The sequence below is a fragment of the Sphingopyxis sp. P1IMeth2 genome (assembly GCF_900185685.1).
Taxonomy (GTDB): Bacteria; Pseudomonadota; Alphaproteobacteria; order Sphingomonadales; family Sphingomonadaceae; genus Sphingopyxis; species Sphingopyxis terrae_A.
In genome coordinates, this window is sequence record NZ_FYAT01000001.1 from 843,110 (window position 1) to 897,500 (window position 54,391).

General features: G+C 66.2%; 52 protein-coding genes (2 of these 52 cut by a window edge). 34 read left to right on the plus strand and 18 right to left on the minus strand.

Annotation, left to right across the window (positions count from 1 at the left end; genetic code table 11):
* A protein-coding gene (locus P1IM2_RS04025; protein ID WP_186401477.1) for an NAD-glutamate dehydrogenase domain-containing protein crosses the window boundary here: on the plus strand, positions 1-2,996 show its 3' portion. 1,702 nt of this gene lie to the left of the window's left edge; the window shows 2,996 of its 4,698 coding nt (coding positions 1,703-4,698); the start codon falls outside the window, past its left edge; its stop codon occupies positions 2,994-2,996.
* Positions 2,997-3,039: 43 nt separating this feature from the next.
* A complete protein-coding gene (locus P1IM2_RS04030; RefSeq protein WP_186401478.1) occupies positions 3,040-3,891 on the plus strand; it encodes a RimK family alpha-L-glutamate ligase in 852 nt (283 codons plus the stop codon).
* Here P1IM2_RS04030 and P1IM2_RS04035 read toward each other — a convergent pair.
* Positions 3,876-4,124, minus strand: coding sequence for a ribbon-helix-helix domain-containing protein (locus tag P1IM2_RS04035; RefSeq protein ID WP_062901435.1), 249 nt, complete (start codon positions 4,122-4,124; stop codon positions 3,876-3,878). The genes P1IM2_RS04030 and P1IM2_RS04035 overlap by 16 nt on opposite strands.
* 112 nt (positions 4,125-4,236) lie before the next feature.
* Between P1IM2_RS04035 and P1IM2_RS04040 the strand changes: the two genes are divergently transcribed.
* The gene (locus P1IM2_RS04040; RefSeq protein WP_186401479.1) at positions 4,237-4,983 is read left to right on the plus strand and encodes a DUF4019 domain-containing protein; all 747 of its coding nucleotides are present in this window, start codon (positions 4,237-4,239) and stop codon (positions 4,981-4,983) included.
* A 63-nt stretch (positions 4,984-5,046) separates the two neighbouring features.
* Here the strand turns inward: P1IM2_RS04040 and phbB are convergent, their stop codons facing one another.
* The 6 genes from phbB to P1IM2_RS04070 all read right to left on the minus strand — a co-directional run bounded on the left by phbB (position 5,047) and on the right by P1IM2_RS04070 (position 12,300).
* Entirely contained in the window at positions 5,047-5,769 is a 723-nt protein-coding gene (phbB, locus tag P1IM2_RS04045) for an acetoacetyl-CoA reductase (protein WP_086457969.1), read from the minus strand.
* Between the two features lie 106 nt (positions 5,770-5,875).
* Positions 5,876-7,468 carry a DUF1963 domain-containing protein gene (locus P1IM2_RS04050; protein ID WP_186401480.1) on the minus strand — a complete coding sequence of 531 codons (1,593 nt, stop codon included), beginning with the start codon at positions 7,466-7,468 and terminating at the stop codon, positions 5,876-5,878.
* Between the two features lie 96 nt (positions 7,469-7,564).
* Positions 7,565-8,563, minus strand: coding sequence for a ferrochelatase (hemH, locus tag P1IM2_RS04055; RefSeq protein ID WP_186401481.1), 999 nt, complete (start codon positions 8,561-8,563; stop codon positions 7,565-7,567).
* A complete protein-coding gene (locus P1IM2_RS04060) occupies positions 8,560-10,848 on the minus strand; it encodes a xanthine dehydrogenase family protein molybdopterin-binding subunit (RefSeq protein WP_186401482.1) in 2,289 nt (762 codons plus the stop codon). The genes hemH and P1IM2_RS04060 overlap by 4 nt, the downstream gene beginning before the upstream one ends.
* 52 nt (positions 10,849-10,900) lie before the next feature.
* On the minus strand, positions 10,901-11,323 hold the full coding sequence (locus P1IM2_RS04065) for a CoA-binding protein (protein ID WP_062901440.1): 423 nt from the start codon (positions 11,321-11,323) through the stop codon (positions 10,901-10,903).
* Positions 11,323-12,300, minus strand: coding sequence for an Mrp/NBP35 family ATP-binding protein (locus P1IM2_RS04070; RefSeq protein WP_186401483.1), 978 nt, complete (start codon positions 12,298-12,300; stop codon positions 11,323-11,325). The genes P1IM2_RS04065 and P1IM2_RS04070 overlap by 1 nt, the downstream gene beginning before the upstream one ends.
* A 92-nt stretch (positions 12,301-12,392) precedes the next feature.
* Between P1IM2_RS04070 and hflK the strand changes: the two genes are divergently transcribed.
* From hflK to P1IM2_RS04095, 5 genes are all read left to right on the plus strand, one after another.
* Positions 12,393-13,553 carry a protease modulator HflK gene (hflK, locus tag P1IM2_RS04075; protein ID WP_082819862.1) on the plus strand — a complete coding sequence of 387 codons (1,161 nt, stop codon included), beginning with the start codon at positions 12,393-12,395 and terminating at the stop codon, positions 13,551-13,553.
* Positions 13,553-14,404 (plus strand): protease modulator HflC, encoded by an 852-nt coding sequence (gene hflC / locus P1IM2_RS04080; protein ID WP_062901442.1) that lies wholly within the window; start codon positions 13,553-13,555, stop codon positions 14,402-14,404. Before hflK ends, hflC begins: the two co-directional genes overlap by 1 nt.
* 127 nt (positions 14,405-14,531) lie before the next feature.
* The gene (locus P1IM2_RS04085; RefSeq protein ID WP_186401484.1) at positions 14,532-16,031 is read left to right on the plus strand and encodes a Do family serine endopeptidase; all 1,500 of its coding nucleotides are present in this window, start codon (positions 14,532-14,534) and stop codon (positions 16,029-16,031) included.
* 121 nt (positions 16,032-16,152) lie between these two features.
* A complete protein-coding gene (locus P1IM2_RS04090; protein ID WP_186401485.1) occupies positions 16,153-16,521 on the plus strand; it encodes a VOC family protein in 369 nt (122 codons plus the stop codon).
* Positions 16,522-16,648: 127 nt separating this feature from the next.
* Positions 16,649-18,157 (plus strand): serine hydrolase, encoded by a 1,509-nt coding sequence (locus P1IM2_RS04095; RefSeq protein ID WP_186401486.1) that lies wholly within the window; start codon positions 16,649-16,651, stop codon positions 18,155-18,157.
* On the opposite strand, the gene P1IM2_RS04100 is transcribed toward P1IM2_RS04095, so the two are convergent.
* Positions 18,154-18,315 (minus strand): hypothetical protein, encoded by a 162-nt coding sequence (locus tag P1IM2_RS04100; RefSeq protein ID WP_186401487.1) that lies wholly within the window; start codon positions 18,313-18,315, stop codon positions 18,154-18,156. The two genes, P1IM2_RS04095 and P1IM2_RS04100, sit on opposite strands and share 4 nt — an antisense overlap.
* A gap of 103 nt (positions 18,316-18,418) precedes the next feature.
* Here P1IM2_RS04100 and P1IM2_RS04105 point away from each other — a divergent pair, with 103 nt between their 5' ends.
* The 7 genes from P1IM2_RS04105 to P1IM2_RS04135 all read left to right on the plus strand — a co-directional run bounded on the left by P1IM2_RS04105 (position 18,419) and on the right by P1IM2_RS04135 (position 24,002).
* The gene (locus P1IM2_RS04105; protein ID WP_186401488.1) at positions 18,419-19,339 is read left to right on the plus strand and encodes a LysR substrate-binding domain-containing protein; all 921 of its coding nucleotides are present in this window, start codon (positions 18,419-18,421) and stop codon (positions 19,337-19,339) included.
* On the plus strand, positions 19,336-20,073 hold the full coding sequence (gene trmD / locus P1IM2_RS04110; RefSeq protein WP_186401660.1) for a tRNA (guanosine(37)-N1)-methyltransferase TrmD: 738 nt from the start codon (positions 19,336-19,338) through the stop codon (positions 20,071-20,073). The genes P1IM2_RS04105 and trmD overlap by 4 nt, the downstream gene beginning before the upstream one ends.
* A 4-nt stretch (positions 20,074-20,077) precedes the next feature.
* Positions 20,078-20,455, plus strand: a complete 378-nt coding sequence (gene rplS / locus P1IM2_RS04115) for a 50S ribosomal protein L19 (protein ID WP_186401489.1) — start codon at positions 20,078-20,080, stop codon at positions 20,453-20,455.
* A 107-nt stretch (positions 20,456-20,562) separates the two neighbouring features.
* Complete coding sequence (locus P1IM2_RS04120; RefSeq protein WP_186401490.1) at positions 20,563-21,588, plus strand: aspartate-semialdehyde dehydrogenase; 1,026 nt, start codon at positions 20,563-20,565, stop codon at positions 21,586-21,588.
* 188 nt (positions 21,589-21,776) lie between these two features.
* On the plus strand, positions 21,777-22,556 hold the full coding sequence (locus tag P1IM2_RS04125) for a dimethylarginine dimethylaminohydrolase family protein (RefSeq protein ID WP_234180480.1): 780 nt from the start codon (positions 21,777-21,779) through the stop codon (positions 22,554-22,556).
* 49 nt (positions 22,557-22,605) lie between these two features.
* The gene (locus P1IM2_RS04130; protein WP_186401492.1) at positions 22,606-23,214 is read left to right on the plus strand and encodes a hypothetical protein; all 609 of its coding nucleotides are present in this window, start codon (positions 22,606-22,608) and stop codon (positions 23,212-23,214) included.
* Positions 23,215-23,270: 56 nt separating this feature from the next.
* Entirely contained in the window at positions 23,271-24,002 is a 732-nt protein-coding gene (locus P1IM2_RS04135) for a DUF4336 domain-containing protein (protein WP_186401493.1), read from the plus strand.
* 32 nt (positions 24,003-24,034) lie between these two features.
* Here P1IM2_RS04135 and P1IM2_RS04140 read toward each other — a convergent pair whose 3' ends face one another.
* From P1IM2_RS04140 to P1IM2_RS04150, 3 genes are read right to left on the minus strand one after another with little or no spacing between them, the layout of a single operon-like run.
* Entirely contained in the window at positions 24,035-25,624 is a 1,590-nt protein-coding gene (locus tag P1IM2_RS04140) for an MDR family MFS transporter (RefSeq protein ID WP_186401494.1), read from the minus strand.
* Positions 25,625-25,634: 10 nt separating this feature from the next.
* Entirely contained in the window at positions 25,635-26,768 is a 1,134-nt protein-coding gene (locus tag P1IM2_RS04145; RefSeq protein WP_186401495.1) for an HlyD family secretion protein, read from the minus strand.
* Positions 26,768-27,220 carry a MarR family winged helix-turn-helix transcriptional regulator gene (locus P1IM2_RS04150; RefSeq protein WP_186401496.1) on the minus strand — a complete coding sequence of 151 codons (453 nt, stop codon included), beginning with the start codon at positions 27,218-27,220 and terminating at the stop codon, positions 26,768-26,770. Before P1IM2_RS04150 ends, P1IM2_RS04145 begins: the two co-directional genes overlap by 1 nt.
* A gap of 129 nt (positions 27,221-27,349) precedes the next feature.
* Between P1IM2_RS04150 and P1IM2_RS04155 the strand changes: the two genes are divergently transcribed.
* The 7 genes from P1IM2_RS04155 to P1IM2_RS04185 all read left to right on the plus strand — a co-directional run bounded on the left by P1IM2_RS04155 (position 27,350) and on the right by P1IM2_RS04185 (position 34,862).
* Positions 27,350-27,997: a 2-hydroxychromene-2-carboxylate isomerase gene (locus P1IM2_RS04155; protein ID WP_186401497.1), complete on the plus strand. Its 648-nt coding sequence runs from the start codon at positions 27,350-27,352 to the stop codon at positions 27,995-27,997.
* An 83-nt stretch (positions 27,998-28,080) separates the two neighbouring features.
* Positions 28,081-28,512, plus strand: coding sequence for a hypothetical protein (locus P1IM2_RS04160; RefSeq protein WP_186401498.1), 432 nt, complete (start codon positions 28,081-28,083; stop codon positions 28,510-28,512).
* Between the two features lie 123 nt (positions 28,513-28,635).
* The gene (locus P1IM2_RS04165) at positions 28,636-29,388 is read left to right on the plus strand and encodes an alpha/beta fold hydrolase (protein WP_186401499.1); all 753 of its coding nucleotides are present in this window, start codon (positions 28,636-28,638) and stop codon (positions 29,386-29,388) included.
* Between the two features lie 76 nt (positions 29,389-29,464).
* Entirely contained in the window at positions 29,465-31,309 is a 1,845-nt protein-coding gene (locus P1IM2_RS04170; RefSeq protein ID WP_186401500.1) for a M2 family metallopeptidase, read from the plus strand.
* A 153-nt stretch (positions 31,310-31,462) separates the two neighbouring features.
* Positions 31,463-33,058 carry a helicase HerA-like domain-containing protein gene (locus tag P1IM2_RS04175; RefSeq protein WP_409574524.1) on the plus strand — a complete coding sequence of 532 codons (1,596 nt, stop codon included), beginning with the start codon at positions 31,463-31,465 and terminating at the stop codon, positions 33,056-33,058.
* The gene (locus P1IM2_RS04180; RefSeq protein ID WP_186401501.1) at positions 33,055-33,507 is read left to right on the plus strand and encodes a hypothetical protein; all 453 of its coding nucleotides are present in this window, start codon (positions 33,055-33,057) and stop codon (positions 33,505-33,507) included. The genes P1IM2_RS04175 and P1IM2_RS04180 overlap by 4 nt, the downstream gene beginning before the upstream one ends.
* A 68-nt stretch (positions 33,508-33,575) precedes the next feature.
* Positions 33,576-34,862: a cytochrome P450 gene (locus P1IM2_RS04185; protein WP_062901455.1), complete on the plus strand. Its 1,287-nt coding sequence runs from the start codon at positions 33,576-33,578 to the stop codon at positions 34,860-34,862.
* A 177-nt stretch (positions 34,863-35,039) separates the two neighbouring features.
* Here P1IM2_RS04185 and P1IM2_RS04190 read toward each other — a convergent pair whose 3' ends face one another.
* Positions 35,040-35,450, minus strand: coding sequence for a thioesterase family protein (locus P1IM2_RS04190; protein WP_186401502.1), 411 nt, complete (start codon positions 35,448-35,450; stop codon positions 35,040-35,042).
* Positions 35,451-35,554: 104 nt separating this feature from the next.
* Positions 35,555-36,025: a preQ(1) synthase gene (gene queF / locus P1IM2_RS04195; protein ID WP_062901456.1), complete on the minus strand. Its 471-nt coding sequence runs from the start codon at positions 36,023-36,025 to the stop codon at positions 35,555-35,557.
* Positions 36,026-36,147: 122 nt separating this feature from the next.
* Between queF and P1IM2_RS04200 the strand changes: the two genes are divergently transcribed.
* From P1IM2_RS04200 to P1IM2_RS04215, 4 genes are all read left to right on the plus strand, one after another.
* Positions 36,148-37,584 (plus strand): hypothetical protein, encoded by a 1,437-nt coding sequence (locus P1IM2_RS04200; RefSeq protein ID WP_186401503.1) that lies wholly within the window; start codon positions 36,148-36,150, stop codon positions 37,582-37,584.
* Between the two features lie 209 nt (positions 37,585-37,793).
* The gene (gene sseA / locus P1IM2_RS04205) at positions 37,794-38,636 is read left to right on the plus strand and encodes a 3-mercaptopyruvate sulfurtransferase (protein ID WP_062901458.1); all 843 of its coding nucleotides are present in this window, start codon (positions 37,794-37,796) and stop codon (positions 38,634-38,636) included.
* 7 nt (positions 38,637-38,643) lie between these two features.
* Entirely contained in the window at positions 38,644-39,861 is a 1,218-nt protein-coding gene (gene metC / locus P1IM2_RS04210) for a cystathionine beta-lyase (RefSeq protein ID WP_186401504.1), read from the plus strand.
* The gene (locus P1IM2_RS04215; protein WP_186401505.1) at positions 39,861-41,168 is read left to right on the plus strand and encodes a mechanosensitive ion channel family protein; all 1,308 of its coding nucleotides are present in this window, start codon (positions 39,861-39,863) and stop codon (positions 41,166-41,168) included. Before metC ends, P1IM2_RS04215 begins: the two co-directional genes overlap by 1 nt.
* A gap of 18 nt (positions 41,169-41,186) precedes the next feature.
* Here the strand turns inward: P1IM2_RS04215 and ppa are convergent, their stop codons facing one another.
* Both ppa and P1IM2_RS04225 read right to left on the minus strand, forming a co-directional pair.
* Entirely contained in the window at positions 41,187-41,723 is a 537-nt protein-coding gene (gene ppa, locus P1IM2_RS04220) for an inorganic diphosphatase (protein WP_003041938.1), read from the minus strand.
* A 94-nt stretch (positions 41,724-41,817) separates the two neighbouring features.
* Positions 41,818-43,755 carry a M61 family metallopeptidase gene (locus P1IM2_RS04225; protein WP_186401506.1) on the minus strand — a complete coding sequence of 646 codons (1,938 nt, stop codon included), beginning with the start codon at positions 43,753-43,755 and terminating at the stop codon, positions 41,818-41,820.
* Between the two features lie 96 nt (positions 43,756-43,851).
* Here P1IM2_RS04225 and hisS point away from each other — a divergent pair, with 96 nt between their 5' ends.
* From hisS to P1IM2_RS04255, 6 genes are all read left to right on the plus strand, one after another.
* Entirely contained in the window at positions 43,852-45,099 is a 1,248-nt protein-coding gene (gene hisS, locus P1IM2_RS04230; RefSeq protein ID WP_186401507.1) for a histidine--tRNA ligase, read from the plus strand.
* Positions 45,099-46,169 carry a peptide chain release factor 1 gene (gene prfA / locus P1IM2_RS04235; protein WP_186401508.1) on the plus strand — a complete coding sequence of 357 codons (1,071 nt, stop codon included), beginning with the start codon at positions 45,099-45,101 and terminating at the stop codon, positions 46,167-46,169. The genes hisS and prfA overlap by 1 nt, the downstream gene beginning before the upstream one ends.
* Positions 46,162-47,010 carry a peptide chain release factor N(5)-glutamine methyltransferase gene (gene prmC, locus P1IM2_RS04240; protein ID WP_186401509.1) on the plus strand — a complete coding sequence of 283 codons (849 nt, stop codon included), beginning with the start codon at positions 46,162-46,164 and terminating at the stop codon, positions 47,008-47,010. The genes prfA and prmC overlap by 8 nt, the downstream gene beginning before the upstream one ends.
* 246 nt (positions 47,011-47,256) lie before the next feature.
* Positions 47,257-48,063 (plus strand): DUF4167 domain-containing protein, encoded by an 807-nt coding sequence (locus P1IM2_RS04245; protein WP_186401662.1) that lies wholly within the window; start codon positions 47,257-47,259, stop codon positions 48,061-48,063.
* A gap of 114 nt (positions 48,064-48,177) precedes the next feature.
* The gene (locus P1IM2_RS04250) at positions 48,178-49,533 is read left to right on the plus strand and encodes a DUF4139 domain-containing protein (protein ID WP_260833919.1); all 1,356 of its coding nucleotides are present in this window, start codon (positions 48,178-48,180) and stop codon (positions 49,531-49,533) included.
* Positions 49,534-49,541: 8 nt separating this feature from the next.
* Positions 49,542-51,128 (plus strand): DUF4139 domain-containing protein, encoded by a 1,587-nt coding sequence (locus P1IM2_RS04255; RefSeq protein WP_186401511.1) that lies wholly within the window; start codon positions 49,542-49,544, stop codon positions 51,126-51,128.
* A gap of 6 nt (positions 51,129-51,134) precedes the next feature.
* Here the strand turns inward: P1IM2_RS04255 and P1IM2_RS04260 are convergent, their stop codons facing one another.
* Positions 51,135-51,512: an acyl-CoA thioesterase gene (locus tag P1IM2_RS04260; protein ID WP_003041896.1), complete on the minus strand. Its 378-nt coding sequence runs from the start codon at positions 51,510-51,512 to the stop codon at positions 51,135-51,137.
* Positions 51,509-51,811 carry a hypothetical protein gene (locus tag P1IM2_RS04265; protein WP_058812393.1) on the minus strand — a complete coding sequence of 101 codons (303 nt, stop codon included), beginning with the start codon at positions 51,809-51,811 and terminating at the stop codon, positions 51,509-51,511. Before P1IM2_RS04265 ends, P1IM2_RS04260 begins: the two co-directional genes overlap by 4 nt.
* 132 nt (positions 51,812-51,943) lie before the next feature.
* Between P1IM2_RS04265 and P1IM2_RS04270 the strand changes: the two genes are divergently transcribed.
* Both P1IM2_RS04270 and P1IM2_RS04275 read left to right on the plus strand, forming a co-directional pair.
* A complete protein-coding gene (locus P1IM2_RS04270; RefSeq protein ID WP_062901466.1) occupies positions 51,944-52,369 on the plus strand; it encodes a CBS domain-containing protein in 426 nt (141 codons plus the stop codon).
* A gap of 54 nt (positions 52,370-52,423) precedes the next feature.
* The gene (locus tag P1IM2_RS04275; RefSeq protein ID WP_186401512.1) at positions 52,424-53,353 is read left to right on the plus strand and encodes a hypothetical protein; all 930 of its coding nucleotides are present in this window, start codon (positions 52,424-52,426) and stop codon (positions 53,351-53,353) included.
* A 15-nt stretch (positions 53,354-53,368) separates the two neighbouring features.
* Here the strand turns inward: P1IM2_RS04275 and P1IM2_RS04280 are convergent, their stop codons facing one another.
* A protein-coding gene (locus P1IM2_RS04280) for a lipopolysaccharide biosynthesis protein (RefSeq protein ID WP_260833900.1) crosses the window boundary here: on the minus strand, positions 53,369-54,391 show its 3' portion. The gene runs 504 nt beyond the window's last position; the window shows 1,023 of its 1,527 coding nt (coding positions 505-1,527); its start codon lies off the right edge, out of view; the stop codon is at positions 53,369-53,371.

Sequence of the window (54,391 nt, forward strand, 5' to 3'; positions counted from 1 at the left end):
GCGGCGGTGAGGGCGATGCCGAGGCAACCTTCATCCACGATTTTTCGCTGCGCTTGCCCGCCAATGTCGACGAAACCGCCCTGATGCCGCATGTGGAGACGATCGAGGGCGCGATTGCCGCGGTGCTCGATGGCAAGGCCGAAAACGACGCGTTCAACCAGCTCGTGCTGGTGACGCAGACCGATCCACAGGCGATCGTGTGGCTCCGCGCCTGGTTCCGCTACATGCGCCAGGGCGGATCGAGCTATGGCATGGATACGGTGGTGGCGGCGCTGCGCGGCGCCCCGGCGCTGACCGCCGCGCTCGTCGATCGCTTCCGTGCGCTCCATGACCCCCAGGCAAAGGATGCGGCGCGCGCCGAAGAGCTCGCCGCCGAAATCCAGACCGGCTTTGCAGCGATCCAGTCGATCGACGACGACCGAATCCTGCGCCTGTTCCATGCGGTGATCGGCGCGACGCTGCGCACCAACGCCTTTGCGCCCGCCGCGGCCGAGGCGCTGGCGTTCAAGATCGATTCGAGCCTGGTTCCGGGGCTGCCCAAGCCGCTGCCGTGGCGCGAGGTGTGGGTGTACAGCCCGCGCGTCGAGGGCATCCATCTGCGCGCCGGCCCGGTCGCGCGCGGTGGCCTGCGTTGGTCCGACCGGCGCGACGACTTCCGTACCGAAATTCTGGGGCTGATGAAGGCGCAGCGCGTCAAGAACGCCGTCATCGTCCCGACCGGCGCGAAAGGCGGCTTCTATCCCAAGCAGTTGCCGAGCCCGGCCGAGGATCGCGACGCCTGGTTCGCCGAAGGCACCGAATGCTATCGCATCTTCATCCGGTCACTGCTGTCGATCACCGACAATATCGTCGGCGGCAAGGTGGTGCACCCCAAGGGCGTCGTGATCCGCGATGGCGAAGACCCCTATTTCGTCGTCGCCGCCGACAAGGGTACCGCGACCTTCTCCGACGTCGCCAACGGACTTGCGATGGAGCGTGACTTCTGGCTCGGCGATGCGTTCGCGAGCGGCGGGTCGAAAGGCTATGACCACAAGGCGATGGGCATCACCGCCAAGGGCGCGTGGGTTTCGGTCCAGCGTCACTTCGCCGAAATGGGCATCGACGTGCAGACCGACACGATCCGTGTCGTCGGTTGCGGCGACATGTCGGGCGATGTGTTCGGCAACGGCATGCTGCTCTCGAAGGCGATCAAGCTGTGCGCGGCCTTCGACCATCGTCACATTTTCCTCGATCCCGATCCTGATCCGGCCAAGAGCTGGAAAGAACGCGACCGCATGTTCAAACTGCCCCGGTCGAGCTGGGACGATTATGACAAGAAGCTGATCTCGAAGGGCGGCGGCGTTTTCGCGCGCAGCCAGAAGAGCATCCCGCTGACCCCCGAGGTGCAGGCGCTGCTGGGTCTTTCGGTTGCTGAAATCGACCCCGCCGGACTGATCTCCGCCATTCTGCGCGCGCCCGCCGATCTGCTGTGGTTCGGCGGCATCGGCACCTATGTGAAGGCGGCGGGCCAGAATAATGCCGAGGTCGGCGATCCCGCCAACGACGCGCTGCGCGTCGATGCCGAGGATCTGCGCGTCCGCGCGGTGGGTGAGGGCGCCAATCTGGGCGTCACGCAGGCCGCGCGTATCGCCTTTGCGGCGAAGGGCGGGCGTATCAACACCGACTTCATCGACAACAGCGCCGGCGTCGACTGTTCGGATAATGAGGTCAACATCAAGATCGCGCTCAACCGCGAGATGGCCGAAGGCCGGCTGAGCCAGGATGATCGCGACGCGCTGCTCGTCCGCATGACCGACGATGTCGCGGCGCTGGTGCTCGAGGACAACCGACTGCAGGCGCTCGCGCTGTCGATCGCCGAAAAGGGTGGCGCTGCCGCGGTGCCGTCGCTGGTGCGGATCATGGAGACGTTCGAAGCATCGGGCCGGCTCGACCGCAAGGTCGAAGGGCTGGCGGCGAACGACGAGCTGCTGCGCCGCTCGGCCGAAGGGAGCGGGCTGACGCGGCCCGAACTCGCCGTGCTGCTATCGACTGCGAAGCTGGCGCTGCAAGACGCGATCGAAGCGAGCGCCTTGCCCGACGATCCCGCGCTGGCGAGCGACCTTGCTGCGGCCTTCCCTGCCGAGATGCAGCGCGATTTCGCGGGGGCGATCGCCGATCACCAGCTGCGCCGCGAGATCATTGCGACCAAGCTTGCGAACCGCATCGTCAACCGCATGGGCATCGTCCACCCGCTCGAACTGGTCGAAGAAGAGGGCTGCTCGCTGGGTGAGGTCGCGGCGGCGTTCGTCGCCGTCGAACGCTTGCTCGACATGAAGGGGCTGTGGGCGTCGCTCGACAGCGCGGGGATAAACGAATCCATCCGCTTGTCGCTGTTCAGCCAGGCCGCCTCGGCGATGGCATCGCAGATGGCCGACCTGCTGCGCGTCAGCCCCGGCCTGGCGCAGCCGGGCGCGCTCGTTGCGCGGCTCGAACCCGGCGTCGATCGCCTGACCGCGACAGTCGACACGCTGCTCAGCGCGTCGGTGCGGCGTCAGTGGGACGCGCTGGCGCAGCAGCTGCTCGACGCCGGCGCGCCCGGGGCGCTGACCGCGGCGGTCGTCCGCCTGTTCAAGACCGACGGCGCGATCGGAATCGTCGACCTTGCCGAACGGCGCGGCGACGATGAGGTCGGGGTGACGCGGGCCTTCACCCATCTGGGCGACGCGCTCGGGCTCGACTGGGCGCAGACGCTGGCGGCGCACATGAGTCCTGCCGACCCGTGGGAACGCCTGCTCGTCAACAGCCTGGCGCGCGATTTCCAGCAGATGCGGCTGAGCTTCCTCGCGGGGTTGCCCAAGGGCGATCTCGATGCCGGGGTCAGCAAATGGCTGGAAGCGAACGGACCGCGCGTCGCGCAATTCCGCACGACGGTCGACCGCGCGCGCACCATCCCCAATCCCAATGGCGCGATGCTGTCGCACATTGCGGGGCAGGCGCGCGGGCTGCTCGGCCGGTAACAGGTCTGACCCTCCCCTTAGGGGGAGGGCTTCAGGAGGCTCTATGCCGTTCCAACCGCGCGTCGCGATCCTCGTCCCGGCACCCGATTATGAGGAAAATTGGCGGCCCGCCTTCGCGCGCAAGGCGGCGGCGCTGGCGGCGGCCGGGTTGGCGGTCGAGCAGCGCGTCTGGACCGATCCCGGCGACCTGACCAGGTTCGACCTGATCCTGCCGCTGTTCGCCTGGGGTTACCAGCGCGACGTTGCCGTCTGGTATGCGCTGCTCGACCGGCTCGCGGGATTGCCCGTCGTCAATCCGGTGCCGGTGCTGCGCTGGAACAGCGACAAGGCCTATCTTGCCGAGCTTGGCGCGAAGGGCGTTGCGGTGGTGCCGACGGTCGAGGTCGCGGCGCTGGACGACGTATCGCTGGCGCAGGCGCGCGCGGCGCTCGGCGTGGAAGAGGTGGTAGTGAAGCCCGCGATTTCGGGCGGTGCCGACGGGACGCACCGTATCGCGCCCGGCGCCCCGATCCCCGCCGATGGGCTGGGACGCCGCCGCCTTGTTCAGCCGCTGATGCCCGGCATCCTCGCCGACGGGGAGTATTCGCTCTTCTTTTTCGGCGGCGCCTTCAGCCATGCCATCGTCAAGCGCCCCGCGTCGGGCGATTTCCGCGTCCAGGAACAGTTCGGCGGGCGCGAGACGGGATGGGAAGCGAGCGAGGCGGCGCGCCTGCTCGCCGCCGCGGCGCTTGCCGCCGCGCCCGCGCCGCCCGTCTATGCGCGCGTCGACATGGTCGGCGATGCGGCGGGCGTGCTGCACATCATGGAACTCGAGCTGATCGAGCCATCGCTGTTCCTGCATCATGCCGGCGACAAGGGCGCGGCCTTCGGGCAGGCGGTTTACGCCGCCGTCTGATCGCCAAGGAGTGCATGCCACAGCCATTGGCGGATTGCCGAGGTCAGGTTCGGCGGATCGGGGGCCTCCATCCGTTCGACGTCGATCCGCGCGACGAGCGCATTGACCGGCAGGCCGCGCTGCACCGCCGAGACTTCCAGCGCGTCCCAGAAGACGGGCTCGAGGCTGATCGACGTCGGGTGCCCTGCAATCGTAACCGAGCGTTTGACGGGGGGGTGATAGGAGGCGGTCATCGCGCTGGTTTACAACCGGCGCGGCAAATGCGGATACGAATTATTTGGGGTAGATCGCCGGCGGGCCATTCGTAAAATGCCGCGCGGTTCCGGCGCAACGGCAGGCAGGCCCATGACAGCACCCATTCAGACGCTCACCGAAAAGGAAAAGGAGACGCTGCGCCTGCTTGTCGATGGGCACGATGCAAAATCGATGGCGCGGCAACTGGGGCTTTCGGTGCATACGATCAACGAACGGCTGCGCGATGCCCGCCGCAAGATGGCGGTGTCGAGCAGCCGCGAGGCGGCGCGCAAGCTGCGCGCGATAGAACATCGCCCCCCCGAAAAATTTGCGGACAAGCCTTTGGGGGAAGCCCCAGCAGCGGCCGGCGTGAGAGATGGTGCTCCACATGCCGGAAAGCGCCGCTCGGTGCGGCTGCTCGGCCTGGTAGCTGGAGCTATTCTCATGTCGCTTGCCCTTGCTTTACTCGCCTTTTCCTCGGTGACCGGAACCGGCGGTCCGCCCGCCGCGGCGCCGCCTGCTGCGCCGACCGAAAGCGCGGCCGCCGACGCGGCGCGCGCCTGGCTTGTGCTGGTTGAGAAGGGCGACTGGAAGGCAAGCTGGGAGGCGACCGGACAGTCGTTCAAGGCGCTCAACACCGTCGAAGCCTGGGCCAATGCGGGACGGCAGGTGCAGGGGCCGCTCGGGGCCGCAAGATCGCGCGTCCTGATTGGCGACGAATATGTCCCCGCGCCGCCCGAAGGCTATCGCATGGTCAAATTCCTTACCGATTATACGAACAGGGCGGGCGTGATCGAAACGCTTTCGCTGGTGCGCGAAGGCGATACGTGGCGGGTCGTCGGCGTAACGGTGGACTGAAGCGAGGAACAAGGCCCTCTCCCCATGAAAAGGGGGGAGGGTCTTGAGCCAGGGCGCGCGCGCTCAATACATATGCTGTCCGCCGTTGATCGACATCGTCGATCCGGTGACGAAGCCTGCGTCCTCGCTGCACAGAAAGGCAACCCCGCGGGCGATTTCTTCGGCGTGGCCGAGACGCCCCACAGGAATTTTCGCGACGATCTTTTCAAGGACCGGGGCGGGGACGGCGGCGACCATATCGGTGTCGATATAGCCGGGCGCGATCGCGTTGACGGTCACCCCCTTCTTGGCGCCTTCCTGCGCCAGCGCCTTGGTAAAGCCGTGGATGCCCGATTTGGCGGCGGCATAGTTGACCTGGCCATATTGGCCCGCCTGGCCGTTGATCGACCCGATGTTTACGATGCGGCCCCAGCCGCGTTCGACCATGCCGCCAAAGGTCGCCTTGGCCATGTTGAAACAGCCGCCCAGATTGATGCGCATGACGTCGTTCCAGTCGTCGAAGGTCATGCGCGCCAGCGTGCCGTCGCGGGTGATCCCGGCGTTGTTGACGACGATGTCGATCGGGCCGAGGTCGGCGGCAACCTGCGCGCAGCCGTCGAGGCAGGCCTGATGGTCGCCGACGTCCCAGCGATAGGCGGGGATGCCGGTGCGCTCGGTGAAGGCGCGCGCTTTTTCGTCATTGCCTGCATAATTGGCGGCGACGCGCACGCCCATATCCTTCAGCGCCAGCGAAATGGCCTCGCCGATGCCGCGGCTGCCGCCGGTGACGATTGCTACGCGTGTCATGAATTCGCTCTCCCACACAATCTTGCTTCGTTGTTGATTAGGGCGCGCGCGAAGCGGCCGCAAGTTGACCGGAACGTCAATCGCGCGGCTTTGCGGGGAAAGTTTTTCAGTTTCCGGTCAGTGCCTTCAGCGCCGCAAAATTTCCGACGGCAAGATCGGCCTTGCGGATCGCGAGGATCAGGCTGGCGCCCTGCGCGGGCGCGATGCCGGTCAAGGCGCTTGCGGGCAATTCGACGAGCATCGCGTCGCGCTCCTCGTCGAAGCCGGGTGCATAGTGGCGCGGCTGCCCGCCTACGAGAGGCGCCTCGGCGGCGGCGAGTGCGGCCCAGACGGGTTCGAAGAGCGCCCGGGCCGGGGCCGAAAGCGAATCGGGGTCGGCGCACCAGCGATGGCGCGCATGATCGAAAAGCAGCGCGCGATAGTCGCTGACCCACAGCTCGGCATCCGGATGGTGGCGCGTCAGCGGCAAAGTGATCGATTCGGTGCGGTCCTCGCCGCTTTCGGCATCGCTTTCGATCACCACCCGCGACCAGTGGATCGCGTGCAGCGCGGTCATCACTGCGGACGCGTCCGAGGCCGAGAAGCCGGCCTGCCCCGCGCTTTCGTCGATGATCGCCAATATCTCGCGCGCGCGCTCGGCCGCGTCGCGGTTGGTTGCGGCGGCATCGGCCAGCGCCTCGGTCAGCTCGTCGCTCGCGTCGGGCGGCGGCGCAGTGCCGGTTTCAAGGGTGGGCAGGCGCGCGGCGAGCAGCGCCGCCAGCCCGGTCATCGTCGGCCAGTCGAACGGATGAAAGGCAGGATCGGCAAGATCATAGCCAGTGGCCGCGAAAAAGGCTTCGGCGGCGTCCGCCCCGGCCAGCGTGCCGGGCGCATCGGCGCCGCGGACGTCGACCGCCCATTCGGGAAAGGCCCGCACCGCGAGCCGGTGCAGCGCCTCGTCTTCGAGCCCGGCGGGACGGAAATAGGCGCGGCCGACTGGCTTGGGTGCCGCGCGTGGCGGTCCCACCTCGGGCAGATGGAGCGCCGTCGCCGCGCCCGTTTCGGGATGGACGAAAAAGGCGAGTGCGCCGGTGCGCGGGCCCAACCCGTCCCAGAGTCCGGCAGGCAAATCGGCACAGGCGATCTGGGCGATAAAGTCGGCATCGGTGCCCTCGATCCGCGGCCACGGCATCGCGCCTGGCAGACGCGGGCGCCCGCCGACCCAGTTGTGCGTCAGAATCGCGTCGCGCGGCGGGATTTGCGCGACCAGTCGCGCCTGGCTGGCAGGCACGGCGTGACCAGCTGCGGGACTGTCCATGATGGGCAATGGCTCGGATGCGCCGTGCGCCTGCGCCTCGACGGCCTGAACCTGCGCCGCCAGCATCTCTTCGATCGGTTCGGGCGGCAAGGCGTCTGAGGGCGTGTCGGTTTCGGCGGCTATTGGAGCGACCTCGGTCGGCGGTTCGTCTTTGGGCAACGGGTCATAGACCGGTTGGGCGCGCAGCCGCGCGAGGCGCGCGGGCGCGATTTCGACGGGCTCGATTTCAGGCTCGGCGCGGCGCGGCAGCCGCGGCATGCGGATTTCGCGCGGCATTCTGGGGGCCTTGGGCAGCGTAACCTGCGGGCGGGGGCGGCGTATCCACCAGACGATGGCGACCGCGATCAAAAAGGCCAAGGTCAGGCCGGCGAGCGTCATGGCTGCCCGGTCGAGTTCGCTCATCGCATGTCTCCGCGCGGGTGCCGGCGCAATATACCGGAAGCCGCTGGATACACAGCTTAAGACGCAGAGTTAAACAGGAGGTAAGCGCCCGCTATTTCAATGCCATCCGGCGAGTTCACGCCGCACCAGCACCTCAAGCATAGCCATTCCTGGCGGGGTGTCGTTGAGGCAGGTCAGATAGGCGAAGTCGCGCCCGCCCGCCGCCTCGAACTGCTCCTTGCCGCGGATCGCGAGCTCTTCGAGCGTCTCGAGGCAATCGGCCGAAAAACCCGGTGCGAAAATCGCCACACGGCGCCCCTCGCGGCCGAGCCGTTCGAGCAGCGCGTCGGTTGCGGGTTCGAGCCACTTGGCGCGTCCGAAACGCGACTGGAAGGCAATCTCGACCGGCCGCCCGATCGCTTCGGACAGCAACCGCGCGCTCTTCACGCACTGGCAATGATAGGGGTCGCCCAGATGCAGCGTCCGTTCGGGCATGCCGTGAAAACTGGCAACGAGCGTATCGGGCGCGAAATCGAGCGCGGCGATCCCCGCCTCGACCGACGCGGCAAGTGCCGCGATATAGGCGGAATCGTCGTGATAGGGCGGCAGGAAACGCAGCGTGGGTTGCCAGCGCAGGCGCGCAAGATGCGCACCGACCGCATCGACAACCGTCGCCGTCGTCGCGGCGCAATATTGTGGATAGAGCGGGGCAATCAGGATGCGGCGGCACCCTTCGCCGACAAGTTCGTCGATCGCGCCGCCGATTGCCGGAGCGCCATAGCGCATCGCCCAGGATACGCGGACATCGTCGCCCAGCGCCGCCTGTAACGCTCCGGCCTGGCGCCGGGTGATCGCGGCGAGCGGCGAGCCTTCGTCGGTCCACACCTGCGCGTAGGCGTGGGCCGACTTTTTCGGGCGCGTGTTGAGGATGATGCCGCGCAGGATCGGCTGCCACAGCAGCGGCGGGATTTCGACGACGCGCGGGTCGGACAGGAACTCGCGCAGATAGCGGCGTACCGGACCTGGTTCGGGAGCGTCGGGGGTGCCGAGGTTGACGAGCAGCACGCCGATGCGCGGCGCGGGTACCGCGAGATGGGAAAGGGGGCGTTCGATCATAGCGGATCGGGCGATAGCGGAAGGCGGCGGATTCGGCGACCGGTTGCGGCGAACATTGCATTGGCGATCGCCGGCGCGACGACGGGCACGCCGATTTCGCCGACGCCGCCGGGATCGCGGTCGCTGTCGATGAATTCGACGACGATCTGCGGCACTTGCGACAGGCGGGGCAGGCCAAGCTGGCCGAGCTTGCGGGCGGTCGCGATGCCGCCGTCATAATCGGTCGTCGCGCCGACCGCGGCGGCGAGACCGAAGACGAGCCCGCCCTCGATCTGCTGGCGTGCGATCGCCGGATTGACGAGCCGCCCGGCGTCAACGACGGCGACGAGCTGTTCGACCTGCAGCCCCCGGTCGCTGGGCCGGGCGGTGGCGACGAGCGCGATGTGGCTGCCGCGCATCGAATGGCAGGCAAGGCCCTGCGCCGTGCCCGAAAGCCCGCCTTCCCATCCGGCGAGGCTGGTCGCAGTGAGCAGGCAGCGGGCGAGGAGCGGCGCCTGTCCAAGCATCGCCATCCGGTACGAAAGTGCGTCCGATCCGGCGCGTGCCGCCATTTCGTCGATGAAACATTCGGTGAAGAAGGCGGTGTAGCTGTCGGCGTTGCCGCGCCAGCGCGCGGTCGGCAGGCCTATGTCGGCGGGGCAATGATCGACCGCGAAATGGCGGAAATTATAGGATCCGCCCGCGCCCTCGACCGCTGCGGCGTCGGGCGTTCCCGCCGCCTCGCGCTGCGCGACGTCAGCCGGGGTTCCGTCGAACAGCCGCGCGCGGAATTCATGGTTCGTCGATGGCACCGCGATCCGCGCGACGAGCGCGTCGATCCCGCCAGCGGCGTCGAGCGTCGCATAGATTTTGGCGCGTGCCGGCGCGCGCGGAATGTCACGCATGATTTCTTCGGCGCGCGACCAGGCGAGCTGCACCGGGCGCTTGATCTGCGTCGCGATGATCGCCGCCTGCACCGCGACGCTGTGATCGAGACAGGCGTCGAACGATCCGCCCGCCATCATCGGGAACAGTGTCACCTTGCCCGGCGGCAATCCGACTGCCCGCGCGACCGCGTCGCGGCACTGGGCGGGCGCCTGTGTCGCAACCCACAGGCGCAGCCGGTCGCCGTCGGGAGCGGCGGTTGCGGTGCGCGTCTCGATCGGTGCATGAAGCGCGGGCGCGACGGCGTAATGCGCCGCAACCTTGGTGCGTCCCTCCATCGCCTCGGCGACGTCGCCTTTTTTGGCGATGCGATAGCCATCAGCCTTGAGCGCGGCCTTCAGCGCCTGGTCGATGCCGGCGCTCGAAATCGGCGGCCCGGTGGTTTCGAACTGCGGTGCGAAGCGGTCGAGCGCGCGATTCGCGGCCCACCAGTTGCGCGCGACGGTTGCAATCCAGCGGTCGTGGAGCACGATGTCGAGCAGGCCGGGCGACGCCATCCCCGCCTTGCGGTTGATGCTCTTGAGCCGGGTGGCGCCGAACGGTCCCTGGCGGATCGCGGCGAAAACCATGTCGGGAAGGCGGATGTCGCCGGCGAAATTGGCCGACCCGTCAACCTTTGCCGGCAGGTCGAGCCGCGCCAGTTCCTTGCCGTAGAGCGGGTCATTGTTGTTGGCGCGATAGACGGGTTCGGCCGGAGGATCGAGCGTTGCGGCCACCGCCGCGACGTCGCCGAAGCGCAGCTTGCGGTTCTTCCAGGTGACGAAGCCATCCTGCGTGTCGCAATCCTGCCAGTCGGCGTCCCACCGCTTCGCTGCCGCCATCATCAGCAGCGTGCGGGCCTGCGCCGCGGCGTCGCGACACGGCCCCTCGAACATGCGGATCGACGAGCTGTTGGCGGTCAGCATCACCGCATGGCGCACCGCCCATTCGCGTCGGACCCAGCTGCGCACATCGGCGACGACATCGGGCACCAGCGCGCGCGGCATGAAGGTGGCGCTATCCTCGTCGACGAGCAGTGTGTTGGTATAGAGCGGGTTGATCGGCGCGGTTTCGACGGCGATGGTGCGCCAGTCGGCGCCGAGCTCGTCGGCAATGATCTGCGGCAGCAGCGTGGTGACGCCCTGCCCCATTTCGCATTGCGGCACGACGACGGCGATATGCCCGTCGTCGCCGATCTTCAGAAAGGCGTTGAAGATATGTTCGTCGGGCGCAGCGGTCAGATTGGGCGCATAATGACGCGGCCAGAGTGACCAGGCCAGCGCAAGGCCGCCCGCAGCGGTGGCGCCGACGAGCAGCGACCGGCGGCTGACATGCGGCAGGCGCGATTTCTTTGTCCCCACTTTGTCCCGAATGCCGGTCATCCCCGCTGCTGATAATCGCGGCGAGTCGGCGACGCAAAGCCTTTCGTAGGGGCTAGCGCAGCAAGCCCAGCCGCGGAATCTCGATCTTGGGGCAGCGGTCCATGACAACGACCAGGCCGGCCTTGTCGGCGCGCCGCGCGGCGGCTTCGTCGATGACGCCGAGTTGCATCCACACCGCTTTCGCCCCGTGGACGATCGCATCGTCGACGGCAGCGCCCGCGTCGGCGCTGTTGCGGAAGATATCGACGATCTCCGCCGCCGGCTCGACATCGGCGAGCGTCGCGACCACCGGCGCACCGTGGATCGTCTTGCCGGCATGGCCGGGATTGACCGCGATCACATCGTGGCCCTGCGCGGCCAGGAAGGCGAGCACGCCGTTCGAGGGGCGTGCGGGATTAGGCGAGGCGCCGACGATGGCGATGCGGCGCGGCCTTGCGAGCAGGGCGCGAATTTCAGCCTCGTCGTTGATCGCCATCATATGCCCTTTCGCGCCGCGAGCCACGCCGCGACCTTCGCGGCTATCGCGTGGAACGGCTCGCCCAGCGGATCGGTTCCGGCCGCGGGCGGGACGCCGCCGTCGCTCGCGAGGCGGATGCCCATCGACAGCGGCACGCGGCCGAGAAAATCGAGCTCCATTTCCTTCGCCGCGGCCTCGGCACCGCCGCTTCCGAACGGGTCGCTGACCTCACCGCAATGCGGGCAGGCATAGCCGGCCATATTCTCGACGACGCCGATGATCGGCACTTCGGCCTGCTCGAACAGCGACACGGCGCGCGCTGCGTCCATCAGCGCCAGATCCTGCGGCGTCGAGACGACGACCGCGCCGGTGGGCTTGTGCTTCTGGATCATCGTGAGCTGGACGTCGCCGGTGCCGGGGGGCAGGTCGACGACGAGCGTATCGATATCGCCCCAACTTGCGTCGATCAGCTGTTCGAGCGCGCGGCCGGCCATCGGGCCGCGCCAGGCGATGGCCTGACCCGGCGCGGCGATGTGGCCGGTCGACAGCATCGGAACGCCATAGGCGCTCTGCACCGGCGAGAGCTTGGATCCGCGCGCTTCGGGCTTCACGCCCTCGCTGTCCATCAGGCGCGGCTGCGACGGACCGTAGATGTCGGCATCAACCAGTCCGACCTTCACTCCGGAGCGGCGCAGCGCGACGGCAAGATTGGCGGCGAGCGTCGATTTGCCGACCCCGCCCTTGCCGCTGCCCACCGCGATGATCGTCATCGCCTTGCGCTCGGCGGTCATGGCAACGCGGACGCTGGCAACGCCGGCACGGGCGAGCAGGCCCGCGCGGAGCTTTTCCTCGAGCGGCTTGCGCTCGTCTTCGGCGAGCCCGGTGACATCGAGCACGATCGCGAGCGTGCCCTGATCGTCGAGATAGCGAAGCCCCGACGTGCGGCCACCGGTCAGATCGGTGGCGAGACTGGCAAGGATGGCGATATCGGTCATGTCCGCGGCAGATAGGGATAAGCGGGGCGATTGCCACCCATTTTCGCCTGGCCCCCCTGTTAATCGCGCGCGCCGCCCTTATAAAAGCATTCATGAGCAACAAAAGTGATGGCAGCATGGGAGGCCGCGCCCCGCAGGGAGTGCGGCAATTTTTCCATCAGATTGCGCTGATGGCGAACAGTCCGTGGGGCAATGGCCCGAAGGATAACGGCGATGGCGATGACCGGTCGGGTCCGCGCAATCCCTGGGTGACGCCCGATCCCGCCGACGGACTGCGCGGGCGCAAGCCGCGCGGCCCCTCCGCACTCGACGAACTTCTGCGCAAGGGGCGCGGCGGCTTCGGCGGCGGCGGTTCGGGTGGCGGCGGCGGCAATCTGCAGATGCCCGAATCGGCGCGGCTGTGGAAATGGGGCGTTGGCGCGCTTGTCGCGGTGTGGTTCCTGTTTTCGTCCTTCCACATCATACCGCCCGAAAAGGAAGGCGTCGTTACCCGGCTCGGCAGCTATTCGCGTACCGTCGGACCCGGCGTGAAATTCACCTGGCCGGCGCCGATCGAGCGCATCCGCATGGAAGACGTGCGCGCGATCCGCACGATGCAGGTCGGCTCGCCCAATGCAAGCGACGAAAATTTCGTCCTCACCCGCGACCAGAGCATCGTCGATCTGGCCTATGAAGTGCGCTGGTCGATCCGCGACCCCGAACTCTACATCTTCCAGCTCGCCGATCCCGACGGCACCATCCGCGAGGTCGCCGAAAGCGCGATGCGCGCGACGGTCGCCAATTTCGACCTGGTGCAGGCGATCGGTCCCGGCCGCGTCGAGATCGAGACGCAGGTCCAGCAGCGCATGCAGGCCCTGCTTGATCAGTATCGCGCCGGCGTGACAATCCAGGGCATCGCGATTCGCCAGGCCGATCCGCCGAAGCAGGTCGACGAGGCGTTCAAGGAAGTGACCGCGGCGCGGCAGGAACGCGAGTCGTCGATCAACCTGGCGCGCGCTTATGAACAGCAGGTGCTCGAACGCGCACGCGGTGACACCGCGGCGTTCGACAAGATTTACGAACAATATAAGCTGGCGCCGGGCGTGACCCGCAAGCGGCTATATTATGAAACGATGGAGAATGTTTTGTCGAACGTCGACAAGACGATTGTCGAGGCGCGCGGCGTCACCCCCTATCTGCCGCTGAGCGAAGTTCAGCGGCGCTCGCGCGCGGCGTCCGACGCCGCGTCCGATGCGGCGAAGGGAGGCCAGTGATGTTCGAATCGATCACCCGCCATCCGATGCGGCTGCTCGTCGGCCTCGTCGCCATTCTCGTGATCCTGTCGCAGACGCTGGCGATCGTTCCCGAAGACAAGCAGGCGCTGATCCTGCGCTTCGGCGAAATCGAGCGCACGGTGAATCGCTACAAGGCGAACGAGGAATTCGGCCGGTCGGGTGCGGGCCTTGTCCTGCGCGTGCCGTTCACCGATGGGATCCAATATATCGACAAGCGCATTCTGGGCATCAACATGGAGCGCCAGCAGGTGCTCTCCACCGATCAGCAACGGCTGCAGGTCGATGCCTTCGCACGCTTCCGCATCACCAACCCGGTGCGCATGTACACCGCGATCCGGACCGAGGATAAATTGCAGCAACAGCTGGCGACAATCCTCGGCTCGTCGCTGCGCAACGAACTCGGCAAGCGGACCTTCGCGACCCTGCTCTCGCCCGAACGCGGTGCGGTGATGGACAATATTCAGGTCGCGCTCAATCGCGAGGCGCACAAATATGGCGCCGAAATCATCGACGTGCGGATCAAGCGCGCCGACCTCCCCGAAGGCGCAACGCTGCAGGCGGCCTATGACCGCATGCGCACCGCGCGCCAGCAGGAAGCGATCGCGATCCGCGCCGAAGGGCAGAAGGAAGCGCAGATCATTCGCGGTAACGCCGATGGCGAAGCCGCGCGCATCTATGCCGCCAGCTTCGGCAAGGATCCCGAATTCTATGATTTCTATCGCGCCATGCAGAGTTATCGTCAGACATTCCTGGGTGAGAATAACAAGGGCGGAACGTCGATCATCATGTCGCCCGACAATGAATATCTGAAGCGTTTCAGCGGCGGATAGGGGCAGGACGGCGGATGAACCGGACGTGCAGTCGCCGTTCATGTTCAATTGCCGTTCAGCCGCACGGCCCCAAATGAAGCCTGCCGGGGTCCTTGGGTTTTTTCGCAAGAGAGAAGGATTTGCGATCGTGCGTTATGTTTATGGCATCACTTCGGCTTTGCTGGTGGGTGGCACAGCGCTCGCGCTCGTCACCCAGTCGCCCGTTATCGCGCAGGTGGCGCAGAACGAGCGCAGCGAAATCGCCAAGGCGGTTCCGCGCGCCGGCGCGCCCGAAAGCTTCGCCGACCTGGTCGAGCAGCTGCAGCCAGCAGTGGTCAACATCTCGACCAAGCAGGAAGTCACGCTGGGCGTCCGGCTCGATCCGTTCGCGGGAACGCGCGAACCGGTCACGCAGGAGCAGCAGGGCGGCGGTTCGGGCTTTCTGATCTCGGACGACGGCTATATCGTCACCAACAACCATGTCGTCACCGGCGGTCCGCGCGGCGAACAGGTGAACCAGGTCACGGTGACGCTGACCAACGGCAAGGAATTTCAGGCCAAGATCGTCGGCCGCGACGTCGCCTCCGACCTCGCGCTGCTCAAGATCGACGCGACCGGCATGCCGTTCGTGAAATTCGGCGACAGCGGCAAGGCGCGCGTTGGCGACTGGGTGGTTGCGATCGGCAACCCGCTCGGCCTCGGCTCGACCGTCACCGCCGGCATTATCTCGGCGGTGCAGCGCAATATCGGCAACGGCGGTGCTTATGACCGCTACATCCAGACCGACACGGCGATCAATCGCGGCAACTCGGGCGGTCCGCTGTTCGACCTGCACGGCAATGTCGTCGGCATCAACAATATGCTGATCTCGCCCGTCGGCGCGAACATCGGGGTCAATTTCGCCATTCCGGCCGATGCAGCGATCCCGGTGATCAACGCGCTGCGCGCCGGCGAGCGTGTCGAGCGCGGCTATCTGGGCATCGGCATCGCGCCGGTCGGCGAGGATATGGCCGCGGCGCTCGGCCTGCCCAAGGATCGCGGCGAATTCGTCCAGCGCGTCGAGGATGACGGTGCCGCGGCGAAGGCGGGCATCAAGCGGGGCGACGTCGTGACCAAGGTCAACGGCAAGGATGTGACGCCGCAGCAGACGCTGTCCTACATCGTCGCGAACACCAAGCCGGGGACGCGTATCCCGATCGAGGTCGTGCGCGACGGCAAGACGATGACGCTCAACGCCGTCGTCGGCACGCGTCCGCCCGAAGACCAGCTCGCCGGCAATGATTTCGACCCCGAAGACGATCAGGCGACGCCTGACGACAACAGCGGGAGCGTTTCGGACAAGGCGGTCCAGGACAATCTGGGCCTCGCGGTGCAGACGCTGACCCCCGACATCGCGCGCGCTGTCGGCGTCGATGCATCGACCAAGGGCCTCGTCATCGGCGCCGCGTCGAGCAACAGCGATGCTGGCCGCAAGGGCCTGCGCCGCGGCGACGTGATCCTCAGCGTCAACCGCACCCCGGTGACGACGAGCGAGGGCCTGGCCAAGGCGGTGGCGGATGCGAAGAAGGCCGGCCGCGACGCGGTGCTGATGGAGATTCTCCGCCGCGGCGGTCCGTCGGCGTTTATCGCGATCCGCATCAAGCCGTAATCGCGCAGCATCGTCAACGTTTCGAAAAGGGCGCCCGGACATCGACCGGGCGCCCTTTTCTTTTCTTGTCGTATACATTGTTCCTGATATGTTCTTGCTTCAACGAATCGGGAGATGACCAATGATCGGATATGTGACGCTCGGCACCAACGACCTTGCCAAAGCGGCGGTTTTTTACGACGCGATCGCCGCCGAACTGGGTGTGCCGCGCATGATGGAATTCGACAATTTCATTGCCTGGGGCAAGGAGGGCGGCGGCGCGGGCATTGGCCTGACCAAGCCGTTCGACGGCAATGTCGCGACCGTCGGTAATGGCGTGATGGTGGCGCTGGAGGCCAGCGATACCGATCAGGTCCAGCGCCTCTATGATATCGCGCTGGCGCATGGCGGCAGCGACGAAGGCGCCCCCGGTCCGCGCGGCGAAGGTTTTTACGCGGGCTATTTTCGCGATCCCGACGGCAACAAGCTCAACGCCTTCGTCATGGGGTGACGACGCGTTGGCGGCGCGCACGGGCGTTGCAGCCGTAGACAGTCCTAAAACGGCCGGGCGCGGCGGATTGCCGCCGTCCCGGCCCGCTGTTAGCCTGCGGCGCTCGTCCGTTCGCGAAAGGATCTTCATGCGTTGGAAATCGGCCTTGGTAGCGGCGGTGATGCTTGGCTGCGCCTCACCCGCGTTCGCGCAGGAAAGTACGGGAAGGAGTCTCGACGGAATCGCGCCCGAGATCGACGCGCTCTTTGCCCGCTATCAGGCCGATCAGCATATCCCTGGCCTCGTCTATGGCATCGTGCAGGATGGCAAGATCGTCTATCTGAAGGGGCGCGGGATTCAGGATGTGGCGACCGGAACGCCGGTCGACGGCGATACGCTGTTCCGGATCGCCTCGATGACCAAGGCTTTCACCGCGCTGGCGGTGCTCAACCTGCGCGACCGGGGCAAGCTGCGGCTCGACGATCTGGCCGAAGATTATGTCCCAGAAATGAAGCGCTGGACCTATCCGACCGCGGACAGTCCGCGCATTCGCGTGCGCGACCTGCTCCACCATGTCGCGGGGTTCGTCACCGACGATCCGTGGGGCGACCGCCAGCAGATATTGACGCAGGACGATTTTACCAAGATGCTGACCGCCGGCGTCCCCTTCACGCAGGCGCCGCAGAGCCGCTTCGAATATTCGAACTTCGGCTATGCCCTGCTCGGCCGCATCGTCGCCAATGCGTCGGGTATGCCCTATGCCGACTATGTCCGCATCACCATCCTCCGCCCGCTGGGGATGGAGGCGAGCGGCTATGACGTGACGCGCGCGCCGCGCGCGCATTATGCCCGCGGCTACCGCTGGGAAGGTGAGGCGTGGGTGCCCGAACCCGAAATGGCCGACGGTGCCTTCAATAGCATGGGCGGGCTGCAGGTCAGCGCGCGGGACTATGCCAAATGGGTCGCCTTTCTGCTGTCTGCCTGGCCGCCGCGCAACGAGGCCGATGCTGGGCCAATCCGCCGCGCAACGGTGCGCGAGATCGCGCAGGGTCTGAACTTCGTCTCGCTGGCGACGCGCGCCGGCGCGAGCGGCGAGACGGCGTGCAAGCAGGCCGCGGCCTATGGCATGGGTTGGCGCGTTGCGCAGGACTGCGACCTGGGGCTCACCCTGTCGCACGGCGGTGGCTATCCAGGATATGGCAGCCATGTGATGCTGATGCCCGACTTCGGCGCCGGCGTCTTTGCGCTGTCGAACCGCACCTATGCCGGACCGTCGGCGCCCGCCTGGGACACGGCGGTGGCGATGGAGAAGGCGGGATTGCTCAAAACCCGGCCAGCGTCGGTCACGCCCGACATGGCCGCGATGATCGCTGCGTCGCGCGCCGTCTATGACGCGGGCGACCTGGCGCCGATACAGGACCGGTTGGCGATGAACTTCCTGATGGATCGCTCGGCGGCGTTATGGGCGAAGGACCTGGCGGCGCTGAAAGATCAGCTGGGCGCATGTCCGACCGCCGAGCCGCCGGTCGCGCGCGGCGCGCTGGGGGCCTTGTTCCGGCTCAATTGCGAGCGCGGCAAGCTCGACGGTCAGATTCTGCTAGCCCCGACGCATCCGCTGACGGTTCAGGCCCTGCGCCTTCGTCCAGCACGCGACTAGCTCGCGGGGCGAGCCGGTGCCGCTTTGGCCGCGCCGCGCGGGCGCCGGGCGAAAAGCGGCTTCAAGGCGGCGCCGAGCTGCGCGAAGCCGCGGTCGAGGTCGGCGCTGAAGCGCGCATGATCGGCGTTCCAGCTCCGCATCCAGATTTCATCCATCATCGTCTGTCTCCATCGGTTGCGATGAAGTGCAGATGCGCCCTCGCTAGCGCCTTCGCCAATTAAAGCTTTGCACATAGATATAAGTTTGCCTTATGCACCGGTGATGCCGAAACTGCCGCCCCTCGCTGCCGTCCGTGCCTTTGAATCGGCTGCAAGGCTGGAAAATTTCTCGCGCGCTGCCGAGGAACTGGGGATGACGCAGGCAGCGGTCAGCTATCAGGTCCGCCAATTGGAAGACCGGCTAGGCCGCGCGCTGTTCGTGCGTGAGAAAGGGCGCGTGCGGTTGTCGGAGACCGGCCAACGCGTGTTCCCCGCGATCCGCGCCGCCTTTGCCGCAATGCACGATGCCTTCGCTGCACTTGGCAGCGACGAGACCGACGTGCTGACGATCAGCTCCGTGACGAGCTTCGGCGGCGCATGGCTGAGCGCACGTATCGGCCGCTTCCAGCTCGCTTACCCCGACCTTGCGGTGCGCATGTCGATGAGCAACGATCTCGTCGACTTCGACGCGTCGAACGTCGATGTGGCGATCCGCCTGGGAATGGGCCCCTGGCCCGGCCTGCGCAGCGACTTTCTGATGCGCCAGACGCTTGCTCCGCTCGCCGCACCATCGTTCATCGCCGAGCATGCGATCCGCGAACCCGCCGACCTGCTGCGCGTCCAGCGGCTCGCCCCGAACGACAGCTGGTGGGCCGACTGGTTTGTCGCCGCGGGGGTTGCGACTCCGCTGGCGCCATCGCGCCTCGGCATCGAGCTCGACAGCCAGTTGCAGGAGGCGAGCGCGGTGCAGGCGGGCTTCGGGGCCGCGATGATGACCCCGCTGTTCTGGCAGGCCGACCTTGCCAGCGGCCGGATGGTCCAGCCCTTCGATACACTCTATGTCGCCGATGCCGGCCTTTGGCTCGTGCACCGCGAAAATCGCGTCGGGGTGCGCAAGATCGAGCGCTTCCGCGAATGGCTGCACGACGAATTGAAGAAGGATCGCCACCTGCTGCCCGAGGCGCTATGGCAGCCGCCGTCATGACCTTCACCGCCGTCCCGCTCACGCTCTATCCCGACATGTTCCCCGGTCCGCTAGGGCACAGCATGGCGGGGCGCGCTCTCGAAAGCGGGACATGGGCGTGCGCGCCCGTCCAGATTCGCGATTTTGCCACCGACCGGCATCGCACCGTCGACGATACGCCCGCGGGCGGCGGCGCCGGCATGGTGCTGAAGGCCGACGTGCTGGGGGCGGCGATCGATCATGCGACGGCAGCGCATCCGGGGCTGCCGCTGCTCGCCATGACCCCGCGCGGCGCGCCGGTCACGCAAAAGCGGGTGCGCGAGCTTGCCGCGGGTCCCGGAGCGATCATCCTGTGCGGCCGCTTCGAGGGTTTCGACGAACGCATCTTCGACGCACGGCCGATCGAACAGCTGTCGATGGGCGACATCATACTTTCGGGCGGCGAGATGGGCGCGCTGATGCTGCTCGACGCTTGCATTCGGCTGCTTCCCGGCGTAATGGGCGCGGCTTCAAGTGGCGACGACGAATCGTTCGAGAACGGTTTGCTCGAATATCCGCACTATACCCGGCCCGTCACATGGGAAGGGCGCACGATCCCCGAAGTGCTGCGATCGGGGGATCATGCGAAGATCGCCGCCTGGCGGAAACAACAGGCGCAGGATCATACACGGTTACGCAGGCCGGACCTTTGGGAGCGTCATGAGGACGCTCGGGCCCGACCTGCCTCTGGCGCGCGGCAAAAGAAGAAGGACTAGAGGCATGAACCTCATCCAGACGATCGAAGCTGAAGAAATTGCCAAGGCCGGCAAAGAGATTCCGACGTTCCGCCCCGGCGACACGCTGCGCGTCGGCGTGAAGGTGGTCGAAGGCGAACGCACCCGCGTCCAGAATTTCGAAGGCGTGTGCATCGCGCGCGCGAATAAGGGCATGGGCTCGAACTTCACCGTGCGCAAAATGTCGTTCGGCGAAGGCGTCGAGCGCGTCTTCCCGCTTTATTCGCCGAACATCGATTCGATTACCGTCGTCCGCAAGGGCGCCGTGCGCCGTGCGAAGCTCTACTATCTGCGGGGCCGCACCGGTAAATCGGCTCGTATTGCGGAGCGCCGCGATTACCGGTCGGAAGCCGGCGAAGGCTGAGGAGAGTTTCTCCCCACAAAGCCGAAACAGCTTTCCAGAACGACCGGTTCCGCCAAGGCGCAGAACCGGTCGTTTTTCATTTCACGCCAAGACAAAGGACATATTTCATGGGTTACCGGATCGTCGTCGCTGGTGCGACGGGCAATGTCGGACGCGAAGTCCTCGCCATCCTCGCCGAACGCGAATTTCCGATCGCCGAACTGGCGGCGGTCGCGTCGTCGCGCAGCCAGGGCGACGAAGTCGGGATCGGCGACACCGGCAAAACCGTGAAATGTCAGAATATCGAGAATTTCGACTGGTCGGGCTGGGACATGGCGATCTTCGCCATCGGCAGCGACGCGACCGCGATTCACGCGCCCAAGGCCGCAGCCGCGGGCTGCGTCGTGATCGACAACTCGTCGCTCTATCGCATGGACCCCGACGTGCCGCTGATCGTGCCCGAGGTGAACCCCGACGCGATCGATGGCTATACCAAGCGCAACATCATCGCGAACCCGAACTGCTCGACCGCGCAGATGGTCGTCGCGCTGAAGCCGCTGCACGATGCGGCGAAAATCAAGCGCGTCGTGGTTTCGACCTATCAATCGGTGTCGGGCGCCGGCAAGGCGGGGATGGACGAGCTATGGAACCAGACGCGCCAGATCTTCGTCGGCGACGAAAAGGACATCAAGAAGTTCACCAAACAGATCGCCTTCAACGTCATTCCGCACATCGACAAATTCCTCGACGACGGATCGACGAAGGAAGAATGGAAGATGGTCGCCGAGACGAAGAAGATCCTCGATTCGAAGATCAAGGTCACCGCGACCTGCGTCCGCGTTCCGGTCTTCGTCGGCCACTCGGAAGCCATCAATATCGAGATGGAGCAGGAACTGCCCGCCGAGGAAGCGCAGCGCATCCTGCGCGAGGCGCCGGGCGTCATGCTCGTCGATAAGCGTGAGGACGGCGGATATATCACCCCCGTCGAATGCGTCGGCGACTATGCGACCTTTGTCAGCCGGGTGCGCGACGACAGCACCGTCGACAATGGCCTGAACCTCTGGTGCGTCAGCGACAACCTGCGCAAGGGCGCGGCGCTGAATGCGGTGCAGATCGCCGAACTGCTCGGCCGCCGGCATCTGAAGAAGGGTTGATCTTGTTATCCTCCCTGTCGCGCAGCGATGGGGAGGTGGCAGCCCGAAGGGCTGACGGGGGGGGGCGTTGACGCCGGCGCGCTCGCGGCCCTTCCACTATCCGCCTTGCGGACGGTCCCCCTCCCCACCGCTGCGCGGCAGGGAGGATTGCCTTGGCGAGATCGGGGCATTCGGACTATGCCCATAACATGACCGCGCCCTTCGCTTTCACCCACGCGCTTTGCCGGACCCCGGCGCCGTCGGCCGTCAACGGCATCCGTGCGGGCGGCGGACCCGATCCCGAGCTGGCGGGAATCATGGCCGAGCATGCCGCCTATGTCGCGGCGCTGCGCGAGTTGGGCCTGACGGTCGATGTTCTGCCGCCGCTCGATGCCTTTCCCGATGCGCTGTTCGTCGAGGACGTCGCGCTGACCTTTGCCGAAGGCGCGATCCTGCTCCGCCCCGGTGCGCCGAGCCGCGCGGGCGAGGTCGCGCACATACGCGCCGCGCTCGCAGAACGGCACGGCCGCGTCCTTGAACTGGCCGGGCCGGGACATGTCGACGGCGGTGACGTTCTGCGCCTTGCCGACCGCGTGATCATCGGCCTGTCCGACCGCACCGACCGGGCGGGGGCCGAAACGCTGACTGCGCTGCTCGGCGATCTTGGCTACCGCGCGCAGATCGCGCAGACCCCGCCCGGCGTGCTGCATTTCAAGACCGGCTGCGGCCTCATCGACGACCGCGCCGTGCTCGCCGTCCCCGCCATGCGCGACTGCCCCGAATTTGCGGGGCTGGAGGTGGTGCTGACGCCGATGGGCGAAGAAGGCGCGGCGAATATCCTGCGCGTCCGCGACACGGTGCTGATCGGCGCGCACTGGCTTGCAACGCAAGCGCTGCTGGCGGCGCGCGGCGTCCCGTTCCGCGTGCTGCCCACCGATCAGATCGCGCGGATCGACGCCGGGCTCAGCTGCATGTCGCTTCGCTGGTAATCGCCCCGCGCTCTGGCGTATAGCGGCGTGTCCCCTTCGGAGTTCCTCCATGCGCAAGCTGCCCGCCCTCGTCCTCCTCGCACTGCTTGCGGCGTGCAAGCCCGCCGCCGACAAGTCGGCCGCCGACGACCGCCCGCCAGTCGTGCCCGACGTGCCCGAGGCCAAGCTCGACGGTCCGGCCGCGGCGTCGCTGGCGGTCGCGCTCGACGGTGCGGGGCTGCGCTTCATCGACAAGACCAGCGGCAAGGCCAGCCTGCTCGCGTTCGGCACCCCGCGCAGACAGGCCGAAGAGGCGTTGGCGCGCGTTGCGGGGGTGGTCGACGACCGCAGCGACAATGACGAGTGCGGCGCGGGGCCGATGCAATTTTCGCGCTTCGATGCGATGACGCTCAATTTTCAGGACGACAAGTTCGTCGGCTGGTTTCTGGGCGACGAGGCGGGCGCCGAATTCTATTCGACGGTCAGCGGCATCGGTATCGGCACGACGCGCGCCAAGGCGTCCGCATCGGCCACCGTCGTCGATCACAAGGACAGCACGCTGGGCGAGGAGTTCAGCCTGGGAACCGGCGATGCAGCGATCGGCGGCATGTTCGCCGAGCCGGGCAAGGATGCGAAGATCGAGGCGCTGTTCGCTGGCGCCAATTGCTTCTTCCGTTAACGACGCCGGATTTTCATCAATTTGATCGGCGGCGACGGTGGCGCTAGTCTGCAGCCATGTCGGCCTTTCTGCCCTATGCGCCGCTCAACACGCCCAAAGCCTTCGGCCCCGGACTATGGATCGTCGACGGCCCCGAAATCCGGATGGATTACGGACCGACCTCGATCCCCTTTCCAACCCGGATGACCGTCGCGCGGCTTGCCGACGGCACGCTGTGGGTTCACTCGCCGGTGGCTCCTGACAAGGACCTGCTTTCTGCCATCGACCGCCTCGGCCCGGTCGCCTGGCTGATCGCGCCGAACAGCCTTCATTATTGGCATATCGCTGACTGGCAGGCGATCTATCCCGGCGCGCGAACGCTCGCGGTGCCCGATCTCGCCATGCGCGCGAAGCGGCCTTTCCGCATCGACGCGACGCTCGACGGCGAGGCGGTGCTGCCCGATGAGCTGGAGACGGTCTTCGTTCCCGGCACGCTGGTCAATGAAGCGGTGTTTTTCCACCGGCCCTCGCGCACCGTCGTGCTGACCGACCTGATCGAGAATTTCGAGCCGCAGCGAATACGCAGTCCTCTTTATCGTGGGCTCGTCCGCCTCTCGGGCGCGGCGCATCCCGACGGCAAGGCGCCGATCGACCTGCGGTTGACCTTCTGGCCGCGCCGTGCCCGTGTTCGCCGGGCGGTCGCTGCGATATTGGGCTGGGATTGCGAGCGTGTCGTGATGGCGCACGGCCTGCCATATGAGCGGGATGGGGCAGCCGAGCTTCGCCGCGGCTTGCGCTGGGCCTGCTGACGCGGCGCGGCCCTGGCCCCGTCAGGGCCCCCTCAGTGCCCCATGTCGGCGGCCGAAGCCTTGGCCGCGCCGGGTCTGGGCGGGCGCAGCAGGACGACGAGCGGCACCGCCGCGAGCGTGACCCACATCATCAGCCAGAAATCGTCGATATAGGCGACCATCGCGGCCTGCCGGTTGATTTCGCCATTGACCATCTGCATCGCGACATCGCCGATGATGCCGAAGCGGTCGGCCGTCGAGGGATCGACGAGGCTGACCGAGCTATTGGTGACATGCGCGACCAGATCCTGATGGCTGGTCTGCGTATTCGATCCGAGCAGCGTCGTGACCACCGAAATGCCCACCGACGCCCCCATGCTGCGGAACAGATTGAGGAGGCTCGATCCGTCGGTCCGGAACTGCATCGGGATCGTGGCAAAGGCCATGGTGTTGAGCGGGATGAAGATCAGCCCCATCCCTAATCCCTGCACCAGCCCGCTGACGACCACGGGACCGGCGCCCATCATCAGCGACCATTGGCTCATCTGATACAGCGAATAGGCGGCGATCAGCAGTCCCGAACCGACCATCCAGCGCGCATCGATCTTGCCGAGCAGGCGCCCGGCGACCCACATGCTCATCAGGATGCCGATCCCGCGCACCGCGAGCACCAGCCCTGTATCGATCACCGGCCAGCCCAACAGGCGTTGCAGCATCGGCGGCAGCAGCGCCATCGACGAGAACATGACCACCCCGATCACGATCATGAAACCCATGCCCATGACGAGGTTGCGATCGGCGAGCATCTTGCGGTTGAACAAGGTCACCGGCGCGGTGAGCAGGTGGATGAGGAACATCCACAGGCAGGCAACCGAAACGCCGAGTTCGATCCAGATTTCGGCACTCTCGAACCAGTCCTGCTGCGCACCGCGGTCGAGCATCAGCTGCAGCGCAGCGAGGCCGAGCGCGAGCATCGAGAAGCCGAACAGATCGAACTTGCGCTCGCGGGTGTGCGTCCGCGGCAGCAGCGCCCACATCAGCACCAGCGTTATCAATCCGACGGGCAGGTTGACGTAGAACACCCAGCGCCAGTTCGCCGATTCGGTGAGCCAGCCGCCCAGGATGGGCCCCAGAATCGGGCCGATCATGATCCCCATCCCCCAGATCGACATCGCCCGCGCGTGCCGTTCGGGCGGGTTGATATCGAGCATTACCGATTGCGAAAGCGGGCTGATGAAGGCGGCGGCGATCCCCTGCAGGAAGCGGAACGCCACCATCTCCTCGAGATTCTGCGCGGCGCCGCACGCCATCGAGGTCAGGACGAAGCCGACGATCGCCGCGAGGAACAATTGCCGCCGTCCGATCCGGTCGGCGAGCCAGCCGGTGATCGGCATCGCCACTGCCGAGGCGATGATATAGCTGGTGAGAACCCAGTTGACCGTCTCGCTCGTCGCGCCGAGCGCGCTTTGCATATGCGGTATCGCGACATTGGCGATGGTCGTGTCGAGAATCTGCATCACCGACGCGCCCATCACGGCCACCGTCAGCAGGCCGCGATAGCGCACCTGCTGATGGAGCGGGATCGACGCATCGACCGGTTGTCCCGCGCTGGGCGACCGGCGGGGAAGGGCGCGGCTCGCCATCGGCCCGCCCCTATTTCGCGGTGATCACTTTGACGTCGGCGGACAGGCCGGCGATCATGTCGCGCGACGGCTTTTCGTCGAGCGCGATGCGCACCGGCACGCGCTGCGTCACCTTCACCCAGTTGCCGGTCGCATTCTGGGCGGGGAGTACCGAAAATTCGCTGCCGGTTCCGGCGCCGATGTTTTCGACATGGCCGCGCACCTTGAGCCCCGGATAGGCGTCGAAGCGGATTTCGGCGCGCTGGCCGACACGCATGTCGGCAAGGTCGGTTTCCTTGAAATTGGCCTCGACATAGGGGTGCAGCGTATCGACGAGCGTCACCGCGGGGAGCCCCGCGACCATCATCTGACCGAGTTGCAATCGGTCCGACTGGGCAATGCGCCCGGCGCTCGGCGCGCGCACTTCGGTACGGCCGAGATTGACCTGCGCCTGCGCGCGCTGGACCTTTGCCGATTCGACCTCGGGATTCACGCCGCTGCCGCCGGTGGCGAGCTTGGCGCGGGCCTCCGCAGCGTCGGCGCGGGCCTGCGCGAGGCCTGCGCGCGCCTGTTCGACCGCATGCTTCGATGCGTCATAGGCCGCCTTGGTGGTGAAGCCCTTTTCCATCAGCGCCGCCTGCCGCGCGAAATTGGATTCGGCAAAGCCCACCGCTTCCTGCGCCGCCTTGATGTCGACGCCGGTCGCGGCGAGGCTGGCCGACAGATTGCCGACATTGACCTTAGCCGCGTCGATCGCGGCATTCGCCTGCGCCACCGTCAGCGCATAGGGTTCGCCGTCGATGCGAAAAAGCAGCTGTCCCTTGTCGACCATCTGGCCGTCGCGCACCGCAACTTCAGTGATCCGGCCGCCAACCTCGGCGGCGATCGATACCTTGTCCATCTGGACATAGGCATTGTCTGTCGACACCGCGCCGCCGCTCGTCAGCCAGTACCAGCCGCCGCCGACGAGCAGCGCCAGCGGCACGCCGAACATCAACAGACGGGTGCGCCAGCTCGGCTTACGGGCCTCGTCGGTTTCGGCCTCGGGCGCGGGGGGCACGGGGTCGGCCTTGGGTTTTGCCTTCGGCACCGAAACCTCTTCGCCCCTGGGAGCGGTGGGCGCGGCGGGAGGGGCGGCGGGACGGGAGGGGGAGAGCTGATCCATCACATTGTCTCTTTTGTCGTATCCTTGCCGCATTCGCGGCGCGAAAGATTGGCGCGGACGCGCTCGACCAGCTCGATGAGCTGCGCGCGTTCGGCTGCGCTCAGCCCTTCGGTCGCCTCTTCGGTCAGCGCGTGGGCGATGTCGCGCATGCCGCCGACGATCGCGCCGGTGCGCGGCGTCAGATACAGCCGCCAGGCGCGGCGGTCGGTCGGATCGGCGCGGCGTTCGACCAGCTCCGCCTCTACCAGCCGGTCGACCATGCGCGACAGGGTGATCGGTTCGACCTCGATCAGTTCGGCGAGCGGCCCCTGCCGGATCCCCTCGTGCCGCTTCAGATAGCTGATCAGCCGCCACTGGAGCGCGGTGATTCCGCTGTGTTTCGTGCGCGCGTTGAAGGCGCGGCGAAACAGCCGCGCGGTGTCGTTGAGCAGGAAACCGATCGTCTCACTCATGGCATGCGATATAATAGCAACTGCTATAATATTCAACGACGATTATGCTGCAGGTGCGAAGCATCTGATTTGGAGCAAAAAAATGCCGTTTCGCTTGCGCGGCGCCGCTTTTTTTGCAGGATGCCGCGCATGAGTCTGTCTGCCGATCTCTTCTGGTCCTTCCGCTCGCCCTACAGCTATCTGGCGATCGGCCGCTACCGCGCGCTGATGGCGAGCCACGATGTGACGATCAACCTCCGCCCCGTCTATCCGCTGGCCGTGCGCCAGCCCGACTTTTTCGAGCGCAACCACCCCAATTGGCTCAGTTACACGATGCGCGACATGATCCGTGTCGCGCAGTTCCACGGCATTCCCTTCGGGCCGCCGCGGCCCGACCCGATCGTCCAGAATGTAATGACGCGCGAGATCGCTGCCGATCAGCCCTATATCTATCGCCTCACCCGGCTGGGGCAGGCGGCCTCGCGGCGCGGCAAGAGCCTGGCCTTTTGCGACGAGGTGGCGCAGCTCATCTGGGGCGGCGCGCAGGACTGGCACCTCGGCGATCATCTGGCGGGCGCGGCGAAGCGCGCCGGGCTCGATCTCGCCGAACTCGATGCCGAGGCGGAAGGCGACGCCGAAACGCTCGATCAGGAAATCGCCGCTAACCAGGTCGCGCTCGAAATCGCCGGCCATTGGGGCGTGCCGACACTGGTATTCGAGGGCGAGCCCTTCTTCGGACAGGACCGCATCGAAATGGCGAAGTGGCGCATGGAGCAAAAGGGGTTGCGCCCGCGATAGACGGAGCGCGCGGCTGCAGGCGGCCGGCTTCGGTCTGGAAACGACCGATTGCGGGCGTTCCTTTTCCGAGCCACAATCGTCTCATGAGTTTTTTGGCATTCCGATACCGATACGACGGCACACCCACCAACGTTCGTGATGACTTCGGTTGGTTGGAGATGCGGGTGGTTACAGAAAGCCGTTCTGGCGTCGGCGGATTTTGGGTCCAGTGGCAAGATGTAAAGGAGTTTGGCGAAAAGCTTTCGGCCTATCCGATTGAGCCCAACGCTCCCTTGTCCGAACAATGGGGCTACAGTCAGGACGACCAATACGAAAAGGTTTTAGGCGTTCAAATCACGCCAGCCAACGCACGTGGAGACCTGAAGGTCCGCGTCGAAATAGCGGATCAGGATGATCCGACCGATTGCGTAAAAACCTCATTCCAAACAAATTATTCTGATTTGGCCGCATTCCAGCTTGAGATAGCGCAGTTGATGGCTGGCGAGATTGAAGAGGCGCGCCTCAGCGGGAGATAACGTCCGCTCTCCACCTCAAAACCGCCATGAGCGCGGCGCGGCTGGTGTCGGCAAGTCCATGCGAACGCCGTATGAAGGCCGCGGCCGCTTGCCCTTGCGCGTCTTCCCCGCATAAGGACGGGCATGAGCATCGAACCGAAATTTTTCTACGCGCGCGACGGGGTGCGCCTGGCCTGGCGCGCAATGGGCGAAGGCCGGCCGATCCTGTTGCTGCATGGCCTGTTTTCGAGCGCCGAGGTCAACTGGATCAAATTCGGCACCGCGGCGCGAATCGCGCGTGAGGGATATCATGTCATCATGCCCGACCTGCGCGTCCACGGATCGAGCGCGGCGCCGCATGGAGCGGAGCATTATCCTTCCGACATATTGGTGGATGACCTGCAGGATCTGGTCGCGCATCTCGATCTTGCCGATTTCGACCTTGGCGGCTTCTCGCTCGGTGCGCGAACGAGCGTGCGCGCCGTTGTTGCGGGGATGCGCCCGGCGCGCCTCATCCTCGGCGGCATGGGGCTCGCTGGGCTCGCGGGGTGGCAGCGGCGCGGGCGTTTCTTCAAACGCGTGATCGCCGAATATGACAGCGCGAAGCGCGGCGACGACACATGGCTGTCGATCCAGTTCATGAAGACCATGAAGATCGACCGTGTCGCGGCGGGGCTTTTGCTCGACAGCTTCGCCGACACGCCGCCCGAAGCGCTGGCGGCGATCACCATGCCGACGCTGGTTGTGTGCGGCGAACAGGATGAGGACAATGGCTCGGCGCCCGAACTGGTCGCGGCGCTGGCCGATGCCGAACTCGCGACGATCCCCGGCACCCACATGTCGAGCGTCACCGAGCCCGAGCTGGGCGAGGCGATCGCGGCCTTTCTGACCGCTTGACCCCCCGGCGCCGACGCGCCAAGCTGGTTTTACGGCGCCGCAGAGCGCACCCCCAAAGTCCAGAGGATTGCACCCCATGAAAGCCATGATTTCGACTATGTCGCTTGCCCTGTCGCTCGCGCTCGCCGCACCGGCATATGCGCAGGACGATGCCGCCGCGACCGCGGCCCCTGCCGCCACGCCGACCGCCGCCGACGCCGATGCCTTCATCGCCGCCGTCGAGAAGGATCTGTTCGACTATACGGTCGAGGCGAGCCAGGTGAACTGGGTCAACGCCACCTACATCACCGACGACACCGACGCGATGGCGGCGCGGATCAATGCGGTGGGGACCGAAAAGTCGGTCAAATATGCACTCGAAGCCGCGAAATATATGGATGTGCCGGGGCTCAGCGCCGATACGAAGCGCAAGCTCGACATTCTGCGCACCGGCCTTGTCCTTCCCGCGCCGACCAAGCCCGGCGCCGCGACCGAGCTCAACACGATCGCGACCGACCTCCAGTCGCAATATGGCAAGGGTCGCGGCACGCTCGACGGCAAGGAAATCTCGGGCTCGGATATCGAGGCGGAGATGGGCAATCTTAAGCACACGCCCGCCGAATTCGCCGAAATGTGGACGAGCTGGCACGACAATGTCGGCGCGCCTATGAAGGATGATTATGCGCGCATGGTCGCGATCGCCAACGAAGGCGCAAAGGAACTCGGCTTTGCCGACACCGGCGCGATGTGGCGGTCGGGCTATGACATGTCGCCCGAGGATTTCGCCAAGACCACCGAACGGCTGTGGCAGGAAGTGAAGCCGCTCTACATGGCGCTTCACACCTATGTCCGCTGGAAACTCAACGAGAAATATGGCGATGCCGTGCAGCCGAAGACCGGCCCGATCCGCGCCGACCTGCTTGGCAATATGTGGGCGCAGGAATGGGGCAATATCTACCCGCTCGTCGCGCCGCCGGGATCGGGCGACCTTGGTTACGATATCGGCGATCTGCTCAAGGAAAAGGGCAAGGCGCCGCTCGACATGGTCAAGGCGGGCGAGAATTTCTACTCCTCGCTCGGCTTCGCTAAGCTGCCCGACACCTTCTGGAAGCGCAGCCAGTTCCTGAAGCCCGCCGACCGCGAAGTCGTGTGCCATGCCTCGGCCTGGGACGTCGACAACAAGGACGACATCCGCATCAAGATGTGCATCAAGGTGAACAGCGACGATTTCGTCACCATCCACCACGAGCTTGGCCACAACTATTATCAGCGCGCCTATAACAAGCAGCCGTTCCTCTATCTGAACGGCGCCAACGATGGCTTCCACGAAGCGATCGGCGACTTCATCGCGCTGTCGATCACCCCGCAATATCTGGTCGACATCGGCCTGCTCGACAAGGCGAAGGTGCCGAGCGCCGACAAGGATATCGGCCTGCTGCTGCGTCAGGCGATGGACAAGGTCGCCTTCCTCCCGTTCGGCCTGCTCGTCGACCGCTGGCGCTGGGGCGTGTTCGACGGCTCGATCAAGCCTGCTGATTACAACAAGGCCTGGACCCAGCTTCGCCTGCAGTATCAGGGCATCACGCCGCCGACCGCGCGCCCCGACAACGCGTTTGACCCGGGCGCCAAATATCATATCCCCGGCAACACGCCCTACACCCGCTATTTCCTCGCGCGCGTGCTGCAGTTCCAATTCTATCAGGCGGCGTGCAAGCAGGCGGGGTGGAAGGGCCCGCTCCACCGTTGCTCTTTCTATGGCAACAAACAGGTGGGGCAGAATCTGAACGCGATGCTCGAAATGGGCGCCTCGAAGCCATGGCCCGACGCGCTCCAGGCTTTCACCGGCAGCCGCGACATGTCGGGCAAGGCGATGATGGAATATTTCGCCCCGCTCAAGAAGTGGCTCGACGAACAGAATAAGGGCAAGCCGTCGGGCTGGTAAGGCACGCGGAGCCGCAAGCAAGGGGCCGGAAAGCCATCTTTCCGGTCCCTTTGCATGTCGGCGGGGTAGGGGCTGCCGCCGCTTTGCCGATTGCCTGATTTCCTGCGCCGTTCTAGGCTCTTGGCCGGGTGCCCCGAGCGGAGGAATGCAGCAGTGAGCGACGGCAGCGAAGCGACCGAAATTTACATCGGCCTGGGCGGGGGCGGTGCGCCCGACGGGCCGCGCCAGTCGCTGGTGCTGAAGCGCGCGAACCGCCACGGGCTGATCGCGGGCGCGACCGGGACCGGCAAGACGGTGACGCTGCAAGGACTGGCCGAGGGCTTCTCGGCGGTCGGCGTGCCGGTTTTCGTCGCCGACGTGAAGGGCGACCTTTCGGGGCTCGCGATGGCGGGCAGTCCGACGTCGAAACTGCACGAGGTCTTTGCCAAGCGCGCGGCCGAAATCGGCGACAGCGACTGGGCCTATCACGACAATCCGGCGATCTTCTGGGACTTGTTCGGCGAGCAGGGCCATCCCATTCGCACCACAATTTCCGAGATGGGGCCGCTGCTGCTCGCGCGGCTGATGGATCTCAACGAGGTGCAGGAAGGGGTTTTGTCGATCGCCTTCCGCGTCGCCGACGAACAGAATCTGCTGCTGCTCGATATGGGCGATCTGCAGGCGATGCTCGCCTGGTGCGCCGAAAATGCCGGCGATCTGTCGACCAAATATGGCAATGTGACCAAGGCGACGGTGGGGACGATCCAGCGCCAGCTCTTGTCGCTGCAAAGCCAGGGCGGCGACCATTTCTTCGGCGAACCCGCGCTCGACATCATGGACATGATCCAGTGCGACGATAAGGGCCGCGGCTATGTGAACATCCTTGCCGCCGACAAGCTGATGGCCAGCCCGAAGCTTTATGCGACTTTCCTGCTCTGGCTGCTGTCCGAGATGTTCGAGACGCTTCCTGAAATCGGCGATCCCGACAAGCCGACGCTAGTCTTCTTCTTTGACGAAGCGCATCTGCTGTTCGACGACGCGCCGCCCGCGCTGGTCGACAAGATCGAACAGGTCGTGCGCCTGATCCGATCGAAGGGTGTCGGCGTCTATTTCGTGACGCAGAACCCGATCGATGTGCCCGAAGAAGTCGCAGGGCAGCTCGGTAACCGCGTCCAGCACGCGCTGCGCGCCTTTACCCCGCGCGACCAGAAGGCGGTGAAGGCGGCGGCCGACACCTTTCGGCCCAATCCGAAGGTCGATGTCGCGCGCGAGATCACCGAGCTCAAGGTCGGCGAAGCGCTGGTCTCGCTGCTCATGCCCGACGGCGCGCCCTCTCCGGTCGAGCGCACGCTGATCAAGCCGCCCTGCTCGCGCGCCGGTCCGCTCGACCCCAAGGAGCGCGCGATCATCCAGTCGATCTCGCCGGTCGCGGGCAAATATGACACACTCGTCAATCGTGAAAGCGCCGAAGAACTGCTCGCCGCCAAGGCCGAGCAGGCGCAGGCGGCCGCCGCTGAAGCCAAGGCGCAGGAGGAAGCCGACAAGGCGGCGGCAATCGCAGCGAAGGAAGAGGCCAAGCGCAAGGCCGCCGACGAGCGCGTCCGCCTGCAACAGGAACGCGCCGCGGCGCGCGAGGCGGCGAAGCCGAGCATGGCCGAAAAGATGATGGAATCGGCGGCGCGCTCCGCCGCGACGAGCCTCGGCCGGCAGGTTGCGGGCAAGTTCGGCGGCCAGTTGATGCGCGGCATATTGGGCAGCCTGTTCAAATGACCGCCGGCGATGCCGCGCGGATGGAGGCGGCGCTGCTCGCCGTCGCCGACGCGGGCATCGACATTCGCCATGCGCTGTTCGATCGGTTCCTCAATGCCTTCCCGCAGCGACGCGCCGCCTTTCTGAACCTCGATGCGGCGTCGCGGCGCATGACCAACGAGACGTTGCAGGCGATGTTCGGGCTGGCGCAGGGCGAAGGCTGGGTCTGGCCGCAGATTGCCGAACTGGTGGTGACGCATCGCAACTATGGAGCGCTGACGGCGGCCGAATATGACGCCTTCGTCGATATGGCGGTCGATGCGCTTGCGGTGGCGGCGGGCACCGCATGGGACGCGGATTGCAACGCCGCCTGGCGCCGTCAGGCCGCGGCGCTCAAGGCGATGATCCACCGCGCACTCGCCGAATGGCAGGCGGCGCTTCCCGAGGCGCACCGCCAGGCGGCCGGCTGATCCGAGCCCGCGCCCGCGGCGCGCTATTCCATCTCGACAGGCGCCGAGGCTTCAGGCAATTTGGTTGCATGACAAAACCTATATTGCCTGGAGAGGTAGCCGCCGCCGTCGTCGATCCCGCCGCTTACGGGGCATGGGACGGCTTGCACGAACAGCTTTCCTGGGCGCGCGCCAATGCGCCGCTCGCGGTAGCCGAGAACCCGGACTATGATCCCTTCTGGCTGGTGACGCGGCACGCTGACGTAATGGCGATCGGCCGCGATCCGCAGCGCTTTGCCAATGCAGTGCGCCCGACTGTGCTCACCAATCGCGATGGCGAGGCGCTCGCCCGCGCCGCGACGCCGGGCAATGACGGGCATCTGATCCGTTCGCTCGTCCAGATGGACGCGCCCGACCATATGAAATACCGGCTGCTGACGCAGAGCTGGTTCATGCCCAAGAATCTGAAGCAGGTCGAAGACCGCATCCGTCAGATCGCACGCGAGACGGTAGACAAATTGCTCGCGACCGGCGGCGAATGCGATTTCGCGCGTGACGTCGCGGCGCATTACCCGCTGCATGTCGTGATGGACATATTGGGGGTGCCGCCGGAAGACGAGCCGCGAATGCTGATGCTGACCCAGCAATTGTTCGGATCGACCGACCCCGACCTCAACCGCAGCCGCGAGGCGATCACCAGCGCCGAACAGGCGATCGCCATGCTCCACTATGTCATCGCTGATTTCGAAAATTATTTCCGCGAACTGACCGCTGACCGCCGCGCCAATCCGCGTCAGGATATTGCGACGGTGATCGCCAATGCGACGATCGACGGCGGTCAGATCCCTGACCGCGAACTTGCAGGCTATTATATGATCATCGCAACGGCGGGGCACGACACGACGAGTGCGTCAACCGCCGGCGCGATCATGGAGCTGGCAAAGAATCCGGCGCTTTTCGAACGCTTTCGGGCCGCCGACAGCGACAAGGCGGGGCTGATCGAAGAGGCGATCCGCTGGACGACGCCGGTGCAGCATTTCATGCGCACCGCGCGGGCCGATGTCGAGATCGGCGGGCAGCAGATCCGCGAAGGCGACTGGCTGATGCTCAACTATGTCTCGGCCAACCGCGACGAGGCGGTGTTCGGCGACCCCTTTGCCTTCGACCCCGACCGTGCGAAGAATCAGCAGATCGCCTTCGGCTTCGGCGCGCATGTGTGCCTCGGCCAGCATCTGGCGCGCATGGAAATGCGGATCATGATGGAAGAATTGCTGCCGCGCCTGAAAAAGCTCGAACTCGCGGGCGAACCGGCGCGCGTCGAATCGGTGTTCGTCGGCGGCTTGAAGCGCCTGCCGATCCGGTTCGAAGCGGCGTAGGGGGGGTGTAAGCGACTGAAGCTTGCCGGGCTGACCGAAGGAACGAGCGTCCCGAGTCGCTATTGTGTTCCCCGGCGAAAGCCAGGGGCCCAGAGCGTCGAACGCTGACGTTGGAGTTTTAAAGCTCCGGACCCCGGCTTTCGCCAGGGAACAGCAAACTGCCGCAAGGACGCTACCCTAAACCTTCTCGCCCGGAAAGAAGCGCGCGATCACATCGCTGGCGAGGCGCGCAGGGCGCAGCGTCTCGGCGTCGATGCAGCACCAGCTCGATTTGACTTCGGCGAGCACCTCTTCGCCGCGCTTTATGATCGTTTCATAGAAAGCGCGCGCGCCCTGGACCTTTTCCAGGATCACCGTCGCGATGACCTCATCGTCGAGAAAGGCTGGGCGGCGATAGGTGATTTCATGCTTCAGCGCGACCCACAGATGCTGGGCCACCGCCTCGGGCGGCGCGATCTTTCGCCAGTGCGACAGCACTGCATCCTGCACCCAGCTTAGATAATGGGCGTTGTTGACGTGGCCCATGAAGTCGATGACCTCGGGGCCGACGGTGATGTCATGGTCGTGGGGAAGCGCGGCGCTGCTCATATCGTTGACACTAGTGTCAACAATTCGTGACGGAAAGATGAAATCCGATTCTTTTCTGGTCCGGTCTTGGGAAGGACCATCTTCTGCGTCGGCGAAGAATGCACTCAGCCGCGGCCGCGATAGGGCGCGACCCCCTGATCGGGCAGCCACAGCCCCAGGGGCGGCGGCCCCGATTGCCAGAACACGTCGATGGGAATGCCGCCGCGCGGATACCAATAGCCGCCGATGCGCAGCCATTGCGGCTGCATCTCGTCGAACAGGCGGCGGCCGATACCCACGGTGCAGTCTTCGTGAAAGCCTGCATGGTTGCGGAAGGAGCCGAGGAACAGCTTGAGGCTTTTCGATTCGACGATCGTCTCTCCCGGCGCATAGTCGATCACCAGATGCGCGAAGTCGGGCTGCCCGGTAACGGGGCAGAGCGAGGTGAATTCGGGCGCGGCAAAGCGCACGAGATACAGCTCTCCGGCGCGCGGATTGGGGACATAGTCGAGCAATGCCGCCTCGGGCGAGGCAGGCAGTTCACTCGATTGGCCGAGATGTTTGGGCTGAAGCGGCGTATGGCTGGAATCACTCATGGCTTTCGTCTAGTGCGGCGCGCAGCCGATGTCACCGTCGATCGGGACGGGATGGCGGCGCGAAGCGCCCGTGCGATACGCAAGGCGCAGGCCATACAGAGTTTTCGGGATCGCATTACATCATGACGAAGCGGAGTTTCGGGCGGACAGCGAAGATGGCGCGGCTATCGACCGCCGCGCTGGCGGCGGTGCTGATTGCGGGGGCAGCGGGAACGCCCGCGCTGGCACAGCAGGACGAAACGCCCGCCCCGACCCCGGCGCCATCTGCCACCAGTCCGTCGACCTTCCGCCTGCCGTCGACCAACGATGGCCGTACCACGGGGATGCAGGGTCCCGCGGACAATGGGATTCCGCCGCTTGCGCCGGGCGAGCGCCGCGGGACTCCGGCACCGACGCCTGCGCCGACCGTGGTCGTCCCCACGCGCCCTGCGCCCGCGCCGACGGCCCAGCGTCCGACCGCGACCACGCCGGCGCCGACCCCCGCGCCCACGCCGACGCGCCGCGATACGCCCGCCGCCGCATCGACGCGCGCGCCTTCCGCGGCGCCTGCGCCCGCGCCGACTCCGGCACCGACCGCATCGCAGGGTGCGCCCGCCGCGACCTCGCCGACCGACGATGCCGCCACGCTGCCGGGCTTCACCAGCGATCCGACGAGCGCAGCGGGCACCCTCGATGCGCCGGTGCAGCCGTCGGACGAGGCAGCCGGTGCGGCGGCGCCGACCGACAAGGGCGCGGTACCGATCTGGGCGTGGCTGCTCGCGGGACTCGCCGCTGCCGGGGCGGGGCTATGGTATTGGCGCCGCCGTCCAGCGCCCGCCGCCGACGCCCCGGCTGATTATGATCAGCCCTCGCCGCCGCCCGCACCGCGTGCCGCCGTTCCTGCACCGCGCGCCGCGCCGCAGCCAGCGCCGCAGCCTGCTCCTCCGGCGCCGCAACCCGCGCCGCAACCGGATCGTGGGCCCCAGCCGCAATTCCGGCCGACGCCGCTTCCGGTGGCTTCGCCGCCCGTTCCCTCCCCGCTCGTCACGCGCCCCGCCGCAGAACGACGCGCGCAGGTGTCGATGGCGTTCGAGGTGCGCGACATTCGCCTGACGTCCGAACATCTGGTCGTGTCCTTCACGCTCAACCTGCTGAACGAGGGGCTGCTCGACGCCACTGGCCTCCTCGTCCGTATTGCGCTGCATCAGGCGTCGGCGATGCCCGAAGCGGTGCTCGCGCGCTTTTTCGACGGCGCGGGGGGCAGCGTGCTGCGCGACGACATGACATTGGCGGCGGGCGCGGGCGAGGCGCTGACGACCGAGGTGATGTTGCCGCGGGCGATCGTCGAGCCGCTGGTGATCGCCGGCCGCCCGATGCTGATCCCGGTCATAGCGCTCGACGTCACCTATCATTGGGATGGCCCTGGCGAAGCCTTTGGCCAGAATGCCGGCAGTTTCGTGCTCGGCCGCGAACAGGGGACGAGCGGCAGCGACAAGCTGGCACCGCTGCCCTTCGATCGCCCGATGCTGGTCATCGACCGCCCTGGTGCACGCACGACCGCCGTGCGCCGGATGCAGTGATTCCCCGCGTCGCGCGGGCGCCATGCTCCGCTTTACCTCTGCTTTTGTGTTGCGGCGCAGCATTGACTGGGGCAGAGCGCCACTGCGCTTGAAAAAGCGCAGGTGGGGGCATAGGCTGATGTTCCCCGGAAAGATTAAGAGCCACAGCAGGATGGCCGGCGGAGGGAATGGATAGAAGGTCCACCGCCCGGTCGTAACAGGAGCATGACATGGACGCCTTGGTTTCTACCGAATGGCTGGAACGCGAACTGGGGGCATCGGACCTGCGGGTTGTCGATGCGACGAAATTCATGGCGGGAACCGACCGCGACGCGCGGGCCGAATATGAAGCCGGCCATATCCCCGGCGCGGTGTTCATGGACCTGACCGAACTGGCCGACGCGACGAGCGCGGTCGAAAATATGGCGCCGCCGCCCGAAAAATTCGCGAGCCGCATGCAGTCGCTCGGCCTCGGCGACGGCAGCCGGATCGTGATCTATGACGACAGCCCGCTCAAGAGCGCGGCGCGTGCCTGGTGGCTGCTCAAACTGTTCGGCGCGCATGATGTCGCGCTGCTCGACGGCGGCCTCGCCAAGTGGAAGGCCGAAGGGCGCCCGCTCGAAATGGGCAAGCAGACGCTGCGCCACCGCCACTTCACCGTTTGGCGCGACGCGAAGGCCGTCCGCACCAAGGATCAGATGCTCGCCAATGTCGATGGCGGCACCGAACAGGTTGTCGATGCGCGCCCGGCGGCGCGCTTCACGGGCGAGGAACGCGATCCGCGTCCGGGCATGGCACCGGGACATATTCCCGGTTCGCGCAGCCTGCCGCACAGTCAGCTGTTCAACGACGATGGCACGTGGAAGCAGGGCGATGCGCTGAAGGCGGCTTTCGATGCCGCCGGGATCGATCTCGACAAGCCGCTCGTCGCGACCTGCGGCAGCGGCATGACCGCGACCGTCCTTGCCTTTGGCGCGCATCTGCTCGGCAAGGATGATGTCGCCGTTTATGACGGCAGCTGGAGCGAGTGGGGCGCCGACGCGGCCACCCCGAAAGCGACCGGCGCGGCCTGACCGGGCGGTGGCCGGCCCGGCGGACAAGGATGATCGACGCCGCCCCGCGACGAAGCTCGTGCAGGGCGGACGGCGGCCCGAATGGACGGGTGACCCTCGGCTTGGCGGGGGCATCGTCAATCCGCCGGTCTGGCGTGCCTCGACGATCCTTTATGACAGTATCGCCGATCTGAAGGCGCGCGGCCATGCGACGCACGACAAGCTCTATTACGGCCGCCGCGGTACGCCGACGGTATGGGCGCTTGCCGACGCGCTGACCGAACTCGAGCCGGGCGCGGAGGGCACGCTGCTCTATCCTTCGGGCGTTGCAGCGATATCGGCGGGGCTGCTTGCGCTGCTCGCGCCGGGCGATCATCTGCTGATGGTAGACAGCGCCTATGAACCGACGCGAAGCTTTTGCGACGGCATGCTCGCGCGGTTCGGCGTGCGGACCAGCTATTATGATCCGTGCGTCGGCGCGCGCATCGCCGATCTGATCGAACCCGAAACGCGGCTGATCTTCCTCGAATCGCCGGGCAGCCTGACCTTCGAGGTCCAGGATGTGCCAGCGATCACGCGCATCGCCCGCGAACGCGGCGTCGTGACGATGCTCGACAATACCTGGGCGACCCCGCTGCTCTTTCCGGCGATCGCCCATGGCGTCGACGTGACGATGATGAGCCTGACCAAATATGTCGGCGGTCACTCGGACGCGATGATGGGATCGCTCACCGCGACGCGCAGCCTCTGGCCGCGGCTGCGGCAGGCGACCTATCAGCTCGGCCATTCGGTATCGCCCGACGATTGCGCGCTGATGCTGCGCGGACTGCGCACGCTCGATGTGCGGCTGGAGCGCCACGGCGCCAATGCGCTTGCGGTGGCGCGTTGGCTTGCGGCGCGGCCCGAGGTCGGGCGGGTTCTCTATCCGGCGCTCGCGGACGATCCGGGCCATGCGCTTTGGACGCGCGATTTTTCGGGGGCGAGCGGCCTGTTCGGCTTTACGCTGAAAGGCGCGGGCGATGCTGCCCGCGCGCGCTTTATCGACACGCTCGCTCTGTTCGGCATCGGTTTCAGCTGGGGCGGCTTCGAAAGCCTGGTGGTACCAAGCGATCCGCAGACGATTCGCACCGCGACCGATTGGACCGATCCCGATGCGCTCATCCGCCTGTCGATCGGGCTCGAGGATCCGGTCGACCTGATCGCCGATCTCGAACGCGGATTCGCGGCGCTCGGCGGCGCATCTTGATGGACGCGCTGCTCCTCCGGCTGGGCTTGCCGCGCATGGCGGAGGCCCAGCTGGCGGAGCTCGGCGTCGCCGCGATGATCGCCGGAGCGGCCTTGATCGTCGGCTGGACGCTGAAGGTTCGGCTCGGGCCGCAGCTGGCCAACTGGCTCCATGGCCGCGAACGCCATTCGCGCGGGCCGCTGACCGAACGAGCACCCGCGATTCTCGGCTGGCTGGTCGCGCTTCTGATCGCCGGAATCGGCTGGAGCGCCTGGGCCTGGACGCCCTATCCCGCGCTGCTGCTCGGGCTGGTGCTCGCTTTCTCGGCCGCGGCGACGGCGCGCAATCTGGTGCTGGGCGTCGGGCTGGGCCGCGTTCCGGCGCTGATGCTGGCGGCGGTGCTGTTCGTGGCGCTGTTGTCGCACGTCGTCGGCGGACTGGAGACCCTGCAGGACCGGCTCGATGCGATCGGCTTCAGCGCCGGGCGCATGCATGTCTCGCTGCTGTCGCTCATCAATATCGCCCTGACGGCGCTGGTGCTGTTCCTGCTGGTGCGTATCGCCAACCGGGTCGTGCGGCGCGTCGTGCGCGGCGGTCCCGACCTCGATCCCACGCAGCAATTGCTGGTCGAAAAGATCGCGAGCGTTGTGATCGTGATTGCGGCCTTTTTCGTCGGCATCGACCTGCTCGGCATCGATCTGACCGCCTTTGCGGTCTTTTCGGGTGCGCTCGGGCTCGCCGTCGGTTTCGGCCTGCAAAAGACGTTCGGCAATCTGATCGCCGGAATCATCCTGCTGATGGATCGGTCGATCAAGCCGGGTGATGTCATCGTCGTCGCCGATGCGGTGGGACGGGTGAACAAGATCGGGGTGCGCGCGGTGTCGGTCATCACGCGCGATGGCAAGGAACATCTGATTCCGAACGAACTGCTGATGACCGAGCGGGTCGAGAATTGGAGTTATTCGAGCCGCGAAGTGCGAATCAAGATGGCGGTCGGCGTCAGCTATGACAGCGATCTGCGGCTGGCGCAGCGATTGATGCTCGAGGCCGCCGACGAAGCGCCGCGCGTTCTCAAAAAGCCCGCCCCGGTGTGCTGGATCACCGGTTTCGGCGACAGCGCGGTCAACCATGAACTGCGGCTGTGGATTTCGGACCCCGAAGGTGGGCTCGGCAATATCCAGGGCGACGTTTTTCTCCGCATCTGGGACAAGTTCAAGGCGGCGGGAATCGAGATTCCCTTTCCGCAGCGCGACGTCCATGTCCGCTCGCTGCCCGAAAAAACGCCCGCCGCGGCAAAGCCGAAGCGGGCGTCTCGAAAGCCGGGCTGAGCGATACCGCTGCCCGCGTCAGAATCCCTTGGCCTTGGCGCGTTCGATTCCCTGAAGAATGATCGCCTTGGCTTCGTCGACGTCGCCCCAGCCGCCAAGTTTCACCCATTTGCCGGGTTCGAGATCCTTGTAGTGCGCAAAGAAATGCTCGATCTGCTGCAGCACGATTGGCGGCATGTCGGAGTAGCTTGCGACGTTCGCATAATAAGGGAAGGTCGAATTGACCGGCACGCACAGAAGCTTTTCGTCGCCGCCGCCATCGTCTTCCATTTTGAGGACGCCGATCGGGCGGCATTTGACGACCGCACCGGCAACCACCGGCGACCGCGCAACCACCAAGGCATCGAGCGGATCGCCGTCTTCGCCCAGCGTATGCGGAATGAAGCCATAATTGGCGGGATAGCGCATCGGCGTGTGCAGGAAGCGATCGACGAACAGCGCGCCCGACGCCTTGTCGAATTCATATTTCACCGGCTCGCCGCCGATCGGCACCTCGATCAGCACGTTGAGGCTGTCGGGCGGACTGTCGCCGGCGGGGATCAGGTCGATGCGCATGGGAGAATATCCTTATCTGGTGATTTGCGCGCGCCTTTAGCGCCCGTGGGCGCCGAAAGTCGAGGCCATTACGACCAAAGATAGGCCGGCGCGATCAGAGCGCGCGTTTGGGCGCGAGCAGCCGGTCGAACCAGTCGGGCCCCGTGCCGACCTTTTCAAGGTGCGGCCAGCGCAGCCCGCCATGATAGTCGATCTCGACCGTCCGGTAGCGGCCGCCGCGTTCGACGAGCAGCCGAACCGGTGTCTTGCCGTCGGCGGCGGCACGGATCGCCGCCTCGAGCCGCTCGCGGTTATAGGCCATGCCATCGACCGCGAGGATTTTGGTGCCGTTTATGATGTCGGCGCGAAAGGCGGGGCCGTCCCACAGGATGCTGCCGGCGACGCCGTCCTTGTCCACCGTCATGCCCAGCGAATGGGTGAGGTCGAAATTCTTCGCCCGTGCCATCCGCGCCCGGTCATAGGCGTTGGGAGCATCGCGCCAGACAAGGCGGTAGCCCGCCTTTTCGATACCGCCAACGGGCGCCGGTTGGCCCGGTTCCTGAAGCCGCGTGCGCAGGAACTTGTCCCAATCATAGGGATAGACGGCGTTGAGCGCCGCGACGACATCGGCAAAATTATAGGTAACCTCGCCCCAGTCGCCGTCGCGGCCGCCGAAGAAGCCGCGCGCGAAATCATCGAGGCTCTTGGCATTGTTGGTCGCGTTTCGAATCAGCATGTCGGCCTCGAGCCAGACAAGCGAGCCTTCGTTGTAATAATCCTCGGTGCGCGTCGCGCTGGGGAAGGGGCGCGGCTTGCGCGCCGCGATCACCGGATCGAGCGTCGTATCCTCGACCGATCGCCATGCGCGCCCGGGCTGGACGCTGTAGAAGGCGGCGTTGCTCGCCCATTCGCCGAGGATCGTGTCCTTCGACTGCATCCCCGACCGGCCGGCGAGAACCAGATCCCAAAAGCTCGTCTGGCCTTCATAGACCCACAGCAGATTGCCCTGCATCGGGGTGCGATAGTCGGGGGTCCATAATTTGTCGGGGCGGCGATATTTGCCGTTCCAGCTATGCACGAATTCGTGCGGCAGCAGCCCGCGATCCGAATCGCCATCATCCCATTTGATGAAATAGTCGGTGCCGCGGCTGTTCTCGCTGCTGCGATGATGCTCAAGGCCAATGCCGCCCAGCTCGTCGGTCAGGGCGAGCAGAAATTCGTATCGGTCGAAATGCTTCGTCCCGAACAGCGCCAGCGTTTCCGACACCAGCGCCGCGTGCCGCGCGATCTGGTCGGGCGTCGCGTCGAGATATTTGGCCTCATCGGCGACGACGTTCAGCGTGACATTCTGACCCAGATCCCATTTGCGGAAATAGCGCCCCGCAAACATCGGGCTGTCGACCAGCGTTTCATAGCTCGTCGGCGCATAGCTGTAGCGGTTGCCCGAAATCTTGAGCCCGTCGAGCGCTGCGGCGCCGGTCCAGCCTTCGGGCAGCGTCAGGTCGAGCTGGACCGGAATCTGGCGCGTGAAATAGCCCGCGGGGTACATGCTGACCTGTTCCCATTGCAGGTTCATCATCGCCGGCGTCACCACGACCCGACCCTCGCTGCTGCGCGTCGGCGACAGGAAGTCGAAGGCGATGTCGATGTTCTTGGTGCCGGCGGGCACGTCGATGTCGAAGGCGTAGACGTCGGTCGGTTGCCGCGTCCAGCCGAGCGGCTGGCCGCCGGCGCTCGCCTTGAACCCCGCTATTTCGGCGATTGCGCCGCGCGGTGCGTGCTTGCCGGGAAGCCATTGCGGATAGAGCAGGGTGAATTTGCCCGCGCGCGGCACCGGAATGGTCTGGCGCACGCGATAGATGCCGCGGGCAAAGTCGGTCGCATCGACCTTGAGCAGCATCATGCCGGGATAGGGTTTGTCGGCGGGCAGCGGGATCACATGGGGCTGAACCACCGGTTGCGGTCGGCTGTTGGCCTCCTGGGCGGCGGTGGCGGATACAAACAGGGCGGGGGCCGCAATCAGCGCGGCGGCGACGAACGGTGCTTTTTTCATGGGCAGCGACTCTGCCGCCAAATGCCGCCGCCGTCCAGCGCGGGCTTGCGCAAGCGCGCTTTGCCTTTCGCCGAAAAAAGATTAGACGCGCGGCGCATGAGCAAGGACAAAAACGCGAAGATCAGCGTCCCCCAGCCGGTGCGCGGCACCCAGGACATGCTCGGCGATTTCGCCGACCGGTTCGCGCATGTCGTCGACGCGTTCGACCGGGTGCGCCGCCTCTATGGTTTCAAGCGCGTCGAGGTGCCGGTGATCGAGCCGACCGCGGTGTTTGCCCGCTCGCTCGGCGAAACGACCGACGTCGTGTCGAAGGAAATGTATTCGTTCGAGGATCGCGGCGGCGAATCGATCACGCTGCGCCCCGAATTCACGGCCGGCATCGCGCGCGCCTATATCACCAACGGCTGGCAGCAGTTTGCGCCGCTGAAGGTCGCGACGCACGGTCCGCTGTTCCGGTACGAGCGCCCGCAGAAGGGCCGCTACCGCCAGTTTCACCAGCTCGATGCCGAAGTGATCGGCAGCGACAGCCCGCTCGCCGATGCCGAACTGCTCGTCTTCGCCGACCAGCTTTTGAAGGAGCTGGGCGTCGCCGACGGCGTGACGCTGACGCTCAACACGCTGGGCGATGCGCCAAGCCGCGATGCGTGGCGCGCGGCGCTGGTCGAGCATTTCGAGGCCCACAAGGGCGACCTGTCCGAAGACAGCCTGGCGCGGCTCGACAAAAATCCGCTGCGGATACTGGACAGCAAGGATCCCAAGGATCGCCCGGTTGCCGACAGCGCCCCCGACATCGACGCGTTTCTGACCGCCGAAGCCCAGGATTTCTTTGGCGCGGTCACGTCCGGTCTCGACGCCGCGGGCGTCGCGTGGGACCGCAACGCGCGGCTGGTGCGCGGGCTCGACTATTACCGCCACACTGCCTTTGAGTTCGTCACCGACCGGCTGGGCGCCCAGGGCACCGTGCTCGGCGGCGGGCGCTACGACGGCCTTATCGAAGCGCTCGGCGGCCCTCCGACCGCGGCGGTCGGCTGGGCGGCGGGGATTGAGCGGCTGGCGATGTTGCTTGGCGACGATGCGATCGACACACGCCTCGACGCGGTGATTGCGGTCGAGGACGATGGCCAGCTCGCACTTGCGATGCGGGCTCTTGCAGCGCTTCGTACCGGAGGCTTCGCCACCGAAATTGTGGCGACCGGGTCGCCGCGCAAGCGTTTCGACAAGGCTGCAAAAATTCCGGCGCAAGCGCTGGTGTCAATCGGAACGCGCGACGGTTCGCCGCATGTCAACGTGCGCGGCGACGGAGAGCGGGCGCGCGCGATCGAGGCGCTCGTCCGCGCACTGTGATGACCAGCGTTTCCGAAAAACAGATCGACGCCATCATCGAACGGCATGCCGCGCTGCAGGCGCGCATGGCGACGGGCGATATGGCGCCCGCCGATTTCGTTGCGGCATCGAAGGAATTTGCCGAGCTCGAACCGGTCGCCAGGGCGGCGGCCGAAGTGATGCGGCTGCGCGGTGAGCTGGCGTCGCTCGCCGAGATGCTCGCCGATCCCGAGATGAAGGCGATGGCCGCCGAGGAAATCGCCGCGCTCGAGGAAGCGCTGCCCGCCGCCGAACATGACCTTGCCATCAAGCTGCTGCCCAAGGATGTCGCCGACGAACGCGCCGCGATGCTCGAAATCCGCGCCGGCACGGGCGGCGACGAGGCGGCGCTGTTCGCGGGCGACCTTTTGCGCATGTACAGCCGCTATGCCGACAGCCAGGGCTGGAAGGTCGAGATCATCTCGGCCAACGAGGCCGAGGTTGGCGGCTACAAGGAAGTTGTCGCGTCGGTGAGCGGTCAGGGCGTCTTTGCGAAACTGAAATTCGAAAGCGGCGTCCACCGCGTCCAGCGCGTGCCGGTCACCGAAAGCGGCGGGCGCATCCACACCAGCGCTGCGACCGTCGCTGTGCTGCCCGAGGCTGAAGAGGTCGACGTTGCGATCAACGACAATGACCTCAAGATCGATATCTACCGCGCGTCGGGCGCCGGCGGCCAGCACGTCAACACGACCGATTCGGCGATCCGTATCACGCATATCCCCTCCGGCCTGGTCGTGATTCAGCAGGACCAGCGTAGCCAGCACAAGAATCGCGCCAAGGCGATGCAGGTGCTGCGCGCGCGGCTCTATGATCTGGAGCGCGAGAAGATCCACAGCGCCGAGGCATCGGCGCGCAAGTCGATGGTCGGGTCGGGCGACCGGTCGGAGCGCATCCGCACCTATAATTTCCCGCAAGGCCGCGTCACCGATCACCGCATCAACCTGACGCTCCACCGCCTGCCCGAGATATTGGAAGGGCAGATGGACGAACTGATCGACGCGCTGATCGCCGAGGATCAGGCGCAGCGGCTGGCGGGGCTTGCCGATGGCTGACCGGCGCGGCGAGGCGGATAATAATCTGCGCACCGCGACAAATCTCCTGTCCGCGACGAGCGACACGCCCCGGCTCGATGCCGAATTGCTGATGGCGCACGCGCTCGGGATCGACCGCCAGGCCCTGTTGCTCGATTCTTCGCGCTATGAGGTGCCCGAGAGTTTCGTGCAGCTGGTCGCGCGGCGCATGGGCAGCGAGCCGATCGCCTATATTGTCGGCTATCGCGATTTCTGGACGATCCGCCTCGAAGTGGGCCCCGGCGTACTAATTCCGCGGCCCGACAGCGAAACGCTGATCGAGGCCGCCATCGCGCTTGCGCGCGGGCGCGAGGCGGACTGGCCGCGCAACATCCTCGATCTGGGCACCGGTCCGGGAACGCTGCTGCTCGCGGCGCTCGACGCTTTTCGGGGCGCGACGGGGCTGGGAGTCGATGCGTCGGAACAGGCGCTCGCCTATGCCCGCGACAATGCGGAAGCGTTGGGCTTCGCGGCGCGGACGACGTTCCGCGCGGGCGACTGGGCGGCGGGGCTCGATGGCGCGTTCGACCTCATTTTATGTAACCCGCCCTATATCGCCGACGACGAGGCGCTGATGCCTGACGTTGCCGATCATGAACCCGCAGAGGCGCTGTTCGCGGGCGCCGACGGGTTGGACGACTATCGCCGGATCATTCCCGATCTGCCGCGCCTGCTGGCACCCGGCGGAGCCGCGATCCTTGAAATCGGGCATCAGCAACGCATATCGGTGTCGCAGCTGGCCGAGGCGGCGGGTTTCGCCGTCGCCTGTCGCCGCGACATCGGCGGCCGCGATCGGGCGCTGGTGCTGACCCGGCCCGAATGATGCAGCGCAAGAATTTGCTTGGTTTCCGCCGCAAAGCCCTGTAGGGGCGGCCTACAGACCCGAGCGGGAACCTTCATTGGTCCGGCCGGTCTGCTTCCCACTTGCGATGCTCGTGCGGGGCTTTGGCCCGGTGCAGGCGGTAAGGGCAAAAACCGCGCGGCAAGCGCGGGCGCGGCGCGCAAATGGCGCGGTCGGCCAAAAGGGGTTGGCGTAGCTTATCAGCTTATCAGGATGTCTCAGTTGAACATGAACAACCGGCAGAGCGGTCGCCGTCGCGGCCGCAACAATAACAACAACCGTTCGCAGTCGGGTGGCGGCCGCGGCGGTGTCGACCAGGCCAATCGTATCGACAGCCGGGCGCGCGGCAACGCGGCGCAGATGATCGAGAAATACAAGAATCTCGCGCGCGACGCCCAGCTTTCGGGCGACCGTGTCCAGACCGAATATTATCTTCAGTTTGCCGACCATTATTTCCGCGTGCACAGCGATTTCCGCGCCCGCCAGGAAGAACGGAACGGCGGCGCGCCGGATCGCAACGATCGCCAGCGCGAAATTCGCGGCGTCGAGGATTTCGACGCGCACGACGACACCGATCTCGATAGCGACGACAATGACGGCGACCGCGATCAGAGCGAGAGCCGCGACCGCCAGGGCGACGACAATCGCGGCAACCGCCGCGATCGCGACCGCAATAATGACCGCAACAATGATCGCAACAATGATCGCGGCAACGACCGGGGCAACCGTCGCAACAATCGCGATGCGGCGCGCAGCGATGACGATGCCGGTGGCGATGGCGAGAGCTCGACGGAAGCTGAAGCGAGCGAAGAGGCTGCACCGGCGCCGCGCCGCCGCGGCCCGCGCCGCGCCCGGCCCGAAGCTGCCGCGGAAGACAGCAGCAGCATCGACAGCGCCGCGCTGCCCCCCGCGATCGGGCGCAGCGAGCGCGCCGCCGAGGCTGAAACCGCCGACGCCGATGCGCCCGCGCCGAAGGCGCGCCGAACCCGCCGCACGCTCGCCGCGCGCGACACCGGGGTCGAAGCGGCCGAATAAGCCCGCGATTTCGCACTGGTTTTTACCAGCGACATGACCTAGCCTCCCGCCATCGTTCGCGATGGCTGGGGGAGAATATCGATGCGCCGGTTGGTCTTGGCTTTGGGCCCGGTGATGCTTGCCGGACTTGCACATCCCGCCTTGGCGCAGGACGGCGACCCTGCCACCGCGCAGGGCGATGTTGCGGTTACTATCTATAATAATGGCCAGTCGCTGGTGCAGGACGCGCGCCAGCTCTCGGTCACGCGCGGCCGCAACCGGATCGAATTTCCCGACGTTTCGGCGCGCATCCGGCCCGAAACGGTTACGCTCTCGGGTACCGGCCTCTCGATCGTCGAACAGAATTTCGATTTCGACCTGCTCACCCCCGACAAGCTCATGGACAAGGCGGTCGGCCAGTCGGTGACGCTGGTCCGCACCAATCCCGCGACTGGCGCGGAGAAGAGCGAGCGGGCCAAGGTGCTTGCGGCGAACGGCGGCATCGTTCTGCAGATCGGCGACCGGATCGAGGTGTTGCGCGACGACGGCCTGCCCGTGCGCACCGTGTTCGACCGCCTGCCGCCCAATTTGCGCGCGCGGCCGACGCTGTCGGTGACGGTCGACGCTGCCGAGGCGGGCGCGGTGCCGGCGCGACTTTCCTATCTGACGCCCAATCTGGGCTGGACCGCCGATTATGTCGCGCTGTTCGATGCGGCGAAGGGCGCGATGGATCTTCAGGGCTGGGTGACGCTGACCAACACGACGGGTACGACTTTCACCAATGCGCGCACCCTCTTGGTGGCGGGCAATCCCAATGGCGGCGGTGGCGGCTTCACCCGGCTTGCCGGGACGATGGACAGCGCGGGCACCGAATCGAACGATCGCGAGCGGCTGGGTGACTATTATCTCTATCCGCTGCCCGCACGCACCACGATCGCCAATGCGCAGCAGAAGCAGGTCAGCTTCCTCGACGTGAAGAGTGCGCCGGCTAAGTCGACCTATGAATTCACCAATCGCTGGCTCGGCAGTAGCAACGATCCGGTCAGCGCGGCGAGCGTGCTGCGCTTTTCGACCTCGCGCCAGGGCGGGCTCGGTGACCAGCTGCCCGCGGGAACGATCCGCGTCTATATGCGCGACGCGCGCGGCGATCCGCAATTCATCGGCGAAAATCGCATCGACCATACCCCGATGGGTTCGGCGATGTCGCTGCGCACCGGCGATGCGTTCGATGTCAAGGTGCTGCCCACCATCGTCTCGCGCACGCGCAAGGGCGATTCGCGCTGGGTGACGAAGATGAAATATACGCTCAGCAACGCCCGGCCGGGTCCGATCACGGTCCAACTGGCACAGGACGGGCTGTGGGGCGATGTGCGGATCGTCGACGAAAGCATGAAGAGCGAACGCGTCTCCGCCGACCGCGTCGAATGGCAGGTGCCGGTCCCCGCCAACGGCAAGGCCGACGTCACCGTCACTTTCGACACCCGCTACTGAGCTGCGGCGTGGCGCGCGGCTGGCCGCTGTTGATCTGGGCCGCGGCGCTGCTCGCGCCGCCGCCGGCGCTTGCGCAGACCGAGCGCCCGATCGTCGTTTCGGCGGCGGCGCAGGATGTCGCGGTCACCGTCTATCGCGCGCCGAATCGCGGTAGCGGGCCAATCGATCCGCGCTGGCCGCGCGGCTTTGCCTTCATCACCGAAAGCCGCCGCGTGACGCTGCCCGCCGGGGTGTCGGTCGTGCGCTTCGAAGGCGTGGCCGAAGGACTGCTCCCCGAAACCGCTGTGGTGAGCGGGCTTCCCGACGGGGTAATCGAAAAGAACCGCGATGCTCGCCTGCTTTCCCCCGCCGGGCTCGTCGACGCTTATCTGAAGCGCCGCGTGACGCTTCGCCGCACCAATTTGAAGACAGGCAAGGCGATCGAGCAGGAGGCGGTGATCCAGGCCGGACCCAATGGCGGGGTCATCCTGGAAACCGCGAACGGGATCGAAGCGCTCGGCTGTTCGGGCCTGCCCGAACGCATGCTCTATCCGCGCGTCCCCAAGGATCTGTCGCCGCGTCCGACGCTGTCGGTGCTTGTCGAAAGCACAGCTCCGCGCACCGTCACCATTCAGCTTCTCTATCTGGCCGAAGGGTTCGACTGGGCGGCCAATTATGTCGCGAATCGCGGCGCCGACGACAAGACGCTCGACCTTACGGGATGGGTCACGGTCGCCAATGGCGGCGTGACGAGCTTTCCCAATGCCCAGCTCAATGTCATCGCCGGGCGGCTCAACAAGATGTACAGCCCGCCGCTGCCGCGCAGCACGGCGGGGCCGCTGGTGCTCAAATGCTGGCCGATGGATATCACGAGCACGCATCCCTATTGGGAGCTGCCGCCGATCGACGAGTATGAAAATTACGCCGCCGATGCAGCGCAGGAGGTCGTCGTTACCGCCCAGCGTCGGGGAGCTGCGATGCGCGCGCCGCCCGCTCCGGCCGCCCCGCCTCCCCCGCCACCACCTCCCCCGCCGCCGCCTCCCGAGGATCTTGGCGACCTCAAATTCTATCGCATCCCCTTTCGCGTCGATGTCGCGGCAAAGGGGCAGAAGCAGGTGGCGCTGCTCGCGCAGGGCGGTGTTGCGGCCGAACAGCTCTATGCGGGGTCGCTTTATAATTATGGCAATGGGCGGCCGCAGCCGCTGACGACCCGGCTGCGGGTCCAGAATCGCAAGGCGGACGGGCTTGGCCTCGCGCTTCCCGCGGGGGCGGCGATGGTCTTCGAAACGGTCGCGGGCGAGCCGCTGCTGGTCGGCGAGGCGAAAATCGGCGACAAGGCCGAGGGCGAGCGCGTCGATTATGATCTGGGGGCGAGTCCCGCGGTCCAGTATCGCACCGTCGTCCTTCCCGATTCGGATGCCGACCACCGGCTGTGGCAGGTGACGCTGACCAACGCGCGCCCGACCGACGCCGAGGTGGAACTGCTCATTCCCTTTGCCATTGACCCTGCCCCCGACGGCTGGGAGCGGCGCGGCAACAGCTGGGTCTGGCGCGTCCGCGTTCCAGCGAACGACCGCATCGAACAAAGCTTTCGCGAAGACCGCAAGGGCGGCTGAGTGCGATCAGGCCGGCGGCAGCGGGCGCGGCCGGTGATTCTCGTCGAGCGCGACGAAGGTGAACAATCCCTCGGTGACCTTCACCTGCTCTTCGCCGCGGCCGCGGGTCGCGATCACCTCGATCCGGATGCCCATCGATGTGCGGCCGCGCCGTTCGAGATGGGCATAGACCGAGATGATGTCGCGCAGCAGGATCGGCGCGATGAATTCCATCGCCTCGATCGCCACCGTCGCGGTCGGCCCCTGCGCGATTCGCGCGGCGACGATCCCGCCCGCAATATCCATCTGCGCCAGCACCCAGCCGCCAAAGATATGGCCGTTGCTGTTGATGTCGGCTGGCTGCGGCACGACGCGCAATATGGGGTCGCGAGGATTGTCGGTCATGGGTTGAGGTCCGGGTCGTCCTTGAAGGGATCGTCGATCGATTCGTCGTGGCCGCTGCCGCTCGACAGAAAGACAAGTCCCATCAGCGCCGCGCCGAGCATGACCGAGAGGCCGACGCCCGCGGCGGTCGCGATCATCATGTGGATTGTCAGCGCCTCGCCCATGGTGAAGCGCAGCCAGCTCAGCGCGCCGACGACGGCGAGCAGCGAGACGATGCTCATCCCGCGCATCAGCCGGCGATAGCGCGCCCAGGCGACTTTCGAGGTATCGCGATTGTCGAGCGGCGAAGGTTTGACCATGCGCGCTTCCATGAACCAAGCCGCGGGCAAGGCCAAGCGGTAATGGCGACCCCCCGTTCGTTTCGCGCCCGCCGCGAATCATGATAGACTGCGTGGGCAACGACAGGACAATCGGGAAAGGAGCGCCAGCGCATGACGATCGGAGCGATTCTTCAGGGGCGGAGCGGTGCAGTGGTCGCGGCACGGACCGACGATATGGTGCGCGCGGTCGTCGATCTGCTTGCCCAGCATCGGATCGGTGCGGTGCCGGTACTCGACGGCGATTCGCTGGTTGGCATATTTTCCGAACGCGATTTCGTGCGCCTCGTCGCTTCCTACGGTCCCGAGGCGCTCGACCGCCGGCTCGACGAGGTGATGACGCGATCGCCGGTGACCTGCGGTCCGGACATGGCGGTGATCGGCGCGCTGTCGCAGATGACGCAGAAGCGGATTCGCCATTTGCCGGTAGTCGATGGCAGCCGCCTGGTCGGATTCGTCTCGATCGGCGACCTCGTCAAATATCGTATAGACAAGATCGAGGCCGAGGCGGCGGCGATGCGCGACTATATTGCCGGCTGACCCGCTGCTTCGGCTCCTATTGAAAATTAATCGGTTGGCGGTAACGCGAAGACTATGAAGCGCGTCGTCGACCGGATCCAGTGGTATCGCAAGCAATGGGCGCATCGGCGGCTGGCCGCCGGCGTGCTCAAGGCACGCCCCATCGTGCCCGCCGACGACGGCGTCATCTATTTCTCGATGATCGGTACGCGCGTGCTGCTGCCCTATCTCGTGTCGATCAAGTCGCTGTGGCACCAGGTGCCGCGCGGCCGTGTCGTGATTCTGGACGACGGCACGCTCACTGATGCTGACCGCAAACTGCTCGCTCATCATCTCGGCGATCCCGAGATTCGGGCGATCGCGGCGGTCGATACCGGCGATTGTCCGCGCGGCGGGACGTGGGAGCGGTTGCTGACCATCCTCGACCTGCGCGCGGACGCCTATGTCGTCCAGGTCGATTCGGACACGGTGACGGTCGGCCCGCTTCCCGAAGTCGCCGCGGCGATCGATGCCGGGCGCAGCTTTACGTTGAAGGGCGAGGCCGCCTCGCAGATCCTGCCGCTGGCGACAATCGCCGCGCAGGCGATCGAATCGCAGCGCTTCACCAATCCCGCGGCGCATGTGCAGGGGGCGATCGAATCGGGGATGGACCGGCTCGATCTGCCGGAGCTGGCGTCGCCGGCCTATGTACGTGGCTGCTCGGGGTTCGCGGGCTTCGCGCCGAGCGGTGAGGGGCGGCGAATCGCCGAAGCCTTTTCGCGCGAGGCGACGGCGCTGCTCGGCGCCGAGCGCTGGGCGCAATGGGGCAGCGAGCAGGTGACGTCGAACTTCGTCATCGCGAATCAGCCCGACCCGCTGTTGTTGCCCTACGAGCGCTACATCAATTTCTGGAACGAAGGCGTGCCGGAAGATGCGCGCTTCATCCATTTCATCGGGACGCACCGCTTTACCGGCGGCGCCTATGCCGATGCGACGCGACGCGCCGTCGCGATGCTGCCGCGCTGACGCAGCGGCGCCGGGTCAGGCCGCGGGATTGCCGCGCGCCATCGCGACCAGATCGCCGATCGTCTCGCGCGCGAAGAGCATGAGCCCGCCGACATAAGTCAGCGCGCCGATTCCGACGAGCAGGGCGAGCCGGGGCGCCATCGAAACTTGGGCGAGCAGGCGGCCGGCGACCATCACGGCGGCCGCCATCGCCATCGCGACGAGCACCGAGGGCAGGATGGCGCGGAGCAGGGCACCCGCGCGCATCCCGATCACCGGAAGCGACCGCCACGCGGCGAAAGCGAACAGGGCCGGATAGGCGGCGATCCATGCCGCGGCGATCCCGGCGATTCCCCAATGGCCCCCGACGAGAAACGCGACCGGCATGATGAGCGCGCCGATCGCGGCGTTGCGCAGCGCGATCTCGGGCCGGCCCATCGCGTCGGTCGCGGGTTGCAGCAGCGTGAAGAGGGTCCAGAAAGGCATGGCGATCGCGAGCAGACGAATCAGCGGAATGGCGCCGGCCCATTTGTCGCCGAGCAGGACGAGGACAAGCGGTTCGGCAACGACCGCGAGCCCCAGAAAGAAGGGCATCGCCGCCGCCATGATCGCGCGCACCGCGCGGGCGAAGGGGCCGGCCAATCCTTCGGCCTCGTCGCGCAGCCTCGAATAGGCGGTGAAGGCGACTTCGTTGAGCGGCGGAATGATCTTGTTGTTGAAGATCTGCGTCAGGAACAGCGCAGTCGTGTAAACGCCGACCAGATGCGCGTCGAAGAGGCGCCCGGCGACCAATATGTCGGCCTGCGACTGGATGAAGCCGAAGAACTGGCCGATGGCGACGAGTCCGCCATAGCGCGCGATCGTGCCGGCGCCGCGGAAATCGAACGACGGCAGCATCCATGACCGCGAGACGATGGTGAAGCCGAGCGCGCGCGTCGTGAACATCGCGATCGGCGCCCAGACGAGCGCCCAGACACCCCATCCTGCGAGCGCGCCGCTCAAGGCGACCGCCGCGCCGATCAGCGAGCAGAGGATATTGACCTGCGCTTGGCGCCGGAA

Coding starts and splice junctions, on each gene's coding strand:
- P1IM2_RS04100 (WP_186401487.1), bottom strand. CDS start 18,315: ATGATGGATGAAATCTGGATGCGGAGCTGGAACGCCGATCATGCGCGC.
- P1IM2_RS04065 (WP_062901440.1), bottom strand. CDS start 11,323: ATGGCGATCAACGACGAGGCTGAAATTCGCGCCCTGCTCGCAAGGCCG.
- P1IM2_RS04275 (WP_186401512.1), top strand. CDS start 52,424: ATGAAGCGCGTCGTCGACCGGATCCAGTGGTATCGCAAGCAATGGGCG.
- P1IM2_RS04140 (WP_186401494.1), bottom strand. CDS start 25,624: ATGGCGAGCCGCGCCCTTCCCCGCCGGTCGCCCAGCGCGGGACAACCG.
- P1IM2_RS04130 (WP_186401492.1), top strand. CDS start 22,606: ATGCGCAAGCTGCCCGCCCTCGTCCTCCTCGCACTGCTTGCGGCGTGC.
- hflC (WP_062901442.1), top strand. CDS start 13,553: ATGTTCGAATCGATCACCCGCCATCCGATGCGGCTGCTCGTCGGCCTC.
- hemH (WP_186401481.1), bottom strand. CDS start 8,563: ATGATCGAACGCCCCCTTTCCCATCTCGCGGTACCCGCGCCGCGCATC.
- P1IM2_RS04165 (WP_186401499.1), top strand. CDS start 28,636: ATGAGCATCGAACCGAAATTTTTCTACGCGCGCGACGGGGTGCGCCTG.
- P1IM2_RS04185 (WP_062901455.1), top strand. CDS start 33,576: ATGACAAAACCTATATTGCCTGGAGAGGTAGCCGCCGCCGTCGTCGAT.
- P1IM2_RS04050 (WP_186401480.1), bottom strand. CDS start 7,468: ATGAGCGAACTCGACCGGGCAGCCATGACGCTCGCCGGCCTGACCTTG.
- P1IM2_RS04095 (WP_186401486.1), top strand. CDS start 16,649: ATGCGTTGGAAATCGGCCTTGGTAGCGGCGGTGATGCTTGGCTGCGCC.
- hisS (WP_186401507.1), top strand. CDS start 43,852: ATGAGCAAGGACAAAAACGCGAAGATCAGCGTCCCCCAGCCGGTGCGC.
- P1IM2_RS04070 (WP_186401483.1), bottom strand. CDS start 12,300: ATGACCGATATCGCCATCCTTGCCAGTCTCGCCACCGATCTGACCGGT.
- P1IM2_RS04250 (WP_260833919.1), top strand. CDS start 48,178: ATGCTTGCCGGACTTGCACATCCCGCCTTGGCGCAGGACGGCGACCCT.
- P1IM2_RS04035 (WP_062901435.1), bottom strand. CDS start 4,124: ATGACCGCCTCCTATCACCCCCCCGTCAAACGCTCGGTTACGATTGCA.
- ppa (WP_003041938.1), bottom strand. CDS start 41,723: ATGCGCATCGACCTGATCCCCGCCGGCGACAGTCCGCCCGACAGCCTC.
- P1IM2_RS04190 (WP_186401502.1), bottom strand. CDS start 35,450: ATGAGCAGCGCCGCGCTTCCCCACGACCATGACATCACCGTCGGCCCC.
- P1IM2_RS04265 (WP_058812393.1), bottom strand. CDS start 51,811: ATGGTCAAACCTTCGCCGCTCGACAATCGCGATACCTCGAAAGTCGCC.
- sseA (WP_062901458.1), top strand. CDS start 37,794: ATGGACGCCTTGGTTTCTACCGAATGGCTGGAACGCGAACTGGGGGCA.
- P1IM2_RS04145 (WP_186401495.1), bottom strand. CDS start 26,768: ATGGATCAGCTCTCCCCCTCCCGTCCCGCCGCCCCTCCCGCCGCGCCC.
- P1IM2_RS04180 (WP_186401501.1), top strand. CDS start 33,055: ATGACCGCCGGCGATGCCGCGCGGATGGAGGCGGCGCTGCTCGCCGTC.
- hflK (WP_082819862.1), top strand. CDS start 12,393: ATGAGCAACAAAAGTGATGGCAGCATGGGAGGCCGCGCCCCGCAGGGA.
- P1IM2_RS04225 (WP_186401506.1), bottom strand. CDS start 43,755: ATGAAAAAAGCACCGTTCGTCGCCGCCGCGCTGATTGCGGCCCCCGCC.
- P1IM2_RS04170 (WP_186401500.1), top strand. CDS start 29,465: ATGAAAGCCATGATTTCGACTATGTCGCTTGCCCTGTCGCTCGCGCTC.
- P1IM2_RS04030 (WP_186401478.1), top strand. CDS start 3,040: ATGCCGTTCCAACCGCGCGTCGCGATCCTCGTCCCGGCACCCGATTAT.
- P1IM2_RS04270 (WP_062901466.1), top strand. CDS start 51,944: ATGACGATCGGAGCGATTCTTCAGGGGCGGAGCGGTGCAGTGGTCGCG.
- P1IM2_RS04135 (WP_186401493.1), top strand. CDS start 23,271: ATGTCGGCCTTTCTGCCCTATGCGCCGCTCAACACGCCCAAAGCCTTC.
- prmC (WP_186401509.1), top strand. CDS start 46,162: ATGGCTGACCGGCGCGGCGAGGCGGATAATAATCTGCGCACCGCGACA.
- P1IM2_RS04120 (WP_186401490.1), top strand. CDS start 20,563: ATGGGTTACCGGATCGTCGTCGCTGGTGCGACGGGCAATGTCGGACGC.
- P1IM2_RS04155 (WP_186401497.1), top strand. CDS start 27,350: ATGAGTCTGTCTGCCGATCTCTTCTGGTCCTTCCGCTCGCCCTACAGC.
- phbB (WP_086457969.1), bottom strand. CDS start 5,769: ATGACACGCGTAGCAATCGTCACCGGCGGCAGCCGCGGCATCGGCGAG.
- P1IM2_RS04040 (WP_186401479.1), top strand. CDS start 4,237: ATGACAGCACCCATTCAGACGCTCACCGAAAAGGAAAAGGAGACGCTG.
- P1IM2_RS04125 (WP_234180480.1), top strand. CDS start 21,777: ATGACCGCGCCCTTCGCTTTCACCCACGCGCTTTGCCGGACCCCGGCG.
- P1IM2_RS04060 (WP_186401482.1), bottom strand. CDS start 10,848: ATGACCGGCATTCGGGACAAAGTGGGGACAAAGAAATCGCGCCTGCCG.
- rplS (WP_186401489.1), top strand. CDS start 20,078: ATGAACCTCATCCAGACGATCGAAGCTGAAGAAATTGCCAAGGCCGGC.
- P1IM2_RS04200 (WP_186401503.1), top strand. CDS start 36,148: ATGACGAAGCGGAGTTTCGGGCGGACAGCGAAGATGGCGCGGCTATCG.
- P1IM2_RS04160 (WP_186401498.1), top strand. CDS start 28,081: ATGAGTTTTTTGGCATTCCGATACCGATACGACGGCACACCCACCAAC.
- P1IM2_RS04245 (WP_186401662.1), top strand. CDS start 47,257: ATGAACAACCGGCAGAGCGGTCGCCGTCGCGGCCGCAACAATAACAAC.
- P1IM2_RS04105 (WP_186401488.1), top strand. CDS start 18,419: ATGCCGAAACTGCCGCCCCTCGCTGCCGTCCGTGCCTTTGAATCGGCT.
- prfA (WP_186401508.1), top strand. CDS start 45,099: ATGACCAGCGTTTCCGAAAAACAGATCGACGCCATCATCGAACGGCAT.
- P1IM2_RS04215 (WP_186401505.1), top strand. CDS start 39,861: ATGGACGCGCTGCTCCTCCGGCTGGGCTTGCCGCGCATGGCGGAGGCC.
- P1IM2_RS04090 (WP_186401485.1), top strand. CDS start 16,153: ATGATCGGATATGTGACGCTCGGCACCAACGACCTTGCCAAAGCGGCG.
- P1IM2_RS04150 (WP_186401496.1), bottom strand. CDS start 27,220: ATGAGTGAGACGATCGGTTTCCTGCTCAACGACACCGCGCGGCTGTTT.
- trmD (WP_186401660.1), top strand. CDS start 19,336: ATGACCTTCACCGCCGTCCCGCTCACGCTCTATCCCGACATGTTCCCC.
- queF (WP_062901456.1), bottom strand. CDS start 36,025: ATGAGTGATTCCAGCCATACGCCGCTTCAGCCCAAACATCTCGGCCAA.
- P1IM2_RS04260 (WP_003041896.1), bottom strand. CDS start 51,512: ATGACCGACAATCCTCGCGACCCCATATTGCGCGTCGTGCCGCAGCCA.